Below are 57,671 nucleotides of genomic sequence, written 5' to 3'. Positions count from 1 at the left end.
TCAGGAATGTCAGCCCCACCAACTGGCGACCGTTTTGGACAAACTCGTCCCTATCGTCCAGCGCAACGACTGGATTTACGTTTCCATCGATCTGGATGGTTTCTCGGCCGCCTACGCTCCGGGCGTCAGCGCCCCTTCTCCGCTGGGCCTGAACCCGAGCTTCGTTCTGTCGGTACTGGAATTCCTCTTCGCTTCGGGGAAGGTCGTCTCGGCGGACATCGCCGAGATGAATCCCCGCTACGACCAGGATGATCGTACGGCGCGACTCGCGGCCGCCCTGGTGGACGCCATCGTGGGCTGGGTCAAATAGGCCCCTAGTCCCGTCATCGTTGTCTGATGATCCGTACGGTACCCCGTTGCCCGTCGGTCGTCCAAACCGAAATCAGGTAGGTTCCCATTGTGGCTACTCATCAAATTTATCCGCCTGAGTAGTGGAAAGTTATGCCCAGCCAGCAAAGATTTGGACCTACGGCTCTTACTGGATAAGGCTGCACCTGCGCGCCGTCGCAATAATGTAAATTTGACGATTACGACGAGTTGCAAAACTCGAAATCGATGGTTGGCGGTCCCGCTTATTCTGCGTCGGCGTACGCCCGAGCGACCTTCTTCATCCGCTTGCTGTTCACGCCCAGGTCACTGTGGCCGACCCGGCTGGCACTGCGGAAATGGATGACCTTGGCCTCGTCATCGAAGATGAACTCCACGTCGTCGATGAAGGGGATGGGAAAGGTTTTGAAGGTGAAGTGCAGGTAGTTGCCTTCCTCCTTTACCAGCTTCGTCCGGGGCATGCCGGCAATGACGGTCTTCAGGCGTGCTTTAGCCTCTTCCATCGTACCCATATAAGGGATGGGCTCCCGCTTCTTATCCGCCTGCGTGCTCTGCGTACTGACGCAATTGGGACTTTTGGGGCAAGGCTTGAGGGAAGTCGTCATGGAGCTTTTTTGGTGGACAATGGCCGCCAGGGCCTCTTTGTTCATTTCTCCTCCCGAAGCATCCAGCGCAAGGGAAGCGTAAAGCTGGTTGTTTTCCACCGACCGGACCTCCCCGAGCAGTTGCAAGTTTTCCCCGCGACCCACAAAGTGCAGCAGGCCAAAATTCTTTTGGCCAATCAGGGGCGAAATACGGTGGCGATTAGGTTCGTCGGCACCCTCGTAGGAATGCGTCAATCCGCTGGCCGTAATCTCATAAACGGCATAATCATCGACCATCACCTTGCTAACCTCCGCCAGGTGGCGATCTCCGCTCAGGATAAGGGGCAGACTCGGTTGAGTCCGGGCCAGTAATTGCAGGAGGCGTTCGCGAGCGGCGGGGAAGTTAGCCCATTTCTCGTAGCCGTGGTCTTCGGGCAGGACCTGAATGCTACTGCCAATGACGTGCGCATCGGCGCTGCTGTTCGTCAGGGTCTCCTCCAACCAGGCCCACTGGGCTTCGCCAAGTACGTCACCCTGGGCGTTGGCGCCGTAGCGGTCCCCCTTTCTGGTGGGGGGCATCAACTCATCGCGGAAGTAGCGGGTGTCGAGCAGGATAAGGTTGACGGAAAGGGCATCATTCCCCACGAGGTAGCTTTGGTAGCCTCCTTCACGTTTCCGTACGGGTGCGGTGGCGGGGACCTCCAAAAAATCCAGCATGAGGTCACGGGCGGCTGCCTTGTGCGGCCATTCCTTGCCACCGTCGTTGATGCCGTAATCGTGATCGTCCCAGATGCCGTAGACGGGGACTGAGGCGGTAAAGGCTGCGTACGCGGGGGCCTGCTTCTGCTTGGCGTAGGCAGCGGCCATCTCGTTCATGTCATCGGTATCGGCGTAGACATTATCACCAAGCCAGAGCCAAAGGTCAGGCTGCTGGTCCGCGATGAGGTTCCAATAATCCTGGGGGAGATCTTCACGGTTGCAGGAGCCGAAAGCCATCGTGAAGACACCCTCTCCGGTTCCGGTGTCGGCCCCGGTGTTCTTTCTTGCTTCCTCCAGCCGGTATTCCATAACCAGATCAATTTGGGCTGAATTAGAGGCCTGCCAGAAAAGATAAGCGACGAAGGCCAGGGCGATGGCCAGAAGCCCCAGGAGAATGCGTTTGATCATTGGGTGGAAAATTTGTGGTGTAAATATCGGGAAAGGGAAACCGGAATCAAGAAAATGGGCTAATCGGGAATTAACGGCAGAACCGACTATTCGCACTTTGGGAGCTGGCCTAATCGATCGGCTTCAAACAAGGTGAGCACGTGTAAGTCATTCATTCTGAGGAAAAAATATCTCATCGGTGAATCCGAACAGCGGGCCATTTACGTAGGTAGGGGTAATACGCTCCGTTTTCCGATTGCTGATTGGAAGACATCGTTCTGAATCACTAACCAATTAAATCAACCCGTATGTACCGCACTTTAACCCGAATACTTATTCTGGCGGGATTTGTCCTGTCAACTTCGACACTTCTGGCAGACCGCATTACCGTTTCTTCCGCACTGGATGCAGGACCCAATACGCTGCGGGCAGCCGCGATGGCTGCCGTTAGCGGAGACACCATCGACTTTTCTTCCACGCTTAACGGCACGACGATTCTGTTGTTGTCGGGAGAAATCACCATCGACGAGTCCGTTACGATACTCGGTAATGGCCTGACCAATACCCTCATCAGTGGCAATACCTCCGGCCGGATTTTCAACGTAACGGGTGCCGGAGTAACGGCTTCCTTTACCAACCTGGCCTTGCTTGCGGGACGGGCAACCACCAGCGGTGGCGCCATCCTGGTAACGGACGCCAGTGTGACCATGACTAATTGCTCGATAACCGCGAGCGTTGCGGCGGGAGCCAATGCCGATCAGGGTGGCGGTGCCATCGCCAACGACGGCGGTTCCGTCATGCTGACTGGTTGTATGCTGATGGGCAATACCGCTACGGGAGCCTCCGGTAGTGGTGGTGCCATCCTCAACGTTAACGGGGGGGCACTGATCGTGTCCAGTTCCACCATCGCCATGAACTCCGCCAGTCGCGCGGGCGGTGGCATTGAAGATGCCTCGGGTGCCGGATCAACCTTTCTGTTGACCGACGTAACGCTACGCGCCAACTCCACGGGCTCCGCACCGGGTAACGGCGGCGCCGTTCATATCTCCGGCGACGGCAACCTGACCATCACCGGCGGAACGGTCGTAGGAAACACCGCAGCTTCCGAGGGTGGTGGCCTGTGGAACGGCACGGGTACCATGACGGTAAGTGGCGTAATGATCGACAACAACGAAGCTCAGGGTGACGCCGCCGATACCGGTGGTGGTGGTTTGTTCAACAACGGGGGCACCCTGGTGGTGAACAACTCCACGATGATCACCAACAACCGCGCCACGGGTACTTCCGGCAGTGGTGGGGGCATCCTCAACGTCGATGGCTCGACCCTGACCGTTACGGACGTTACCATTTCGGGTAACTCCTCCAATCGTGCGGGCGGCGGCATCGAAGACGTCTCGGGCTCGGCGACCACGGCTACGATTACCAACGTAACCTTTAACGGCAACACCACCGGCAGTATGCCGGGTAATGGTGGTGCGGTGCACATCACCGGCCCCAGTAACATGAACATTACCGGTGGGTCGGTCGTCAACAACACCGCGGCCGCCGAGGGTGGTGGCCTGTGGAACGGCACCGGAATCATGAATATTACCCGGGTGATGATCGACGGCAATACCGCCAGCGGTGCTGGCGCCGACCAGGGCGGTGGTGGCGTTTTCAACGCCGGCGGAACGATCAATATCGCCGACAGCACCATCATTACTAACAACGTAGCCGACGGTGCAGCCGGCAGTGGTGGCGGTATCCTTAACGACGCCGGTGGCTCGCTGACGGTCGCTAATTCTCGCCTGTCCGGCAACTCCTCCAATCGCGCGGGTGGTGGCATTGAAGATGTCTCCGGTGCGGGAACCACCTTCACGATCTCAAACTCCATCCTGAGCGACAACACCACCGGCAGCAGCCCCGGTAACGGTGGCGGCGTTCACATCTCCGGCGCGGGTGATCTGACCATCTCCGGGGGTATGGTAACCGGTAACGTAGCGGCCCTCGAAGGAGGCGGCCTGTGGAACGGTTCGGGCACCATGACGGTGAGTGGCGTAATGATCGACAATAATGAAGCTCAGGGTGACGCCGCCGATGACGGCGGCGGTGGCCTCTTCAATAACGGGGGTACGCTGGTGGTCAATAACGCCACGGTAATCAGCAACAACCGCGCTACGGGTACCTCCGGCAGTGGCGGTGGTATCCTGAACATTATGGGCTCAACGCTGACCGTCGTGGACGCTACCATCTCGGGCAACTCCTCTAACCGTGCGGGGGGTGGTATCGAAGACGTATCGGGTGCGGCCACTACGGCCATCATCACCAACGTGACTTTTGACGGTAACTCCACCGGCAGCATGCCGGGTAACGGTGGTGCCGTGCACATTACGGGGCCCAGTAACATGAACATTACCGGTGGTTCGGTCGTCAACAACACCGCCGCCGCCGAGGGCGGTGGATTGTGGAACGGTACCGGCACCATGAACATCACCCAGGTGATGATCGACGGCAATACCGCCAGTGGCGCCGGATCCGACCAGGGCGGTGGTGGCGTTTTTAACGCCGGTGGAACGATCAACATCGCCGACAGCACCATCATCACGAATAACGTAGCCGACGGCGCAGCCGGCAGTGGCGGCGGTATCCTCAACGACGCCGGTGGCTCGCTGACGGTAACTGATTCCCGTATTTCGGGGAACACCTCCAACCGTGCCGGCGGTGGTATCGAAGATGTCTCCGGTGCGGGCACCACCTTCACCGTGGCCAGAACCACCATCACGAGCAATTCTACGGGTAGTAGCCCCGGTAACGGCGGTGGCATTCACATTACCGGTATGGGTGATCTGAACATTTCCGGCGGTTTGGTCGCCAACAACACGGCCTCCGCCGAAGGGGGTGGACTGTGGAACGGCACCGGAATCATGACGGTAAGCCGCGTAATGATCTCCGGAAATACGGCCAGTGGTGCCGAATCCAACCAGGGAGGCGGTGGCCTCTTCAACGCCGGCGGAACCATTAACGTAGTAGACAGCACCGTCATCGAAAATAACGTAGCGGACGGTATGGCCGGCAGTGGCGGTGGTATCCTCAACGACGCCGGTGGCTCACTGACGGTGACCGATTCCCGTCTGACGGGTAACACCGCCGTACGCGCCGGTGGTGGTATTGAAGACGTATCGGGAGCCGGCACCAATTTTGCCGTGACCCGGACGACCATCAACGATAACATGACCGGAAGCAGCCCCGGTAACGGTGGCGGTATCCACATTACCGGTATGGGTGATCTGACCATTTCCGACGGTAGCGTAACCGGCAACGTAGCCGCCCTCGAAGGCGGTGGCCTCTGGAACGGATCCGGCACGATGACGGTGAGCGGTGTAATCATTGACGATAACGAAGCTCAGGGTGATGCGGCCGATGATGGTGGTGGCGGACTGTTCAACAACGGCGGTACCATCGTCGTCGTTGACTCCACGGTGATCAGCAACAACCGCGCCTCCGGAACTTCCGGTAGTGGTGGGGGTATCCTCAACATCTCCGGATCAACACTGACCGTAACCAATGCGACCATCTCCGGCAACTTCGCCAACCGCGCTGGTGGCGGTATCGAGGACGTTTCCGGTGAAATGACTACCGCCATCCTGACCGACGTGACCTTTGACGGTAACTCCACGGGTAGTGCACCGGGCAATGGTGGTGCGGTCCACATCACGGGCCCCAGCAACATGAACGTCACCGGTGGTACGGTGATCAACAATATGGCCGTTGCCGAAGGCGGTGGGCTCTGGAACGGTACGGGCGTCATGAACATCACGGGCGTGATGATTGACGGAAATACCGCCAGTGGCGCGGAATCCAACCAGGGTGGTGGCGGCGTCTTCAACGCCGGCGGAACGATCAACATCGCCGACAGCACCATCATCATCAACAACGTTGCGGACGGTGCAGCCGGTAGTGGCGGTGGTATCCTCAACGATGCCGGTGGATCCCTGACCGTAACCGACTCTCGCCTTTCCGGCAACTCGGCGGTCCGCGCCGGCGGTGGCATCGAAGACGTTTCCGGTGCCGGAACCACCTTCACCCTCACGGGAGTAGTACTGACCAACAACACCACCGGAGCCAGCCCCGGTAACGGTGGTGGTGTGCACATCACCGGCGACGGAGACCTGACCATGACTGGCGGCCTGGTGGCCGGCAACTCTGCCGCCGCCGAAGGCGGTGGCCTCTGGAACGGTGCCGGACTGATGACCCTCACGGAAGTAAGTGTCGAGAACAACATCGCGATGGGTGCTGACCCCACCAACGGTGGTGGTGGCGTATTCAACGCTGGTGGTACGATCAATATCTCCGCTTCGACCGTTAGTGAGAACACCGCCATGAGCACCGGTAACGGTGGTGGTATCCACAATGCCGGTGGTGGTACGATGACCATGACGAGCAGTACCGTGAGTGGTAATGCCAGTGCTTCGGGTGGTGGCGCCATTGCCAACGCCGGAACCTTTACCATCAATACGTCCACCATCGCTAACAACTACGCCATGGGCAATGGTGGCGGACTGCTGCAATTCTCGGCGATGGACAGCCTGTCCATCAACGGCTCCATCCTGGCAACGAATACGGCCGATGGCTCGGGTATCGACCTGTCCGGCATGGGGTCCTTCACCTCCGGAGGGTACAACATCGTGGGAGCGGACGACGAGTCTGCCTTCATGGCTGAACCCACCGACACCGTCGGTACGGCCGAAGAACCGGTTGACCCCAAAGTCATGCCGCTGGCGGACAATGGCGGTTCCACCAAAACCCATGCCCTCGATTGTCCCAGCCCCGCCATCGACATGGGTAACCCCGACGCCATGGGACCCGACCAGCGTGGTGAAGCCGTCTTCGGTGACAGCAAGGACATCGGTTCCTTCGAACGTCAGATGGAATGTACTACGAGTAACCGCAATTTTGAGGAACTCCTCGGTGCGGAACTGTACCCCAACCCGGCGGCCGCTTCCTGGGTGACGGTAACGCTTCCGATTCAGTACCCCACGGCAGAGCTAAGCATCGTTGACATGGGAAGCGGTAGAATTATCGATACCCGTCGAATCTTCGCGGGTAACAACGACGTCAACATTACTAACCTGCCCAACGGCATGTACGTCCTACGGATCATCTCCGGTGACCGTCAAACGCGGAAGCGTCTCGTGGTAACCCGGTAAGGTAGCCAGGACCAATACTGATTAGCAGGAAACCTGCGGTTCGGGAAGTGAATAATTCGTTCACCTCCCGGTCCGCAGGTTTTCTTTTTTGGGGATACCGGTAACAGGCTAGTGGGAAGTCTGCTTTCCAAGAAAGCACCCGGAACGTTAGGCGTACCGTCTCCGGATGAGGTCGATAAACTCCAGGGCGGTTTCCCGCCGCTCTTCCAGCGTCCAGTCAAAGCGCTTGGCGAGGCTTTCCAGCACGGGGCGGGCAGCCTGGAGGCTGCCGGAACTGTTGAGCGTCCGCAGGGTGGTATTCAGCAGGTCATTATCGTCACCGAAGAGTTCTTTGGTGTAGAGTAGTCGACTATTGATCGAAAGGGCCCGGGTCAGGTCATCGACCGATTGGCTCCCCAATTTGGCGGCCAGGTGGCTGCCGCCGTCCTGGGAGAACAGGGCGGTAATTTCCCGACTGGCTGAGCTCGGTGCGGGAGCCGGTGGCGGGGTCGGAGCCGGCTTTGGCGGCGGTGGTGGGGTCGGCACTGCTACCTCGGGTTTGCTTTCCACCGGCGGTGGCGGCGGTGGCGGTGTGACCGGCTTGGGTGTTGGGGGCGGTGGTGCCGGAGCGGGCGGCGGCGTTGCCGGCTGGACGGGCGGAGGGGGCGCTGCCTGAACGGGTTTTGGGGGTGCCGGTTTGGGGGCCGGTGTTGGCGGCGGCGGGGTGGCCGGTTGTCCGGCGGCGTTCAGGTAGTACTCGTAGAGTTCCCGGAGGTAGCCCAACATCAGGTCGCGTTCCATGGTGGACAGCGATCCTCCCTCATCCAGCTGAAGGCTTTTGTGGAGCGCATTGATACGATTGAGCAGGCGATTGGCTTGCGAGTGGGGCATGTGGGGAGTTTTTCGGTACTTTGAGCGCCAAATTAACGATCTCCGGACGATAGAGCTTGCTTCGACGTCAATATTCGATCGTATTTAGGCCCTCCCGTAGTGTACGGTGCCGGTAATTCCCTGCTTTAGCCCCGCTAATCCACCGGATTTATCCTTCACCCCCACGGTTTCTACGGTATTGGGCGTTGACGTTACGCAAGCCCGAAGAGGAATTACCATCCGGTAAAAAAGCGAGTATTCATGTTTCTAGAGCCTAACTTCAGTGGTCAGCGTAGTGGATGGATTGAAGTCATTTGCGGGAGTATGTTTTCCGGAAAAACGGAGGAACTGATCCGCCGGCTGAAGCGCGCCAAAATCGCCGGGCAGAGCGTAGAAATTTTCAAACCCAAAATTGACACCCGCTACGGAGAAGAACGGGTGGTGAGCCACGACAGTAATTCCCTGTTGGCTACCCCCATCAGTGACACGCGTAAAATCCTGAACGTGGCGGAGGAAGTAACCGTGGTGGGGCTCGACGAAGCACAGTTCTTCGAAATGGACGTCGTCAAGCACGTCCAGACTCTGGCGGATCGGGGAAAAAGGGTAATCATCGCCGGCCTGGACATGGATTTCCGGGGGGAACCCTTTGGGCCAATTTGCAGCTTGCTGGCCGTTGCGGAATACATCACCAAGGTGCACGCCATTTGTTCTCACTGCGGTAATCTGGCCACCCATTCCTACCGGCTTACGTCGGAACAGGATACGGTGGTGCTCGGCGAGAAGGATCTTTACGAAGCGCGTTGCCGCCGTTGTTACCGGATGGGCAACATTCTGGAATTGAAGTAAGGACGTGGCCGACCCATAGCGGCAAAAAAATCGAACTTGCCGACATGACGAAAATCATGGCTCCCCGGAAATTCGGTTGGCACCTGCTCCGCCATGATGATATGCGTCATTATCGGGCAAAAAGGGCGGGAAAAATTCATCGGTAAGCAACAAGAGTCGCATCTTGGTTGTCTATCGCATAACCACTAAAGTGTCATAATTTATTTAGACTCTTTAAAAACAATTGCGTCCCAACTATCTTTGGTCCCGTAAATCGCCGTTAATATGCCCTTTCCACTCGTTGCTGCCGCTCCTCATTTTGCTGCCGGACAATCTGGCACCATTGAACGCTTCACGAACAAGAAGCTGGCCAGCAAATTGATGGACATTGGCGTACGACCAGGTTCACGGTTGCGGATCATCCGCAAATCTCCCTTTGGTAGCAGCTGGTACGTGAAGATTGACCGCCAGTGCTTAGCCCTTCGGAAGCAAGAATTGGCATGCATCATGATCAAATAAACCCCCGGCCTACGGTAGGCCTGGTGGGTAATCCCAACAGCGGAAAATCCTCGTTATTTAATCTGCTTACGGGTCTTCGGCAACGGATCGGAAACTTTCCCGGGGTCACCGTCGAAAAGAAGGCCGGTACCCTGCGACTGGAAGGACTGCCCGAGGTGGAAATCATTGATTTCCCGGGGGCCTACAGTTGTTATCCCACCAGCCTGGATGAGCGTTTGGTGGTGCAGGAGTTGACTAATCCCGAAGGCGACCTCTTCCCCGATGCGCTGATCTACGTCGCCGACGTCACCAAGCTGGATAAGCACCTGCTGCTGTTCACCCAGCTGCGGGACCTCGACCTGCCGATGATCCTGGTCCTGAACATGGCCGACCTGATCGAGACCAACGGGCTCACGATTGACATTCCCAACCTGAGTAAAAAACTGGGGGTTCCGGTGGTGCCCGTCAGCGCCCGTGAAGGGCGGGGCGCCGAGGAGCTCAAGGCGGCCGTGGCGGATTTGCTGCGGTCTCCCCTGGATTACCGTCCCGAAGAACCCTTCTTCGAGCCCGGGGCCAGCGCCCGGGACGTTCTGGCGGAATTGCGGCAGGACCTGCCCGCCCGCAACGACTACCACGCCCTGCTCATGATTCATCATGCTCCCTGGCTGAAGCACGTTCCGGAGCCCCTGCGGCACCGGATCCAGAACGCCAAGATGAAGCATAATTTTCATAGCCTTCAGGCGCAGGTGGAGGAAACCATGGCCCGCTACGACGGCTTTGAGCCCATCGTGAAACGGGCCGTCCACCACGCGGGCGACCGCTCGACCACCAGTGATAAAATCGATGGGATCCTTACCCACCACGTCTTCGGCCCGATCATTTTCGTGGCCATCATGCTCCTGTTGTTTCAGGCGCTTTTTGCCTGGGCCAGCCTGCCGATGGACCTGATCGAATGGTTCTTTGAGGTTCTCGGGGAAGGCGTACGCAATAACCTGGCGGCCGGCTGGCTGACGGACCTGATCGTGGACGGCATCATCGCCGGCCTGGGGGGCGTACTCGTTTTTGTTCCCCAGATCGCCATCCTGTTTTTCTTCATCGCCATCCTGGAGGAAGTTGGTTACCTGGCCCGGGCCGCCTACATGTTCGACAGCATCATGCAGCGTTTTGGCCTCAACGGGCGCTCGGTGGTGGCCCTCATCAGTGGCCACGCCTGCGCCATTCCCGCCATCATGAGCACCCGGACCATCGCCAACTGGAAGGAACGACTGTTAACCATCCTGGTTACGCCGCTGACGTCCTGTTCGGCCCGCATTCCGGTCTACGTCATCCTGATCAGCTTTGCCGTTCCGGAGGAAACCTTCCTTGGCTTTGGACTGCAGGGCCTGGCCTTCGCCGGACTGTACTTTCTTGGCATCCTGGCGGCCATGCTTTCCGCGTTGGCGTTTAAGTACATCATGAAGACCCAGGAGCGTAGCTTCCTGATGCTGGAGCTGCCCACCTACCGCTCACCGGTGTGGCGCAACGTAGGTATTACGGTGTGGCAAAAGGTCAAAACTTTCATGGTGGAGGCCGGAAAGATCATCCTCGTCATCAGCATCATTCTGTGGGCGGCGTCTTCCTACGGACCCGCCGACGATATGGCAGCGGCCGAGCGTGCCGCCGAGCAGATGGCCGTTGAGCTGGCCTTGAGCGAAGACGAAGCGGCGGATGTTCTGGCCGGACAGTTGCTGGAAGCCAGCTACGCCGGGCACATCGGCAAGTTCATCGAACCCGCCATTGCTCCGCTGGGCTACGACTGGAAAATCGGCATCGCCCTGTTCACCAGTTTTGCGGCGCGGGAGGTCTTCGTGGGCACCATGGCCACCATCTACTCCATCGGCAGCGCGGACGATGAGCTCCGTATCCGCGACCGGATGGCCGAGGAGGTTAACCTCGTCACTGGCGAACCCGTCTACAACCGGGCCACCTCCTGGAGCCTGCTCGTGTTTTACGTATTCGCGATGATGTGCATGTCCACCCTCGCGGTCACGAAGCGGGAAACCAACAGCTGGAAATGGCCGGTCATTCAGTTCACCTTCATGACCGTGCTGGCCTACGTCAGCGCCATGGGGGTATACCAGTGGTTGAGTTAAGGCGGCAAGTAGCTTTTCAGGACCGGTCTTTTCCAGAGACACTTCCGTGCTTCAGGCAACCGATGTTACCATTTTATCGAGGAGTATAAGCAAGGGCGCTCACCGCAGGTGCAGGCTAATGGCCCCTCATCGCTTCGGGGCCCTCCGGGGGCGCAAAAATTATTGGATTTTTCCGGAAATCAGCCTTAGCCATAAAGGAGGCGAGTAGCGATAATTTAGGAGAAGAAAGGAAGACGAAAAATTGCAAGAATTTGATAATCAGGCTACTATAAAATTTGGAAAACTGACTTTTACGGAAAATTGACGAACGGTATTTGGCAATTTGTCCTTTGGTCGGAATAATGTTCGGTGCATCTTTGAAGCATCTTCTTAACACCATAAATACATAATCATGAAAGATGCAATTAAAAATAAGGAAGTAAAAGTATTGGACCTCGACACGCTTAAGACCATTTTCGGAGGTGATGGCAATCCGGTAGATGACATCATTACCGACCCCGCAAACATCGTTACGGAGGATATCGACATCTAAGAAATCCGTGCTATTTAGGCAGTATACAATCTTTAATAATCGACCATAAATAGTCATATCTAATAATTTCCACGAAAGTGTGTTGATGAGTTTCCCCCAGGGGGAGCTCATCAATTTTTTTCAGGTATTGTCGTTCTGCTTCGGCCACCGTCTTTTTACTGATGCCCTTTTTGGCCAATAGAATCAACGACCGCACAAACAGCTTGCTCCGACCCAGCTTGGCTCCCCTCATGTGGCGCTGCAAATACTTTTGTAACGCATCCACTTCATCCCATAGCCCTTCTTTTTGGTGGTTAACCACCAGGTAAGTCACCTTCAGGACGAAGATCTGTACGTTCCGGAGCGACTTTTCCTTATTTGCGTGGCTAAAGGTATTGAGGAACTTACGCAGCCGGAATTTACGGAAGAAGGTATCCTCCGGAGCCTGTTGCACCCGACCGATATCGATCAGGAACTGAAGGTATCCGGCGAAGATGTCAATGGTTTCACCGTGCGTTTTTGACAGGGTGGCCTTGTATTTCTTGAGGTTAATGGTTCTGAAGAAGTCGTAGGCTTCCTGAAAATGGCCCGTTCTCAGGCACAGCAAGATGGTCAGCTCCTGGATCAGGGCCTGGTTCAGGGCTACCTTGACGCCGGCCTCAATGAGCCGGGTAGCGGTGGTATAGCCTTCCTCAAACCGTTCCAGATGGAGGCATGCCCGGATTTTGTAGAGCTCGAAAACCTGGATCAGGCGGTCACGGTTGGGGGAGTTGAGGCCCCGGAAGGTGGTGATGGCTTCCTCGGTGAGGGCCAGCACCCGCTCGTAATCAAAGATGGAGAAATAGTAAATCGCCTCAATGGCGTAGATGTTGTAGTTGATTCTCTCGTCTTCAAAGCGATTTTTCAGGGGAGAAAATTCTTCGATGGCCTCGCGGGAGAAGGCCTCAATTTTTTCCGAAGACTCCCGCTGGTTTTGCATGAAGGAGGTGTGGAACAGGGCGGCAAATACCTTCTGACCGTGGTACACCAGTTCACTAAGATTGTCTTCCTCCTCGGCCTTGTCGGGCCGGTCCCGGGTGATCAATTCCTGCAGTTGCAACGAAGCTTCGGGAAGGGAGAACTTCCGGTGCAGCACCGTGGGGTCAAAGTCTGAGGGTACGCCAAGGGGAATCAACTGTACGTCCATTTTACCCACCGCGATGCGCTTCCAGCTCCAAAGTGCCGCTTCGGCGCGGCTTTCCGGCAAGGGCTCCTGGGGCTGGATGGCGGTGATGCCGTTGATGAGTGCCAGCTTCAGGTGGTGCTTTACCTTCCGGAAACTACTCTTACTGTGATCCATGTCCAGGTAGCTTGCGGCAGACTCATTGCTGGGGACTTCGGCTTTCCGGAGGTACCGGTGCATTCGCTCGGCTAACCGCCCCATCTTGGTCTGGCCAACCGGCAGGAAGCCATCCCCAAGAATTTCGGTGAGTTCTTTGAGGTCTTCCATGGGCGTTTATCTTGAAGTGGAGCTTCTGGTGGAAATCCTTTTCATCCCGAGTTCGGCCGCAAAGGCTTCCCACACCATTTCCAGGGGGACCACCTCCATGAGGGGGTCCGCTACGGCAAGTCCCTCCATGCGCGCCAGGTGCTTTTCGGCGTGGCGCAACACGGCCACCCGGTGAAAGGCCTGGGCGGGAATAACGCTCAGCGCCCGGATGAACTGACGCACGCGACGATCGGGGAGGTTCTTTACGTTGGCCCCCAAGTCTTCCAGGCGGTTCTTAACGGAGGAAAACCTACGCCGGGCTAATTCCTGAAGCGCCTGAATGACGTCAAAATGAAAGCCATACACCTCCGGCGTGTCGTGTCGGTCGAATCGTTTTTTGGCCCGAATGAAGCTGGGTTTCCGGGTCTTTTCCGCCTCAATTTTTAGTTTTCCCGTCTCGTGGAGCCACCAGAGATAAGCTTCAAATACGGAGAGGGAGGCCCAACCGTCCATGGACGACGTCTCGCTGACCAGGTAACCCTCCAGGCTGACGAAGTAACGCCAGGCTAATCGGTACTGACCGGCCCGCAGGGCCAGCAGAATGATCAATTCAGCATTTTTTGCGTACCCCAGGGTGCCGAGCTCCTGGCTTTCCAGGTAACGCTGGGCAAAGTCAATCCCTTCCTCATACTGCCGGGTCTGCAGGTAGGCAAAGCCAAGGCTGGCTTCGAAGGGAGCCGACAGATAGTGATGGTGGGCCGGCTGGGTTTGCAGGAAGCCAATGGCTTCCCGTCCAACCCTGATGATCGTGGCGTAGTCCGCCCGCCCGAGGGCCGTCTTCAGCTCCAGGAGGTAACAAGAGAGGTGCAACCGAAGGTTATCGACTTCTTGGCGGTAGCTGGCGATGCCGTTCAAAACCTGCGAAGCCTTAGCGGCTGCTTCCGCTGGCCTTCCTTCTCCGAGCAGCGCCTCCACCCCCTGGGTGGCGCACCTGATGTGTCGGATCTGGTAATCCAGTTGGCGGTAGTAAGTAGCCTTTTCGCGATAGTAACGGTAGGATTTGGGGCGATAATAGCGATTGGCCAACAGCAGGTTCAGTAGTTCAGAGGAAATGCGGGCGGCATCCACGAGCGCGTATTCCTCGGCAATCCGGAAAGCCTCTTCGAGAAAGGGGATAACGATGTTGGATTTGGCGACCATACTTTGTCGCTTGGCCACGGCGATCAGTTTCCAGACGTATCGGGCCGCTTCGTTGGGGTCGTTGGACGACCGCTGACCGGTTTTTACGGAAGTCAGCGCATTGATGGTGGCCAGTTTCAGGAAGTGCGCGGCGCGCTTGTAGCGGGCACCGCCCGGACGTACCCCCATGGCCACTGCGGCCCGTTCGGGAGTGGGAGTGGTATGGTTCATCAGGTACTCGTACAGCACCAATGCCATCTTTCCTGTCTTCGAACTGGTATCCAAAGGCAGCTGCTTCTTACCCAGTCGGGTAAGGAGGCCTACTAAATTTTCCATCCTTTATCCAGTACTACTAGTCTCAAAAAAAGCGACTTGAAAGTAACAAGGATATGGGAAGTAAACAATTTATGGATGATTTATATATGCCTTTTCCTTTATTGATAAGGCCTTGAGGGTGATTTAGGTGACGCTTTACCCCCTGGAGTGGGCATTTGTGATGAGTTAAGTAGTTGTTGTTCAGATGTTTGTGGCTTAATTGCGGGAATAAGTTTCGTTTTTTTCTTAGAACGGTACTCCTCAAACTGTCTTTGACCCGGAGGGGAACGGGAATCATATTTGTTACCACTGATTGATTTCTGAAGCACAAATTTTAATACTCCTACAATGAACCGACAGCTTTCTCCGTACCATCAATATTTACGAAATTGTCAATCCGGGATCCCCGCTGAAGTCGTCCTGGGATCACCGAAATACCGGGACTGCCGAAACTTTGGGGTGTGTAAAATTCACCTGGAGCCCAGCGTTCAGGATTGCCAGTGCGACAACCTGGTGGCGGCCTACCTCCGGCTCGACCCTCCTACGGGAAGATTATTACTCCACTTCCTTGGCTGCTCAATTTCTCCGGACTGTCGGCAGCGCTTCTTCGCCAACCGCTCCTTCCGGATTGAAGACGATTTTCCCCTCCCGATTCCGGTGATGGACGCGCTGAATCTGGGCGGACACTCCTTCTATCTTGAACGGGGTGACTACCCTCTGCTGGAAGACGATCACTTTCTGACGGTTTCACTCCGCCTGGGCAGCACCGCTGCCCTGGGGGTACCCCAGCGGATGGCGGCCTAACGGCCACCCATCATCGGTTCTTTTGTACGGCGTATTCGGCTCCGCGACGCGGGCCACGATTTCTCACCCTAGCTTCCTTAATCATGTCAAAGAACCTTCCGAAGGGGCCCTTCCCCTTTCCCCTCGTGACCGACAACGTAGAGGCACTCTACGCCCGCCACCATCTGCGGGGACGGTCGATTTACCTTTTCACCATTGCTGCAGTACTGCTCGCCCTGGCGGCCCTGCCCGTGATTAGCGTGGACGTGAGCAGTCAGGCCCGGGGCGTTCTGCGCCCCGCCATCCAGCACACCCCCCTACTGACGGCCAGTGGCGGACAGGTGCTGCTCTCCCGCCTGGAAGAAAACCGGTCCGTTCGCCGGGGGGATACCCTCCTGGTGGTGGACACGGGGGCCCTGGAAGAAGAACGGGAGTACCTGCAGCAGGAACGGGCCGATCGGCATCAGCTCATGCGGGACCTCCGCGAGTTGCTGGCCGCCCTCGAAACCGAGCGCTTTCCCCAGCTTCTCACCGCCCTTTACCAGCGGGATTATCAGCGGTTCCGAGAGCAGCTCGACGCTGCGGCCCTGAAGGTGCAGCACGCCGAGCGCCAGCTCAAGCGCCAGCAAACGCTGATGGAATCCGGCTCCATTGCGCGGATGGACCTGGAGCAAACCCAGTTCGAGTACGATCTGGTGACCAGTGAGCACCAGCAAATCCGGGATCAACGTCGTCACCTCTGGACTCAGGAGCTGGTGCGGACCGAGCGCGAAGCTGCCGATCTCACGGCCCAACTGACCGCACTGCACCTGCGGGCACGCCAATTCATCCTGACTGCCCCCGTCGACGGTGACTTGATGAAGGTCGCGGGCATTCAGGCGGGCTCCCAGGTGACGGCCGGACAGGAACTGGCCGTCATCTCTCCCCACGGCGACCTGGAGGTGCTGCTGAGCGTGAGCCCCAACGACATCGGCCTGATCAGCAAAGGAATGCCCGTTCAACTCCGGATGGACGCCTTCAACCACCACCACTGGGGATTGGGACGGGCCACCGTGATGGACATCGCCCGGGACGTCAGCATGCAGGATGGCGCACCTTCTTTCTTGGTGAAGGCCCGGCTGGAAGCAACGGAACTGCAGCTGGACAACGGCTACGTCGGCCGCCTGCAAAAGGGCATGACGTTTACCGCCAACTTCATCCTGGCCCGTCGGACGCTGGCCCAACTCCTTTTTGATCAAATGAGCGACTGGTTCGTCGCCGAAAACCCAGCCTCATGAAAAAGACCATCAAACAACACGACCGCACGGATTGCGCCGCCGCCTGCCTTGCTTCCATCGCCGCCCACTACAAACTTGGCGTTCCCATTGCCCGCATCCGCCAAATGGCGAGTACCGACCAGAAGGGGACCAGCCTCTACGGGATGATGCAGGCTGCCCAGAAACTGGGCCTTAGCGCCCAGGGCGTCAGTGCTGATTTTGCCGCCCTGCAGGCCAGCGTGGAGCTGCCCGTGGTGGCCCACCTCCAGCTCCCGCGCGGGTCCCACCATTTCGTTGTGCTCTACAAAGTGACCGATCGTTACGTCAAACTCATGGATCCCGCCACCGGGAGAATGGAGAAGCGCTCGGTGGAGGAGTTTCGGGAACTGTGGACGGGTGTCCTGCTCCTCATCGCTCCCGGTACCGATTTCCGCCGGGGGGACGACCGCACCAGCATCGGCCGGCGCTTCCTGGCGCTGCTCGGTCCCCACCGGTCCACGCTGACCCAGGCGCTGTTCGGCGCGGTGGTGTACACCATTCTGGGCCTGAGCACCTCGATCTACCTGCAGAAGATCACCGACAACGTACTGATCAACGGCGACCTTTCGTTGCTCAACCTCCTCAGCCTCGGGATGCTCCTGCTGCTGGCCTGTTCCGTGTTCCTGAACGTGATGAAATCCGTCATGGTCCTCCGCACCGGACAGATGATCGACGCCGGCCTCATCCTCGGATATTACAAGCATCTCCTGCGCCTGCCGCAGCGCTTTTTCGATACGATGCGCACGGGCGAGATCGTCTCCCGTATTGGTGACGCGGTAAAGATTCGGGCCTTCATCAACGACGTGGCCATCACCATCATGGTGAACCTCTTCATCGTGGGCTTTTCCTTCGCCCTGATGTTCACCTACTACTGGAAACTGGCCCTGGTCCTGCTCGCGATCGTTCCGCTGTACACCCTGATCTACTACGTTACCAACCGGCTGAACCGCCACCGGGAACGCGACCTGATGGAACGGGCCGCCGACCTGGAAAGCCAGCTTGTGGAAAGCATCAATGCCGCCCGTACGATCAAGCAGCTGGGGTTGGAGGACCACGCCAACCGGGAGACGGAGGCTCGCTTCGTGCGCCTGTTGCGGACCACCTATCGCTCGGGCCTCAACGGTATTTTTTCCGGAAATGCCTCAGAATCGGTGAGCCGCCTCTTTACCGTCATCCTGCTTTGGGTCGGGTCCTACTTCGTCATCAGCCGGGCCATTACGCCCGGCGAACTGCTCGGCTTTTACGCGCTGGTGGGCTATTTCACCGGTCCGGCCCGCAGTCTGATCGGCCTGAACAAAACCATGCAGAAGGCCATCATCGCCGCCGACCGGCTGTTCGAAATCGTGGACCTGGAACAGGAGGAAACGGCCCCGGAACAGGTCGCCCTGACCGACGAGTTGCTGGGGGACATCCGCTTTAGTAAAGTGAACTTCAGCTACGGATCGCGGGCCGACGTCTTCACCCAGCTGGACCTCACGATTCCCGCCGGAAGGGTAACCGGCATCGTGGGGGAAAGTGGCTCCGGCAAGTCCACCCTGGCGGCCCTGGTGCAAAAGCTGTATCCCGTCAATGGCGGAAAAATCATGCTGGGGGACATCGACTTGTCCTACGTCAACACGGCTGACCTTCGGTCCCGGATCGGAGTGGTTCCCCAGCAACTGGACTTGTTCTCCGGCAACCTGATCGACAACATCGCGATCGGTGACGGGCAACCGGATATGCAGCGGATCCTGACCATCTGCCGCGAACTCGGCCTGCTGGAATTCATCGAGGACCTTCCCGCGGGCTTCCATACCCACGTGGGTGAAAATGGCGTCAACCTGAGCGGCGGGCAGCGGCAGCGGCTGGCCATCGCCCGGGCACTCTACCGCAATCCGGACATTCTGATTCTGGACGAGGCCACGGCTTCTCTGGACTCCGGCAGCGAGCAGTACGTTCAGCAGACCATCGAAAAACTGCGCGCGGCGGGCAAGACCATTCTCATCATCGCCCACCGCCTGAGCACCATCATGGACGCCGACCAGATCATCGTCCTGGAGCAGGGGCGGGTCATCGAAACCGGTAGCCACGATCAGCTCATCGCGGCGGAGGGCAAGTACGGTGAATTGTGGCAGAAACAATTCCCTCCCGGGGTAATCCGCCGGTTGGCGGCGTAGCGGAGCACGTGGGCTTTTCCGGAGTTTCGTCGGGGGGCTCAAATTGAGATAATGGCGAGGACGCAGGTGCCAAAGTAACGGGTATGGCCGGAGTGGGTGTCACCCCGGGTGCTAGTCTTCTGGGCTAATGAACCAGCGCTGCAGGGAGGCCCGTGCGGCCTCCGTCAGGGGAGCGGGCCGGGCGGTCTGATCGCTCACCTGGACGATGACGGTTTCGGCGGAGGCGACGCAGATGTCGCCCTGGAAAAGTTGTTGGTAGACCCCAACGGAGCTGTTCCCGATTTTGGTGATGCCCGTGCCGATTTCAACCCGTCCGGGCCAGTGAATTTCCCGGATGAAGTTGATGTGCATGGAGGCGATGACGAAGCTGTGCCCTTCCGCTAGCAGGGGGGCTTCCCGGTGGTAGATGAACTCTACCCGGCCGGTTTCCAGAAAGGTGGCGAACGTAGCGTTGTTTACGTGCCCCTGCCGGTCGGTATCCGCGTAGCGGAGTTTGTCGTAAGCTTGGAGGGGGAAGTCAGCCAGGGTTTTTTCCTGCATGAGAGGGGATTTAGACATCAAGACGGGGCGGAAAATAAGGAGAGATTTTCTACGTCGGCGGAATAAGCATCCTTTATGAGTCTGCTTTGGTGGCGGCCTCCACTTCCGCCCAGGTAGCCCAGACGTCGGTCACGAGGGCTTTGAATTCGGTGCTGTCTTTTCCGTGCTCGATGATCGCAAACACGTCGTGCATCTCACCGCGCAGTTCCGGATAGCGGTCCGTAACGGAGGTCGTAGCCCGCCAGGCGGCGATGTGGGCGGCGAAGCCCCGGGTGAAGGCTTCGGGACATTCCGAAAAGTCGAGGGCGGCCAGTCCGTCGGCGTAGTCCGTAATTACTTTACTGAGGGCCGTCTGCTCCGTGGCGTGGTTCCGGATTTTACCCAGCTCGGCATCCCGCTCCAGAATGCGGGCGGTGCAGGGAAGATCTGCCTGGGCGTCGGCACCATCGGGGGGCGAAGACGGACAGGCGGTCACGAATACCGCAAGCAGGAAAATGAACGGGGTGAATCGGAACATCATACCGGTTGTTTTGTGGGTGATCTCCAGTGCTCCCGGACGGTGAAGATGACCGTAACCCAAAAGGGAAGGGTGGAGGAGAGGATGCTGAGCCGACTTTCCAGTAGTCCGATGAAGAGCATCAGTCCCAGTAAGAGTCCGAGGCAAACAACGCCCAGTGCCGTAAGCCACCTGCCGGGCACCCGCTGAAAGAGGGTCGCCAGCAGCAACAACTGACCGCCGAGGGGGAGGAGGGTAAAGGGGTGGAGCACCGAGGTGGGGTCTTCGAAGAGCTTACTCAGGACCTCGAATTCCATCTGGTACAGAAAGGCGGCGTTTCCGCCGCTCCACTCGAGGTAGCCGAAGAGGGAGGAGATGATTAGTGCCAGATTAAGGAGCTTTTTTCTCGACATGGGCCTCAGCGGTAAGTGTAACTAGTCAATAAATGGTGAAACCCGACTACCCGTGCTGGGAAGGCGGGGCAATCAAGTTAGGGGATAGGATGATTAGGGGACAAGTTTTTAACGGGAGGAATTCCGCAGCTTCCTACTCAAAATTTTTCCACCACAGGGCCGCTATCCATTCTCCCTGCTCGCCGGCCAGTTCGGGGAGGTCGGCGAAGGAGCGCCACTCGAAGAGGAATACGAGGCCCTCATCCTCCTCCCCGGAGGATACGCGGTGCTGGAATTGGTTGGGGCCTCCGCTGGGATATTCCAGGCGGTAGAAATACCGGAGGTGGCGCTCATTTTTTCCGGGATCAAAGTAGGTGGATTGTCGCAGGAACTCCACCCGCAGAAAGCCGGCGAGGCCGGCTTCTTCTTCGACTTCCCGCAGCACCCCACGACGGGGATCTTCCCCGGCCTCCAGGGTGCCGCCGGGCACCTGCCAACCGGCCTCCGGGTAGTCGCGGTGGGCGAAGATGAGCAGCTGCCACTCCTCGTCCTCTTCCCGGACGATGTAGGCCAGGACTTTCTCCTTGTCGATGTTGCGGGTGGCCATGGGGTGGTAAAGTAGGGTAAATTCATTGAGGGGGCAGGCATCACGCGAAAGCAGGCCAGGTAAGCGGGGGGCTTGAGGAGGTGGACGCAAATCTTTCGGTAGGGTTTTACCGCTATTGATGATACTTGGGTGCGGGAGATGGCGGTATTCTCTACTTCAACGACCGGCTTGCGGAGCAAGCCTATTCCGTTGTTTTTTCTTGTGGAGCAAGCCTTTTCTGGAAAGATGTTCGGTACTGGGAATGGCTCGGCGTGGAACGCCTCGACCGGTTTGGGGGCCACGGGATTCGTTTTTTTATTCAACGGCCGGTTTGTGGGGTGAGCCTATTCCGGAGGTTTCGACCGGCTTGCGGGAGCAAGCCTATTCCGTTGTTTTTTCTTGTGGAGCAAGCCTTTTCTGGAAAGATGTTCGGTACTGGGAATGGCTTGGCGTGGAACGCCTCGACCGGTTTGGGGACCACGGGATTCGTTTTTTTATTCAACGGCCGGTTTGTGGGATGAGCTTATTCCGGAGGTTTCGACCGGCTTGCGGGAGCAAGCCTATTCCGTTGTTTTTTCTTGTGGAGCAGCCTTTTCTGGAAAGATGTTCGGCACTGGGAATGGCTCGGCGTGGAACGCCTCGACCGGTTTGGGGGGGTGGGATTCGTTTTTTTATTCAACGGCCGGTTTGTGGGATGAGCTTATACCGGAGGTATCGACCGGCTTGCGGGATCAAGCCTGTTCCGTTGTTTTTTCTTGTGTAGCAAGCCTTTTCTGGAAAGATGTTCGGTTCTGGGAATGGCTCGGCGTGGAACGCCTCGACCGGTTTGGGGGCCACGGGATTCGTTTTTTTATTCAACGGCCGGTTTGTGGGATGAGCTTATTCCGGAGGTATCGACCGGCTTGCGGGAGCAAGCCTATTCCGTTGTTTTTTCTTGTGGAGCAGCCTTTTCTGGAAAGATGTTCGGCACTGGGAATGGCTCGGCGTGGAACGCCTCGACCGGTTTGGGGTGGGCTTCCCCACCGGACTACTTTCTAGCGCTTTATTCCGCCAAACCTCAGCCCGCCACAGAGGATGCCGGCGGCAACCGCCACGTTCAGGCTTTCGGTGTCCCGGGCGGCGGCCCGGGGGATGTGGAGCCAACGTTGCACCTGCGCTCGCGCCCCCTCGCTAATGCCGGGGCCTTCCGCGCCCACCACGAGGAGGCCGTGCTCCGGCGGGGTGATGCCGTAGATGTTTTCACCGGAGAGATCCGCGCCGAAAACGGGCAGTTCCGGAAACTGATCGGTGATGGCGGCCAGGGTTCCGGTCTGGTAGTGGATGCGGAGGAAGGAGCCCATGCTGGCCTGGATGCTCTTGCTGTTGTAGAGGTCGGCGGTGCCCGGTCCGCCGATGACGTGGGCGAAGCCGAACCAGTCGGCGATCCGCAGCAGGGCCCCGAGGTTGCTGGGCGACTGCACGCCATCCAGGTAGAGCGACCAGCCCCCGGCCATGTCCGGCGGAAGCTGCTCCGGGAACTGCGGTAAATCCACTACGGCCAGGACCTCGTTGGGGGTCGTCAATTGTGAGATCCGGGCCAATTCTTTGGGGCTCACCGTCGTTATGGGAAGGTCAGCGGCATCCGGCCGCTGGCGGACCCACGCTTCGAGTGCATACACCCGATCCACCGCATACCGACGTTGGTCGAGCAGTTCCCCGACGATTCGACCTCCTTCGGCGGTGAATTTGTGGTAATTTTGCCGCATCTTCTTTTGACGCAGGCTACTTATGAACTTGATGGTACCGGAACTAATGGGCATACTGAGGCGGACTTTCCGCCAGGGTGGACCCGCCATCCTGTTGCTGGTCCTGCTGGCGTCTTGCAATAGTACCAAATATCTGGCGGAGGACCAGGAATTGCTGGTCGGGCAGCGCGTCCGGCTCATCGATCCGAAGCGGATCGACAACCGCTCCGACGTCGCCTACGAACTCTCCACCCTCGCCCAGCAAAAGCCCAACGGCAACTTCCTCTTCCTCTGGCCGCGGGAATACTTCTACCTGGCCAACAACAAACCCAAGGACACCACCCGGATCGACCGCTTCCTGCGCAACACCATCGGGCAGGAGCCGACGGTGTACAGCGACAGCATCAGTCGCCGCTCGGCGGCGACCATGGCCGAGTACCTCCAGTACCAGGGGTACTTCAACGCCCGGGCCTACCACGAGGCGGATCGGGGACGGCGAAATAAAGTCAGCCTCATCTACCACGTGGAGGCCGGCAAGCGCTACGTGATCGACAGCGTGTCGTACGACAGTCCGGACCCGACCCTGGACAGCCTGCTGCAGCTCGCCAGGCAAGACAGTGAACTGCGGACCGGAGACCCCCTCGACCTGAACCGTTTCGACCAGGAGAAGTCTCGCCTCAGCCGCTTCTTCCGCAACCAGGGCTACGCCTACTTTTCCAACGCCTACTTCGATCAGCTGGAGGTGGACACCAGTCGGCGTTCCGGCTACGCGGACATCTTCCTGAATATCCTCCCGCCCCAGCAGGAAGAAATCCTGCGCCGCTACCGCGTGGGTAAGGTGACGGTAATCACTGACTTTGCCGCGATCTCTCCCGGGCAGGCCAGCGGTTTTGCCCGGGATACGGTCATCGATGACATTCGCTTTCTGTCGCGGACGGCCGCCTTTCGCGTGCGACCGGAAATCCTGATTCGTAACATCTTCATCAGGCCCGGAGAATTTCACAGCCGGGAAAATTTTGAAAAGACCAACCTGGCGTTGAACGGGCTGGGCATCTACCGCTTCGTGCGCATCAACCAGCAGATTGATACGCTGGAGCGGGACGTGATCAACTATCAGGTACAGCTGACGCCCAGCAAGCGAATGGCCATCGGGGCGGACCTGGACCTGAACTACACCAACCGCACGGGCATCAACCCCGGAGTACCGCCGAACCTCATCGGCCTCAGCGTAACGCCGAGTTTCCAGAACCGCAACGTCTTCCGGGGGGGCGAGCTTTTGGTGACCAGCATCCGGGCCGGGGTGGAGGTGGACCCCACGGGTAATTCCCAGTTCTTCAATACCGCCGATCTCGGGGCCGACTTGAGTCTCTACCTGCCCCGGTTCAAGGATTTCGGCCTTTACAAATTTCTCAATCGGGTGCCGCTACCCGGTGGCGGACGCCTGCTTTCCGATAACCTGCTGACGCAGTTCCGGGAGCGGGCGAGCACCCGCTACGGGCTCTCCTTTGAGTACCTCCTGATCCGGAACCTGTACTCCTTCACCGTCGCCAATGCGCGACTGGGCTATGACTTCCCGAAGTCGCCCACGACCAATTACCGCATCGATCATCTGGCGATTGACATTCTCAATCCGCGCACCGAAGCCCTGTTCGACACCATCCTGGCCGATAACCCCTTCCTGCAGCGCAGCTTCGGGGAGCAGTTTTTCGTCAGCTTCCTCTTCCGCAACCTGGAATTCAACCGGGTGGGTCGGGTAGACCGGCGCGGCCGGGCCGTGACCATGAACGGGGAGTTCGAGATTGCCGGAGCGGAGGTGCACGCCATCAATGGCTTGCTCAACGCCTTCCGTCAGGAAAACAAGACCCTCACGCCGGGAGACAGTGCGACCTACGCCAAGTACTTCCTCACCCGACTGAACCTCAGCTACAACAAGCAGTACACTCCGTTGACCAGTTTCGCCAGTCGCCTGATCATCGGTTTTGCCAGTCCGTACGGTGGGGCGGAGGCCGTCCCCTTCGTCAAACAGTTCTTCGTGGGTGGGGCCAATACCATGCGGGCCTGGGCACCCCGGGGCCTCGGCCCCGGCGGCTACGTCGATCCCCTCAGCCTGGAGAACAATAATAACCTGCGGCTTTTTCAGACCGGTGATCTTCACCTGGAGCTTAACCTCGAATACCGCTTCAAACTGTTCTGGCAGCTCCGGGGGGCCTTCTTTGCCGACATCGGCAACGTCTGGACCCTCGATGAGGATCCCGAACGCCCGGGCTCTCAGTTTCGCTTCGCGGCCCGGCCGAACGACGATGGTACCTTCGTGCACCAACCCTTCTACCGCCAGCTGGCCGTTGGCGTCGGCACCGGACTCCGCATCGACCTGAGCTACTTCATCTTCCGCCTGGATACGTCCCTGCCCGTCCGCTACAACTACCCGCAGGATGGCTTCGGCCAGCCCATCCTCCGCGACGGCTCCAACATTCCGGAAAGCGCTTACTGGCGTCGGCTACAGCGACTGGGCCTGAGTGACTTCACGTTTCAGCTCGGCCTGGGATATCCGTTTTGATGGTTGAGGGGAGTGATCCCAGCCATTACTGTTTCGTGAGGAAAAAGAATTCCCGCTCCAGTTCTCGTTGCATTCTGCTTACGCTGCCGCGCATCAGGAGATAGGGAAGGCCAAACATGAAGAGGGCGTGAAGCAAAATAAAGGGGAGAACGAAGACGGGCATTGCGCCGTCCATCTCTCCGGCGCCAAGGAAAATGGCGATGAAGATCACGTAAAACAGGGCTACAAAGATGTAGAAGGGGATCATGACGCCGCTAAATCCGTTGATCTCCGTATCGATGATCAATTGCTCCCCCTCTTCCCGGTAGGTACCGCTGGCGATGGCGAGGTTCATGTTAAAGTCAAACAGTCTCTTCCGACGCTTAATCCTGAAGCCCCGGAGATCCACGTGCCCCTTGTATTCGTTCTTGCTCGACGAAAACACGTCGAAGGAGTCCGAAAAGATACCAATGCTGCCCTCGTCTACCTGCTCCCGAAGTCGGGACACGAAGACGGTTTTGGGAAGGTTCAGGCGAATCGTCTGGTATTGGAGGAGGTGTAGTTTTTCGAGAAGGTCTTTCATGCGGTCAGGTGGGGTGTTCGTGTACGTGATAAAGACGTGCTTTTGGCGAAGATGCATAAACGGCATATAGCAGTTCTGGGCATTTTTCGACTAATGGAGCTTATCCGTGGTAGTACAGCGGTCTGCAGAAATACTACCCGTCTTGATGGTCTGATGGAACTTTAGGGCGATCACCGCAGGTGCAATATACTCTACCAAGTGCAGTGTTTCGTCGGGTGATATTTGGAGGAAATATCCTTGCGTTGTCGCAATAGTTTTAGCCATTGGCGCTTCTATTTCGCCGGATAAATCCGGCGCTACGGCACGGGAGACAAGTATTTTCGGAGCTTAAGATTAGGGGCATTTCACGGAATCTTTTTCTCATAAAAAGTCTACACCCGCTCCAGCTTTTGCCACGGCCGCGGCGGCAAGACCACCCGAATCTCATCTCCGACGGTCACTTCTCCTCCTTCCAAAACGATGCCCATGATTCCTGCTTTGCGGATCAGGTTTCCCTCCTCGTCCCGGTCCAGGACCGCCTTCATCAGCCCTGACTGAAAGGCGTCCAGTTGTTTGCAGGGGTTCCGGAGTCCGGTGACTTCCACCCTGGCCGTGGGGCCGAGCTGCAGTACGGTCCCGCGGGCTAACCCGAGGAGGTCTACACCTTCGGTGGTAATGTTTTCCCCCATTTCTCCGGGCTTCACGGCGAATCCCTTGTCCTCCAATTCCTCAAATAACTCCAGGTGGATTAGGTGAACCTGCCGCAGATTCGGCTGCGTCGGATCCTTTGCCACCCGCGAGCGGTGCTTAACGGTCTTGCCCAGGTGGGCGTCACCCTCAACGCCCAGGCCTTTGAGTAGGACGATACAGTCCGCCGAGTTTTTGTGGAAGGTGTGGGTGGCGCTTTTACTTACGGATCGTACGGTTGGGGTAGGCATTGGTGTTGGGTTAATGGGTGTCTATTGAATACGCTTATCGTGCGGTGTCGGTTTCCAAGGATGGCAAGAGACAAGCTCTAAGCGGTACCGGTCTATTATCCAGGAAGCACCGTCAGCTTACTTCGGTAGCGACGGCTTCAGCCGTTGGGGAAACATTTCGCCGGGTAAATCCGGCGCTACGGAAGTAAGGTTGCGATTTTTCAAGTGCAGTGAGGCATTCCGGGCTTCACTAGGCTCTGAACGAAAAGCTGCATGGTCCCCAAAAAAGGCCCGGCAGCAAAATGCTACCGGGCCCTGGTTTAATTTGGTTCGTACGGGCTGAGGCTATTCTTCCTTCCCGATGTTACCCTGTCCCATGATGTAGGGAGCGCCGGCGCTGCGCAGGCGATTGGCCATGGCGGGAATGTCTTTCGTCAGCATTTCCTCCACGGCGGGCATCATGTCTTCGATCATGGATTTGGCGATGCCGAGACTGCGGCGCATGTTCTCCGTCGGTCCGTAGGTCGTAGAAAGCCCCCGGTAGCCGGCGTAGAACTGGCTCTGGGCGGTGGGGGGTGTTTTCTCACCGATGGTGTTGCGGGCTTCGCTGCCCTCCACCTGCAGTTCCATTTCGCGGATCTTGGCCTGCATGGCGTAGAGTGATTCGTGCAGTTCTCCCGGAGCGATGGAGGCCCGGTTCAGGGCGACCTCCATGGCGTTCACCTGATCCTTGGCCATCGTGAACATCTCGTCGGCCCGGGCCATGAGATCCTGCACGGCCTTCACTTCGTCGCGGTAGGCCAGGTACTCTTCGGGGCTGGCACCCTCAATCGTGGGCTCGTGCAGGGGCTTCACCCGGAAGGAAACGGGACCGGCCAACTCGGTGATCTTGCCGTCCACTTCCTTGCTCATCTTCACGGAGTAGGTGCCCGGAGCAACCAGGGCGCCACTGGACCAACGGCCGCCGCCACCGCGGGCGCGCTGTCCGGGACGAACGGGCCAGCTGGAAGCGTAACGCAGGTCCCAGGCCACCCGGTGGAGGCCCTTACTGGCCGGGGCGGAGAGGTTGCGCACCACATTGCCGTCGGCGTCCATGACCGTCAGCCAGATGGTGGGTTTGCGCTGGCTCATTTCGGCGTCCAGTGCCTCGTATCCGGGGAATTCCAGTCCCTTGCCGTCCTTCATGGCCGCCTTTTCGGCGGCTTTCCGTTCCTGGGCCAGGGTCTTGTATTCTCCGTTGACGTTGTAGGTGAATACGGCACCGAAATCCGGGTTCTTGGCGGCGTACTGATCGGCTCCCACGCCGGGATCATCGTTGCGGGGAGAATACCACCAGGCATCCCGGACGCTGAACAGGGCGCCTTCGGCCTCCATGGCCTCCTCGCTCATTTCACGAAGGGGAGCGTAGTCATCCAGCACGAAGAATCCGCGGCCGAAACTGGCACCGACGAGGTCGTTTTCCCGCTTCTGGATGGCCAGATCCCGGAAGGGAATCGTGGGCGCGCCGCCAATTTTCTTCCATGCTTTTCCGGCGTTCAGGCTGGTGTAAATGCCATTTTCCGTACCGATGAACAGCAGGGACGGCTGGACGTGGTCCTGTACCAGTCGCCAGACCAGCGTGCGGTCCGGCAGGCTCTCGCCCAGGTTCGTCCAGGTCTTGCCGAGGTTGGTGGACTTGAACAGGTAGGGCGCAAAGTCGCCTTCCTTGTGGTTGTCGAGCGAAACGTAGACGGTATTTACGTCGTGGAGGTCGGCCTTGATGTCGTTGACGAAGGCGCGCTCGGGCACCCCGGGCAGGGAGCTGACCATGATTTTGCGCCAGTTGGCACCACCGTCTTCGGTAACCTGAAGAATACCGTCGTCCGTACCGGCCCAGATCAGTCCTTCCTTGACGGGCGATTCCGACAGGGAAGTGATGGTATTGTAGTTGGACATGGCGTTGAGGTCCCAGGGATTATCAAAACTCTGGATGCCGCCCATGATGGGCAGCGCCATGCGCTCCTCGTTGCGGGTCAGGTCACCGCTGATGGGCGTCCAGTCGTCGCCGCGGCTGTCGCTCCGCCACACCCGGTAGCTGGCAAAGTAAAGGCGCTTGGGGTCGTGGGGGCTCACCACGATGGGAGCATCCCAGTTGAAGCGTTCGTGCGGATCTCCTTCGCGGGCCTGGGGCTGCACCATGACGGGCTCGCCCGTTTTCAGGTCCACCCGGTGTAGACCACCCTGCTGGGTTTCGGCGTAGATGATGTCGGGGTTGCCGGGCTCGGTTGCCGACTGGTGACCGTCGGCGAAGAGGGTCTTGTACCAGTCGCCGTTGCGGATGCCGGCGTCGGAATCCGTGCGGCTCGGGCCACCGTGACTACCGTTGTCCTGGGTGCCGCCGAAGATGTGGTAGAAGGGCTCCCGGTCGTCCACGGCTACCTTGTAGTACTGGGTGATGGGCATGTTGTCGATGAAGCGCCAGTTTTCGGCGAGATCGAAGCTCTCGTAGATGCCGGCATCGGTGCCCACCAGTAGGTAATTGGGGTCGTCCTTGCGGAAGGCCAGGGCGTGGTTGTCGGAGTGCTTACGGTTTTCCTGCATCCGGCGGAAGGTCTTCCCGCCGTCGTCGGATATCTGCACCCGAACGTCCATCAGGTAGAGGCGGTCAAAGTTGTGGGGGCAGGCGTACAGCTCCTGGTAGTAGTGTGGGCCGGTACCGCCGGAAACGGTATTGCTCATTTTCGTCCAGCTGGCACCCATGTTGGTGCTGCGGAAGATGCCGCCCTTCGTCAGGTCTAGGGTAATGGCGGCGTAGACTACGTCGGGATTCTGCGGACTGATGGCCAGGCCAATTTTACCCATGTTCGAGCGGGGCAGACCGGAGGAAAGCTTCCGCCAGGTTTTACCGCCGTCGTCGCTGCGGTGGATGCCCGAGTTGGGGCCACCGCCCAGGTAGGCGGCTACCGTCCGGTGGCGCTGCCAGGTGGCGGCGTACATCACGTCGGGATTTCGGGGGTCCATGGCGATGTCGGTCACCCCGGTCCACTCCTCGTCGCCGAGGGTCCGGGTCCAGCTTTCGCCACCGTCGGTAGTCATGTAGAAGCCGCGGTCGCCGCCCTTGCTCCACAGGGGACCCTGCACGGCAACGTACACGACGTCGGAATTATCGGGGTGAACGAGGATTTTGGAAATGTGCTCGGACTGCTTGAGCCCCATGTTTTTCCAGCTTTTACCCCCGTCCATACTCTTGTAAATGCCGTCGCCAAAGCCGACGTGGCGGCCGCCGACGTTCTCGCCGGTACCGAGCCAAATGGTGGAGGGGTTATTCTCGTCGATGGTGATGCAGCCCGTGGAGTAGGTGGACTGGTTATCGAAGATGGGATCCCAGGTAATGCCGGAATTTTTGGTTTTCCAGACGCCGCCGGAACCTACCGCCACGTACCAAGTATTCTCGTGGGTGGGGTGAACGGCGATGTCGGCAATCCGGCCGGAGACGAAGGCGGGGCCAACGTTGCGCAATTTGAACCCGGACAGTTTTTCCGGGGCGTCCTGAGCGGTTAGGGCTGCGGTCAGGACCAACAGCATGGAGACAAACAGTATTCTCATCTGATAATGATTAAGGTTACACCGTCGCACGTGGAAGTTGCCAACTTCGCGGGACGCGAAGATTCTGGGGTGTGGTGAAAAAATGACGACGGTGGTGAATTAGTGCTCTATATCCTACAAGGTAAGGAAGATTGATCGGGCCATAAAAAACGACCTGCGGAAAGGGAGCAACGCCGTTTTTGGCGGCATGACTGACCGGACTAGAGGGATTTCCGGCACCAGGTCAAAACCTCCTCCATGGCCGCATAATAGGGCCGACTGCTGCCCACAAAATTGTTGTGCATAAAGCTGAAGGCCAGCCAGCGACCGGAGTCCGTGCGCAGCATTCCGCTCAGGCAGACAACTCCGCTGAGGGAACCGGTTTTGGCGTACACGAAGGGGCCGTCCTGGTCCCGGAAACGCCGTTCGAGGGTGCCGGACTCCCCGCCGATTGCCAGTAGTTGCGCGTAGCGGTCCCGGCCGATGAGCTCGGCGGTGGCCATGATGACGCGCACCAGGTGGCGGGGGGTGAAGAGGTTGTAGCGGCTCAGTCCGCTACCGTCCACCCAGCGGACGTCTTCCACGCCCAGGGCGGGCAGCAGGGTGTCGCGTGCGTAGGGGAGGATGTTGAAATCGGCGGGATTGCCGTAGCGCTGGGCGGCCGCCAGGAGCAGCAACTGCTCGGCCAGGAAGTTGTCCGAATGGGCCAGAACCTTGCGGTAGAGGGTGTCGGGGAGGTTGACGGTCAGTTCGCCGAGGCCCCGGCGCCCGGGGTAGGGGCGGCTACCGGTGCTGATGACCCGTTCGGGAACGCTGGCCGCCAGCTCGTTCGTGATCAGGAAGGGCGAGAGGTGGATGGGCCGTTCCAGGGGGAAGTTTTTGGGTTGGAAAAAATCCGGGCCCAGCGAGAAATTATTGCCGAGTTCGGAGCGGACGATCAGCTCTTCCTGGGTGGCCGACTGCCGCAGGCTGCTGGCCAGGGCCGGCGGAGAGCCCACCAGCGTCTGGCGACCGTTTTCGTCTTCGGGGGCCAGGTCGAGGTAGAGGCGGTTGCCGTACACCGGGAAGAGGCTCCGCTCGAAGACGTAGCCGTCGTTGTAGTCGTCCCAGCTCCAGCCGGCGCCGTAGCGCGGCACGTCTCCCCGGGGAGGGAAATTCAGCACTACGGGCAGGGAGGAGGACCTTAGCCAGGGCGTCAGTTCATCGTAGCCGACGAAGCGCGGGTGCAGCGTTAGTGGGTAACCGGCCCCCCATACTTCGAGGTGGTCGGCAAACTCCTGGTAGAACAGGGCGGGGGCCCGGTTGCCGAGGAGTCGCTGCGCCACGTAGAAGGTGACCAGTTTGACGTTGCTGGCGGGCACGAAGTACTGGTCGGCCTGCTCCCCGAAGAGGAAGCGGTTCTCGGCCAGGTCGTAGAGGCAAAAGCCGGTGTGGCCACGGGCGAAAGCCTCGTTCTGGGTGAGGTGTTCCGTCAATTCCCGCAATTCCTTGCCGCTTAAACCGGAAGTGCCCGGCACCTGCGTCCACGCAAAAAGAGGAGAAAAAAGGAGGCAAAAAAGGAAGAGAGACGGCCGCATGAAATTGGGATTAGGGGCCCAAAATAAAAAAAGCCGGGGTCAAGCCCCGGCCCATAAATCATAATCCCAAAAACTAAAAATCTTGCACCGCAGTCTGGGTGCTTTACTTTTATAAAGTCAAATGTAAAGAATTTTTGGATATGGGGACACCCCATTCCCAAAAAAACTAGTCTTCTTCGATCTCGCTCTTCACCAACAGCTGGAATCCGTTGCCGTGAATGTTGACAATTTCCATGTTGGGATCGGGCTTGATGTACTTGCGCAGCTTGGTGACGAAGACGTCCATGGAACGGGCCGTGAAGTAGTTGTCTTCCCCCCAAATTTTGGTCAGGGCTTCGCTTCGGCTGAGGATGTCGTTCTTATTGATGGCGAAGAGTCGCAGGAGTTGAGCTTCCTTCGGACTGAGCTTTTCCTTGCTCTTCTCCCCCCGGTCGTTGGTGTGGGTGAGGATGCGCAGCGGGAAGTTGAAGTGGAACTGACCGAACTCAAATTCCGTCTGTTCCTCCTTGGGGTCGGCGGGGACCTGGCTGCGCCGCAGAATGACGTTCATGCGGGCCAGGAGCTCCTCGCTGTTGAAGGGCTTGGTGATGTAGTCATCGGCGCCGATCTCAAAACCGCTCAGTACGTCCTCCTTCATGGCCTTGGCCGTGAGGAAGATGATGGGGGTCTGCCGATCGTTTTCTCGGACCTTCTTGGCCAGTTCAAAGCCACTCAGGCGGGGCATCATTACGTCGAAGATGCACACGTCCCACTGTCCCTGGCGGTAGGCTTCGAAGCCGGCCAGGCCGTCGGTGGCAAGGGTTACGTCATAATCGTGAACTTCCAGAAAGGAGCGCAGTACGTCTCCAAAGTTCTGATCGTCCTCCACCAAGAGCACCTTGGGGGCTTCTGCTTGGGTAGATTCGCTCATCGTGAGGTTATTTTTTTGTTTATGGGTTATGAATTGTCTGTAAGTATGCTAGGGAATTGGTTCGTTGGTCTTTTGGTAATTTAGTCTGTTAGTCTGTTAGTCTGTTAGTCTGTTAGTCTGTTAGAATTTTAGTCTGTTAGACTTGTAGACGAAGGGGGGTGTGGGGTTCCCTCCCAATAGACTAACGAGACGACGGACTAAAATGACTAAAAAACCAATCGTCCACTTAGGGTTGGCGGTAGGGGAAAGTAACGATGAAGCTACTGCCCTTCCCCAATTCACTCTTTACGTTAATCGTGCCGCCGTGTACTTCGATGATGGTTTTCACGTAAGAAAGTCCTAATCCGAAGCCCTTAACGTCGTGCCGGTCGCCCGTATGCACACGATAGAAACGATCAAAAATGTTTTTTCGCGCCTCACGGCTCATTCCGATGCCATGATCCTTAACAGTAACCTCAACTCCCTTATTAACATTGCGTGTGGAGACGATGATCTTTGGTTTTTCTGCAGAATATTTATTCGCGTTGTCCAATAAGTTGTTGATCAGGCTGCTGATGTGGGTATAATCGCCCTCTACGATGGCCGGGGATGCGGCCAGAGCGGTGGTGACTTTTCCGCCGCGGGGCTCCACCTGCAAGGAGATGTATTCCACGGCACTGGTGATGACTTCGTGGAGGTCGACGGCCGTCAGGTTGAGGTTGAGTTTAGACTTATCGAGCTTGGCCATCTGGAGAACCTTCTCCACCTGGTCGTTCATCCGCTTGTTCTCCTGCTTGATGATGGTGGCGAAGCGGCGGACCTTCTCCGGATTGCCCGCGATGCGCGGGCTGTTGATGCTGTCGGTGGCCAGAGAGATCGTCGCGATGGGCGTTTTGAACTCGTGGGTCATGTTGTTGATGAAGTCGGTCTTCATCTCGGAGAGTTTCTTCTGCCGCACGATGACGTAGATCGTGTAGATGAAGCAACCCAAAATGATGCTTACAAACAGGAGGCTGGCCAGCAGGTTGCCGCCGATGGAGTTGAAGATGACGCTTTTCTTCTCCGGACTGTAGGCCATCAGGTAGCCCGGCGTTTCGTTTTGCTCGTCGAAGAGGGAGACCCGGTAGGCGCTGTGGAGCAGGTCCTGGTGCAGGGTGGTGTCGGAACCCGTCTCCGAGAGCCGGCGGCCGTTGCGGATGACGAACTGGTGGCGGCGGTTGTCGTAGACGCCGTATTCGAGGTTGCCCGTCAGGGCGGCGTTCTCAAATTCCTGCTGCAGCTTTTTGTCGAGGAAGTTCCGGTTGACCCGCTCGTGGAGCGGGCGGTTGGCGAACTGGGCCTGCAACTCGAGGCGGTAGGAGTAGGGCTGACCGTCGGTGAGCCGCAGCTGCACCCCGCTTCCTCCGAGCAGGGAGGGGGATTTTACCGCTCGGTTCAGGTTGCCGCTGGTGAATCCGTTGTGGATCAGGTCGATCTCGCGGGCCTCGTTGTCTTCCAGTTCCTCGGCGACGTGGTTGAGGGCCGTCTGGATGGCCTTGTCGTAGCGCTCTTCGTTGATCTGCATACCGGTGCGGATCATGTCCAACTGCAACAAGATCACGCCGACAATGGCCACCACGATGAGGCCAACGATCAGGAAGATGTTCTTTTTACTCATGTAACTTGCCACAAAATAGGAATATGCGGGTTTTTACCAGGGAGGACGCACTAAGTACGCACCTGGGCCAGGTGGAGTTATCATCCGGGGCCATCTTTAAGCTAAGGTTAACGCTTTGGGGCGCGCCGCGGGCGCGGGGGTTGGTTGCTGAGTTGCTGGGATCCTGATTACTGAGGGAGCAGTGAGAAGCCATAGATGACTATCCTTAATCCTCGATCCTAAAACCTTGATCCTTTCCCGGCCGGCACGCTCAAAGGAACCGTTCGCCTGCGGCAGACCGGCACACTTTGAGGAGCCTGTAGGTTTTTTCCTTTGGGTGTCGACTCCACTGTTCGGACCGGCGGCCGCTTTGGGGCGCGCGCCGCGGGCGCGGGGGTCGGTTGCTGGGTTGCTGGTTGCTGGTGGGGCGGTGAGAAGCAAGAGATTCTTGATTCTGCAACCTCAAGCCTTTTTTCTCCCCTGGCCGGTCGGAAGTCTGTTCCACACAGCCGTTGGCAAGTGGGACGACGTCCGAACGGTCTTCGAATCAACCACGCCGCGTAAGAGAGGAAAGATGATGATTGTCGACTCCACTGTTCGGACCAGCGGCCGCTTGCCGATGGCTGCGCGACCGACGGTTCCGACCAGGGTGGCTTCTGGAGATAAAATTAAGGTTGGAAAGCGGAAAGGTAGCGGTCAGGCAAGCCTTGCCGCCTACTGAGCGCGCCTTAAATTATGGCGGTGATTTCCCCGGAATCGCCCAATGCGTACACCAATCGAGCATCGCAGTAGGCCGGATGATCCTTTTTCCTTTGCCTTTACGACCAGCTTGCGGAGCAAGCCTTTTCCGGACACTACTCCTCCACCTGCATCCTTGATCCTCCATCCTAAATCCTAACTTTCCGTACCTTCCCGCCACCAATGGCCAGCGTAACGATCCATACCACCCAGAACGTCAGCATCGACTACGAGCTGGCGAAGACCGGCACCCGGATCGGCAGCTTTATGATTGACCTGATCATCCTGATCATCATCAACTTTATCCTGGCCACCACCATGGCCGGACTGTTCAATTTTTTCGACGGTACCGTCTTCGGCCTCATGCCCCTCTTTATCCTGCTGCTGTACTTTTTCTTCAGCGAAATGCTGAGTCGCGGACAGACGCTCGGCAAGCGGATCGTGGGGCTGCGGGTAATCCGGCTGGACGGCAAAGATCCCACCCCGGCCGACTTCCTCACCCGGGCCGTATTCCTGCTGCCGGACGTCGTGTTCAGCGGGGGCGTCCCCGCCATCCTGCTGATCTCCAGCGGGCGGCACGCGCAGCGGCTGGGGGACATCGTGGCCGGCACCGTAGTCATCCACACTTCGGCTTCCACCTCCTTCACCCTGGAGGAAATCATGAGCATCCGCAACCGGGACGAGCACGAACCCGAATTCCCCGGCGTGCAGCGCTTCACCGACGCCGACATGATGATCGTCAAGCAAACCCTGGCGCGCTGGCGCCGCTACGGCAATCCCGCCCACCGGCGGGCGGTCCGTCAGCTGGCCGTGAAGATGGCCGACATCCTGGAGCTGGATAAGGCGGCGGTGCCCCACAGTCCGGAGAAATTCCTGGAAATCCTCCTGCTGGACTACATCGTCCTCACCCGATGATGACCGACTACCTGATTGCCCTGGCCGGCGCCCTCCTGGCCGGCTGCGTCAACACCCTCTCCGGCAACGGCTCGGCCATCACTCTGACCATCCTGATGGAGTTGCTTGGGCTGCCGCCCGACGTCGCCAACGGCACCAACCGGGTGGGCGTGCTCGGCAACGGGGCCGCGGCGACCTATGGCTTCTACCGCGGTGATCGTTTTAAGCTGCCCGCCGAGCGGCAGCGCGGTATGTGGCGCATCGTCATCATCACCACCCTGGGGGCCATCCTCGGGATCTACTGGAGTCTGATCATCTCCAACGAAGGCTTCCGGCAGGTCTTCCGCTACCTGCTCATCGTGATGCTTGTCGTCATCCTCGTCAAGCCCAAGCGCTGGCTGGTAGTGCCCAAATCTCCCCGGCAGCTGAGCGCCTGGCTTAGCGTGCCGCTCTTCTTCGCCATCGGTGTTTACGGCGGGTTCATCCAGATGGGCATGGGCGTTTTCTTCCTCGCCATCATGGTGCTCATCGCCCGCTACGACATCATCCAGGGCAACGTCGTCAAGGCCATCGTCGTCACCGTTTACACCATCCTGGCGGTTGCCATCTTCGCCTGGCGGGGCCTCATCAGCTGGGAAATCGGCGCGCTCATGGCCGCCGGACAGATGATCGGTGGCTACCTCACCGCCAAGTTCGCCTCCACCCACCCGAAGGCCGGGCTGTACGCCTACCGCCTGCTCATCGTGGTGATCATCGCCGCGATTTTGAAGGCGTTTTGGGGGGAGATTGGGGGGATGTTGGGGTAGGATTTAGGATGGAGGATTTAGGAGTTAGGATGATGCCGTTGATCATTTATTGCGACGGAGCGCAGGTGCAGCGAAGTAGAATCCTCGTGCTTAGCCGGGATGCAATGGCGCGACACATTGAATGAGCGCAAGAAAGAGGTAGCGTTCATCGGATGTCTCCGGAGCAAAGCGACGGGTCATCCGATGCATCGCGGCACGCCAGAAATCATAATCTCGATTATCTTGCCTTTCGGACAGTAAAGTCTAGGTCTCGCAAGATCATCAATGCCATAAAACCCAGAGAATGGATAACGTACACTCCAGAAAGGTGCAAAAAAGGAAGGGTATTCTCTACGCCGTTGAGGTGACCCTACTTATCGGACTGTTATTCTTCCTTTCCGAAAGCACTTCCGTAGTGCTTGCCTTCATGACGAGCACCCTTGGATTAGGAATACTGGTCCTGTTTATTCCATTCCTTATTTGGGGTATGATTAAACTTCACCGATGGGCAGTCGCTAAAATTGAGCGGACCTGATGGACCAAAAGTAGGAAGTCTAAAGGTCGTCGGAATATCGTCCCCGCGTTTCGGTCGGCGACCTGGCTGGTCGGACGCTTATCTTTTGGGTTACATAAGAAAGGATTTCCCGAAGCGACGCTCAAAGGTCCTGCGGACGCTTCGAGGTCGCGAGGGAGGATTGTTGGTGGGCTGTTACAAAATAACTTTTGTTGGTACAGTAGCGCCGGATTTATCCGGCGAAAGGTTTCGTTCAACGGCTGAAGCCGTCGCTACTGGAGTGGTTTTGTTTGGCTGCTGCGGGAAAGTGGGTGTGGTTGCCTTGGGCTTGTCCGGCTGGGCGTTAGACGGGGAAAGGCAACTCCAGGAAATACCAGCGAACTCGTCCGCCGAGGCGTGACGCAGGAACTGACTCGTCGGCCGAGTGGGGCTTAGCAGTCATAAAACAGCTGAAGGACGCAGGGAAAGTAGGTCCTTGAAGTGTCCGCGAAGCGGTCCTTTGAGTGTCCGGTTGGTGTCCCATAATTTAGGTTAAAGGATGAAAGAATACCCGAAGCCTTACCCCCGGTCGGCGGACGAGCCAGCTCGTGCCTCACGTCTCGGCCGACGACCTTGCTGGTGCCGCGACACATTGCACCTGCGCGCCGTCGCCCAAGTTGTAAGATGGAAGAGAGAAGACCAAAGAAGGAAGAAAAGAAAAAGCCTAACCTCTCCACGCCCTCCAACCGCTGCACCCAGTATCTCCCCCCTACTTCAAACGTCAAAAATCAAACATCAAAAATCCTATCCGCTATCTTAGCCACAACAAAAAGCCACTTCCCAATGAAACACCCCTTCCTCCTCGCCCTGCTGTGCCTGTTGTTCCTCGCCGAGCTGCCCGCGCAAATGGAGCTGGACCACCTTGAGTACCGCAACGTGGGTCCCACCCGCGGCGGACGCGCCACGGCCGTAGCCGGCGTACGGACCCAGCCCAATGTGTTCTACATGGGCGCCACCGGTGGCGGGGTGTGGAAAACGGAGGACTACGGCACGAGCTGGAGCAACGTCTCCGACGGCTACTTCGCCACGCCCTCGATCGGGGCGATTCGGGTGGCGCAGAACGACCCGAATATCGTCTACGTGGGCACGGGATCGGACGGCCTGCGCTCCAACGTGATCACCGGCAAGGGGGTGTATAAATCCGTGGACGCGGGCAAGAGCTGGAAGCATATCGGACTGGAAAAGACGGGCCACATCGGCGCCGTGGAGATCCACCCGGAGAACCATAACGTCGTCTTCGTAGCGGCCATTGGCAACGCCTTTGCGCCCAACCCGGAGCGGGGCGTCTTCCGCACGAAGGACGGCGGGAAGAGCTGGGAGAAGGTGCTTTTCATCTCGGAGCAAACCGGCGCGGCGGACCTGGAATTCATGCCCAGCAACCCCGACATCATTTACGCCACCGTCTGGCGGGCCGAGCGGAAGCCCTGGACCATCATCAGCGGCGGCGAAGAGCACGGCATCTACAAATCCATCGACGGCGGCGATACCTGGGAGAAACTGGGTGGCGGACTGCCGACGGGCATCGTCGGGAAGATCGACCTGGCCGTGAGTCCGGCCAATCCGAGCCTGGTGTACGCACTGGTGGAAGCCCCCGACGATAAGGTCGGCCTGTACCGCTCGGATGACCAGGGGGAAAACTGGACGCACGTCTCGAACGACCGCCGCCTCGGCATCCGGCCCTTCTACTACAGCAACCTGGACGTGGACCCAAAGGACACCGACGTAGTCTACGTGATGGCGACGCCCTACCTGAAATCCGTCGACGGCGGGAAGAGCTGGGGCCGCCTCAATCCGCCCCACGGCGACAACCACGATATGTGGATCAACCCCGATAACCCGCAGCTCTTCATCCAGGCCAACGACGGCGGCGCCAACGTGACCCACAACGGCGGCAAAACCTGGTCGACCCAGCTGAACCAACCCACGGCCGAGCTCTACACCGTGGAGGTCGACGACCAGTACCCCTACTGGCTCTACGCCGGGCAGCAGGACAACTACACCACCATTGCGGTGCCCAGTCAGCCGCCCTACGGCCACCAGGCCGGACCCATCGGACTGGTGATGAACACCGGCGGCTGCGAAACGGGACCCGCCGTGCCCAAGCCCGGCAACCCGAACATCGTCTACGCCAACTGCAAGGGCCGCTTCAGCGTGTACAACAAGACCACCGGGCAGGAGCAGAGTTACGACGTGGGCGCCGCCTACATGTACGGCCACAACCCCAAGGAGCTGAAGTTCCGCTTCCAGCGGGTATCGCCCATCCACGTCTCGCCCCACGACCCCGACGTGGTGTACCACACCTCGCAGTTCGTCCACAAAACCACCGACGACGGCAAGAGCTGGGAGATCATCTCGCCGGACCTGACCGCCTTCGAGGACGATAAGCAGGTGATCTCGGGCGCGCCCATCACCCGCGACATCACCGGGGAGGAATTCTACAGCACCATCTACGCCATCCGCGAATCGGCCGTGGAAGCGGGCGTGATCTGGGTCGGCGCCAACGACGGTCCCGTGCACGTCACCCGCGACGGCGGCGGCAAGTGGGACAACGTCACGCCCAAGGACCTGCCCGGTGGCGGTCGGGTCGACTGCGTGGAGCCCTCGCCCCACGATGCCGGCAAGGCCTACTTCAGCGTGCTGCGCTACCAGCTGGGCGACTGGCGGCCCTACATCTACAAAACGACCAACTACGGTAAGAGCTGGACCCTGCTCACCGACGGCAGCAACGGCATCCCCGCCGATTACCCCGTGCGGGTGGTGCGCGAGGACCCCGACCGCGCGGGCCTGCTCTACGCCGGGACCGAGTTTGGCATGTTCATCTCCTTTGACGACGGCAAGAGCTGGAAATCCTTCCAGCAGAACCTGCCGGTGACGCCCATCACGGACATCAAGGTGCACCGCAAGGACCTGGTGCTCTCCACCATGGGCCGCTCCTTCTGGGTGATGGATAACCTCTCCGCCCTCCACCAGGGGGCCGAAGCGCTGGCGGGCGATGCGCCCCGCCTCTTCCGGCCCCGCGACCACATCCGGGCCCGTTACCGCGGCGGTCGGGGTGGCAGCGACCACGTCGACTACCGCCTGCCGGGAGTTGACGTCGAGTACTACCTGCCCAAGGGCGTGGCCGGACCGATCCAGCTGGACTTCCTGAACGCCGAGGGCAAGGTCGTCCGCACCCTACGCAGCGGCAGCGGCGCGACGGGCGACGGGACGGTGACCCGGGATATGTCGACCGAAGAAATTGCCTACACCCTGAGCAGTGCCCTGCGCACCACCGAGGGGCTGCACCGTTTCCGCTGGGACATGCGGCACCACGGCGCCTGGGACGCTAACCAGCGCCGGCGCTACGCCGGCGGGCCGATGGTGGCGCCGGGCACCTACACCGTCCGCCTGACCGTAGACGGGCAAACGATGGAGGAATCCTTTGCCCTCCAGCTCGACCCCAACGTGGCGGCCAGCGGCGTCACCCTGGCCGACGTGCAGCAGCAGGAGGCTGTGGCGCTGGAGATCGTCGATCTCCTCTCCGACGTCAAGCGGATGAGCCACGACATCAAGCAACGGCAGAAGGCCCTTAAGGGCAAGGCCAACCCCACCGCCGAGCAGAAGGCCCAACTCGCCGAGCTGGCGGAGCTGGAGCAGCTGCTGGAAACAGCGGAGGGTACTTACATGCAGCCCATGCTCATTGCGCAGATTGGTTACCTCTACGGGGTCGTCCGGCGGGCGGATCAGGAGCCCGGCCGGGACGTTTTTGAGCGCCTGGAAGAGCTGCGGGCGGAGAAGGTGAAGCTGGAAGGGGTGATGAAGGATAAATAGGGAGATAATCCCTACTTGTTGGGGGTTGGATTCGGGGCCGTTGCTGGAGGGTGGCGGCCCCGAGGTTTTGGGGGGAGTATTAAGGGCCGCAGCGCGCTGGTGCAAGGCTATTCAGGAGGAGCAAAGCTGAATATTACGTGTTTGAACATAGATGTTTGGACAGGGGATTTATTTGGGGGGTGGGGTTGTGTTGGATTAGAAAAATTGTTATGTTTTGGCTTGCCCCACATCCTTAACACCTGCCCTTTAGCGTGATTGCACGGATATTTCGGGAGATATGCGCAGTGCCTGCTGAGGCTGTATGCTAGGCTGAAAACGGCCCAAACCGCACATTTTAGCACATTTGGTTTTTGCCACCGGTCAAATCCTACTTCAAAAAACCAAAAGAGCTAAAATTTCCCCGATCCGCTGAGAGGGAAATCCCAGAATATCCTCTACTTTTGACAGAATCGTCTAAACGAATTATTCGAGATGAATTCATTTGGAGAATACCTGCGAGGACAACGAGAAAATATTGGTTTACCACTCAGAAAAGTTGCTGCCGAACTCGACATTGACACTTCAATACTTAGCAAGATTGAACGCGGTGAAAGAGAAGCAACGAAAGATATGTTGCCCATTTTCTCGAAAGTACTTGAAAGGGAATTAAAAGAAGTTGAGGTTAAATTCATTATCCACTCGATCTTGGCTCAATTCAGTGGATTGAAGCATTTGAAAGATGGACTGAATGAAACGTTGAAAAGCCTATGAGCACAAAGTTTTTCACCAACGAAGACAAAAACACGCTTCTAAACAAATTAGAAGGTGTATTTAAGCACAAGAGTATCCACTTTTTTGATGCACTTGTTGGCTATTTCCGTGCTTCAGGTTATTTCCAAATCAGAGACTTTGTCGAAAAAGCTGCTGAAATCCGTATACTTGTCGGAATCAATATTGACCATCTTGTCTTTGAGGCCAATCAACAAGGGTTACTATTTGATGCGAATGCTGAAAAGGCCCAGGAGGAATTTTTTAAAGAAGTAAAAAAGAATATACAAGAAGCGGAATATGACAAAAAGGTTGAAGAAGGAATGCTTCAACTCATTCAAGACATTGTTTCTGGGAAAGTCAAAATCAAGGTGCATCCTAAACAGAATATTCACGCCAAGATTTATATTTTTAGAGAAAAGGTTAAGCATGATCATGGTTATGGTTCTGTGATTACTGGCTCAAGTAATCTTACAGATGCTGGACTCGGAAGGAACTTTGAATTCAATGTTGAGCTAAGAGATAATTCCGACATTGACTTTGCAACGGAAACGTTTGAGAAATTATGGGAAGAATCCGTCCCTATTGATGCCGATTATATCGAGAAACTTCAAAAGGACACCTATCTCAATGATGGCTATACACCTTACGAAATCTACCTCAAATTCCTAATCGAATATTTCGGGAAAAGCATCGAGTTTGACCCAAATTCTATTTCCGATCTGCCTAGAGGCTTTAAACGGCTATCGTATCAGGTAGATGCCGTTAATGATGGCTATGCCAAAATGGTTAAGCACAACGGTTTTTTCTTGGCGGATGTGGTTGGGTTAGGTAAAACAATTGTTGCGACTCTGATTGCAAAAAAATACTTCTACTCTAATGGGTTTCCTCAACACCGTTCGAGGACGCTAATTATCGTTCCTCCCGCATTAAAAGAAAATTGGTCAGAAACCATTGAAAAGTTTAATCTGGATAATGTAAAAATCATTACGAATGGTAGTCTTCACAAACTCAGAAGTTTGGAACGTTATGACTTGATCATTGTAGATGAAGCCCACAAATTTCGTTCGGATACGGCAGATATGTACAACGAGCTGCAAAAAATTTGTAAAACTACTACTAAACGAATATTACCGGATGGAACGAGAGTGTCTAAACGAGTAATCTTGATTTCTGCTACTCCTCTTAATAACAAGCCGGAAGATATTGCCAATCTTGTTTATCTCTTCCAGGATAGCAAGAATTCCACCCTTGAAATAGGAAATCTGCAGCACTTCTTCAGAAGTGAAATCGATGCCTACAAAAAGCTGAAAGATGAGTCTGATGTGGACCAGGTCAAGGCAGGTGTAAAGCGTATTTATGAGAGAATCCGAACGAAAATCATTGAGCCGCTTACTGTGCGCAGAACACGTACAGACTTGATGGCTCATGAACTGTATTCGGAAGATTTGAAAAAGCAGGGAATTAATTTTCCTGCCGTTCGGCAACCCGAAAAGATTCTTTATGAGTTAGAGCCGCATTTGGAGGATTTGTACGACAGAACTATTCATGTTTTGAGCCATAAAACGCAAGGATTAAAATATTTCCGCTACCAGGCAATTCGCTTCCTAAAACCGCACAAGAAAGAAAAGTACAAACAGGCCGACATGATTTCTGAGCAATTGGCTAAAATCATGAAAACTATGCTTGTAAAAAGGATTGACAGCAGTTTTTACGCCTTTAAGCAATCACTTTTCAGATTCTTTCGAGCTACGGAAGCCATGATTACCATGTTTAAGAATGGCAAGATTTACATTGCTCCCAATCTACCTGTTTCCGACATGATCAATGAAGGTAAAGAGGAAGAACTTCTTGAACTTATCATTGAAAAGTCAATTGAAGACCCCACCATTGACATCTGTGAACCGGACGATTTTGAATACGACTTTCTTCCGGGACTTAAACAAGATTATGATTTGCTTAAGCAGCTTAATGCCAGATGGCAGGAAGTAACAGAAGACCCCAAACTGGATGTATTCATTGAGTATTTGCAGAACAGGCTGCTTGAAAAGAAGATAAATCCGGAATCCAAATTAGTGGTGTTCTCAGAAAGTAAGGAAACCACTCAGTATTTGATGGATGAACTACCAAAGCACATTCCGCAGCGAATTATTTTGGTGGATAGCAAATCTAGGAAAGACCGAATGCCGACTGTGCGCAAGAACTTTGATGCAAACCTTCCCAAAACAGAACAGGAAAATAAGTATGACATCATTCTAACCACTGAAGTTCTTGCTGAAGGGGTCAACCTTCATCGCTCGAATGTGATCGTAAATTACGATACGCCCTGGAATTCTACTCGCTTGATGCAACGCATTGGACGTGTTAATCGAATCGGTTCGACTGCTGAACAGGTTTATGTTTTCAATTTCTATCCCACTGCCAAAGTGAATAATGACATTGAGTTGGAGAAACGAGCCATCATGAAGTTACAAGCTTTCCATGCTGCACTTGGGGAAGATAGTCAGATTTATTCGCCTGATGAAGAGACGGAATCTTTCGGACTCTTTGATCATACCATAGAAGAAGAAAAAGACGAGAAGCTAGCTTATCTCATGATGATTCGTAACATCAAGGAGGATACACCTGGCTTGTTCAAGAAGATTAAGAACATGCCGCTGCGGGCACGTGCGGGAAGGAAGAATGACGAATTGGATGAGTCCACTATTTGCTATATTAAGGATCAAAAGCGGGATGCTTTTATTAAAGTGAATAAAAACGGAGAAACAGAAGAATTGACGTTTCTTGAGACGGTGAAGATATTCGAGGCCGAACCGGTTGAAAAAGGCGTCAAGCTTCATGATCACCACCACGAACAAGTTCAAACGGGCATTTCTCTATTCACTGATTTGATTGAAGCTGAAAAAGCCCGGGATAAGAAGGTGGATGTAACGCAAGGACCGAATGAAAAGCGGGCAATTGCCTATTTGGATGCCATGTTGGATTTGCCTTTTACCAACGAAGAAGAGAGAGGCCTAATCATTAAGGCAAAAGAGGCAATCCGTAAGGGACGGTTTCAGCGCTTGCAGCGAGACATTAACAAACTAAAACGAACCGTCAAAAAGTCTCCTTTAAAACCGGCTGTCATTCTGGAAAAGATTATTGAGATATTGAAGAGCTATCCATTGCAAACCATTCAGGGTGAAGGTGGAGAAGCCAAAACAAAATCCAAAAAGTCATTGAACCCTGAAATTATTATTTCAGAAAGTTTTGTGAAAAAAATATGAGAGAAAAGGACCTAAAACGGATATTGCAGCAGCCCTACAGTTTTGACAACTGGAAAGAGCTATTGCCTATGTTTTTCAAAAAGGTGCAATACTTCTCTCAGGTACAAGCCTTATTTGATGAGCGCGAAAAAGTAGTTCAAGGCAAGCAGATCGGACGAATCACTTTAGATGATGACAAGTCATTGGCCATTTTTGATGTAGAAGTAGCAGATAAAGTGGTCATTGCCCGCAACCGTAAAGAACTTCGGGACATTGCCATCAAGCACATTGATCAGGACATTACACATGGTGCAATTGTTTTCTTCCATAACTCCAGCCAAAAGGATTATCGTTTCTCTTTCATTGCCAAGTGGTCTGCTTTGGATATGGAAACGGGTGAGTTCATCAAAGGAGAAACCAAACCAAAAAGATACACTTATTTGCTTGGCCCTAATGAGGCCTGTACCACGGCAGCCAAGCGGTTATTGACGCTTATCCCTAAACAGGAAGCTGGGGAAGCAACTATTAAAGAGGTACAACAAGTCTTCTCGGTAGAAGCCCTGAACCGGGAGTTTTTCAAATCCTATAAAATCCACTACGAAAAGTTTTGGAAATACCTGGCTGAATCTCCTTGGCGTGATGAATTGATTAATGCAGAAAAAGAGGAGACTGACAAGAAGGAAAAACCAATACGGGATTTTGTAAAAAAACTGCTCGGTCGTATTGTATTTCTCCACTTCTTGCAAAAAAAAGGCTGGATGGGCTGCTCTTCAGAACCCAACGAGTGGCAGGACGGTGAAAAACGCTTCATGCAGGTGATCTTTGAGGAGTTTGCTGACAAAGAACATTTTCACAGCAAATGCCTGACCAAACTGTTTTTTGAAACACTTAATACCAAACGGCCTAATGGTGTATTCCACATTGCGGGACTGGAAGGGAAGCTGAGCGGATCTCATGTACCTTACCTGAACGGAGGACTTTTTGAGCCGGAAAAAAACAAAGCGACGTTCAAAGTAGATTTCCCAGTGCAATACTTTGAAGAACTGTTGGAATTCTTTGAGCAATACAATTTCACTATAGACGAAAACAGCCCGGACGACCATGAAGTGGGCATTGACCCGGAAATGCTAGGTCACATTTTTGAAAACCTGCTAGAAGAAAACCGGGAGAAAGGGGCTTTTTACACCCCCAAGGAAATTGTGCAGTATATGTGTCAGGAAAGCCTGATTCAGTATCTGTACAACCACTTTGACAAAAGACAGGATATTGATGAGTTTATTCGTCAGCATTCCGTTTCAGCTTTTCTTGCAGAAAGGGACAAGGCGGCCAAGCTCAATCAGCTGTTGGACGACATCAAAGTATGCGACCCGGCCATTGGTTCGGGAGCATTTCCCATTGGCATGTTGCAGGAAATCTTTGAATCCAAGCGATTCATCTATCCTTACCTCAAAACTAGCCAGCCGTTTGACCCGGCAGCCACCAAAAAGAACATCATCCAAAATTCAATTTATGGAGTGGATATTGAAAAAGGTGCGGTAGACATTGCCCAACTGCGATTTTGGCTGGCCCTAGTGGTGGAAGAGGTTAACCCGCATCCCCTGCCTAACCTGGACTACAAGATCATGCAGGGTAACAGCTTGCTGGAGCAATATGAAGGTATTGACCTAAGCAAGGTGGCTGTTCTTGAAGAACCACAAGTTACTGTTTTCCAAGCCAGCATGTTTGAAGAACCAGATTCCTCCTATGGTTTTGGCGAAGAAAACCGTAAGAGTATTAAGCAGTTGGTACAAAACTATTTCCAAGTAGAAGATAGGGAAGAAAAGTCTCGAATTCATAAGGCCATAGATAGCAATGTTCTGAATCATATTGATAAATCACTAGAAGGCTATGAGAACCAATTGCTGATTGAGATTGCCGCCTATGAGAAAAGATATAAGGCTAAAACGGAAGGACTTTCCGAAAGCCAAAAAGCGCAATACGATAGAAAAAGTAAGGAACTCAGGGAAATAGGCAAACGCCAAAAACAACTGGAAAACAAAGCCAAGGCAAGGCAAAACCTCCTGAAGTTTGAAGAAACTGACGAACGCCCCTATTTTCTGTGGCATTTATACTTTATGGATGTCTTTGATAAAGGTGGTTTTGATGTGATGATTGGCAATCCGCCTTATATTCAATTGCAAAAAATTAAAGAAGAAGCTTCTGTGTATCAGGATGCAAAATTTGATACTTTTTCCCGTTCTGCCGATATATATTGTCTTTTTTATGAGAAAGGAACAGAGATGCTGAAGTCTCAGGGAGGGGTGTTATCTTTTATTACATCTAATTCATGGATGAGGGCCAAATACGGCAAAGCATTACGTCAGTATTTCAGAGCCAATACCAATCCTGTTAGACTTCTCAACTTTGAAGACACCCTATTATTTCCTGCTGCGACTGTTGAAACAAATATCCTCGTCTTGAAAAGAGAAAAGTTCAAAGGGTATCTCCAAGCCACCGCCGTTCAATCTGACTTAGGAAATACGCCTCTGGCTTCGTATCAACAAAAGAGACACATCGTACTAGATAGCCTTAATGATGATGGATGGAGTGTGGCTGATCCTGAGGATTATCGAATTAAGCTTATGATTGAAGAAGCCGGAGTTCCTTTGGGGCAAAAGTTCACCCCAAATCGAGGCATATTAACCGGCTATAACAAAGCTTTCATTATCAAAACAGGGCTTAGAAATAAGCTTATTGAGCAGGATCCGAAGAATAGTGAAATCATCAAGCGATTTTTGAGTGGCCGAGATCTTTCTAAATACCGGATTGAATGGAATGATGACTGGTTGATAAATGCCCATAATGGAGTAAAAAATGAGTTAATACCTCCAGTAGATGTAGAGAAAGATTACCCTACATTATTTCAATATTTCTCAAATCCAGAGCTTAAGGATAGACTTTTAAAAAGAAGTGACCAAGGAAATCATTGGACTAATCTCAGGGATTGCGCTTATATTCTCGATTTTGAGAAGCCTAAGCTAATCTGGGCCGAACTATCAGACCTTCCCAAGTTTGTGTACGATGAAGAAGGTTACTACACCAACAAAACAACCTTCATTTTGACCGGTGACCAATTGAAGTATTTGATGGTGTTGCTAAATTCAAAAACCCTGGTTTGGTATTTTTCTCAAATTTCTACCAGCTCTGGAATGGGAACAACCATGTGGAACAAATACAAGGTGGAGCAAATTCCGGTAGTCTTTTCCTCGGATGCCAATATTGCAAAAGTTGAGAACATTGGAGAGGTCTTGTTATACCTGAATGATCCTGCATCAGAGGAAATTAATGAGGGCATTAGCAATCAGCGAATGAGTGATTTTTTTGAAGATATAGCCAATATGATAGTCTACGAACTCTATTTCGAAAAGGAGATGAAAGATAAAGAGTTGGATGTACTACAATTCATCAATGAAAAATCCTTCCCGGATATTTCAGAAATGAACCCGGAAGAGAAAAAAGCCACCATCCAAAAAATGTATTACGAGCTACAGCAAAAAGATAATCCTATTCGCAACCGTATTTTGGTATCGGAAAGCCGGAGTGAGATTATCAGAAGAATCAATGACGTAACCGGCTCATGAAACTGCAAGAACTCCATATCCAGAACTTCAAGTTTTTTCCCAAGCATGATCCCAATAGTCCGCTATTAGAAATTGGCGGAAATAACCTACTCATCTATGGAGAAAACGGCAGTGGGAAGTCCACCATTTATTGGGCTATTTACACCTTGCTGGAGAGTGCTTTCAAACAAGGAGAAGAGGGTAAGCAAAAGGTCAAAAATTACTTTACAAAAGGTCATGAGTCAGGCCTGGTAAACATCCATGCGACCAGAGCACAAAAACAAAAACCATACATCAAAGTAGTTCTTGGTGATGAAGCAGGTAATCAAAAAGAGTATTTGATAAATGGGGATGACGACACCATTGCGGCTATTCAAGGTAATTCTGATGTTCGGGAGAGCGGAATGGCAAGCGACTTCATCAATTATCGGGTGCTTTTCCGTTTGCACCATGTGAAGCATTCAAAAGACAATAATCTGTTTGGATGGTTTGAGGATGAGATTTTTCCATATATCATTATTGACCAAATTAGCCGAGTTAATAGTATTGGAGATGTTTATCAGGAACTCAAAGAAGGTCCAGAAAAGGTAAAAGACTTTGATGAGCTGGACACGGAAGTCTATCCTAACCCTGCTATGCGTCTGCATCCTGACGAAGCAGTTAAGAAGGATTATAAGAAGTATCAAAAGTACGAGCGAAAGCTCAAGAAATTCAACCAAAAGTTTAAATCCTATCTACGAGACAGAGCAGTCCGAGCTAATGAAATTCTACAAAATGATTTTGGTCAAAACTTCGAAATCAAACTAGAATATGTGTCTGCAAGAGCAGGAATAACCGCTGAGGAACTTAATTGGCAAGATCCAAAAGTTATTCTGAAAATACCACGGTACGAAGGCCGAAGAAATGTCGTAAAACGTGCCCATTCATTCCTAAATGAAGCCAAATGGACTAGCATTGGATTAAGTATTCGATTTGCCATTCTCGAGGACTGGACTAACAGACCCAATACGGCTGAACTTAAACTTTTGACCATAGACGATATGCTTTTGAGTTTGGACATGAGCAATCGGGATGTGGTTTTGAACCTATTGCTCAATCGATATAGTACGGATTACCAACTTTTGATGATGACACATGACCGCTATTTTTTTGAATTAGCTAAGGGGAAAATCAATGCGTCAGGCTCATCTAGTGCTTGGATAAAACTTGAAATGTACCTAGATGAAGAGAAGAATATAAAGTATCCACTTATATTAAGGTCAAAGACAAATCTGGAAAAGGCAAAATCATTCTTCAAACAAAAGGAATTTGCAGCTTCTGCAAATCATATGAGGAAAGCTACCGAATGTTTCGTTTATGAATTCGTGCCAAAGAATAAACAATATGATAGAAGTTTTAATAGGCTTAACCTAAGTCAACTGATAAATAAAAGTAGGGCTTTTGCCCGAACAAGAGGGTGGTCAAGAACGATCATTTCGGACTTAGACCAAATGAGAACGAACATATTCAACCCGGGTTCTCATCATGACGTATACACTCCAGTATTCCAAAATGAATTAAAGATAGCAATTGAAACCTTGGAACAAGTTTCAACCTTAAGCGGAATAAAACTATGAGGTCGACCCAATGCGTTCATACACCTTGGCAAGTCGCTCAAAGCAGGCACAATAGTCAAAACTTCCCAAAGAGGATGGCTGACCCCAACGCTGACAGAAATGAAATAAATAGTTGCCGACTGTCAGATCAGGTAGTGATTATTACAAATAATGCTCCCTAAACGGTCGTAGGGAAAATAGATTGAGTTCAAGAGTTATCATAAGCCATTTGCATGATCTCTTTCAAAAGTTCATGATGGTCTACTATATCAGCTTTGGATAGTCTAAAGCGATATTTCCCCCACTTTTTTAAGTATCCCATGTCGTCTATACCTGACTCGTCGATTTTCTGCTGTATTTCATCGGATTGAGGTAAGCGAATTTCAACATTAAGATCTTTTTTTCGAGGCCGGAATATTGTGAAATTATTGGGTTGCCCGTTCTTGGCTAATCCTATATAGAATTTATTGTATTTAAACTCAATGTCAGGAGCAAACTCTTTGATTATATCTAGAACTTGATCAGCCATTTTCACAGTTTCTTTTGTGCCTCGATTCAGCCAATATTCTCTATCGGTAACTTCCTGAAGTTCTTCGTCTTCGTCAACAAGTCCTAGTGGCAATTCATCTAGTATTTTAGTAAATATTAAAGCTAGCCCTTCTTGCCCAGGAATTTTATAGGCATTTAATTGTATTGCTATGAGTGGAATGTGACCATTAAAAAGGCTAATTATGTTTAGAAAACGACTAGTTATGTCTTCAGCAACAATAACAGCGCAATGATCATACTGTGGGTATCGCTTTCTTTCAATGTCCCAATATTCAATTGTCCGTACAATATGTGCTTCATCCGTTTTTCCGAGTTGAATTTCCACTTCATAACGGCGATTGTTATCAGGATCTTGAAGTAGTAGGTCAAGCCTTCCTGCTCTTGGCTGAATTCGTTCTTTGTCTTTCAAGATTAGGTCTCCTAGACCTAAAATGCCAGGATCATTTGCAATTTGATCTTGTAGCCAAGTTTCCTTGACTTCTGGATGTTTCGCAAGAGTCACACGCTCAGGGTGAATTCGTTTCATTTTAAAATACTACTTTTTGGACAAAAGTAAATAGTCCGTAATCTAAGGGTTTGAATTTTGTCTGGTAAAAAGGTATAAAATAAATTGTGAAAACAAGCTGTAAACTTCCCTGAAAATGGAATAACTAAAAGACCAGGACGATGAAGGTAATTGATGTCCAGAAGGCAATCGAAATGGCCAGAGCCGACGAGTCGTTGGAGGGCTGGGCCATCAAAGACTTGGCGGAAACTCAGGTGAAGGCGGTAGATGCCCTGCTACTGGCGGATCATGGCATCGTCATCCCCGAACAGAACATCCTTTACCGTGACGAGGACGTTGCCTACGATCTGGAATTTGACGATTACGAATGGACCCAACTGCCTGCGGGCACAAGTCTGGAAGACTTAGGCGAGCTGGCTAAAGTGGAGGAGCCCAGTCCTGGTCAACCTACCCTAAAAATGGAGCTAGAGGTGGAAGATGAACGCGCCCTGGAATGGGTAAACGAGAATTACTCGAGCATCAAGAATATCGTTACTTCTTTGATTAAGGAGCTGTACAGTTCTAGGTCAATCATGGAGAAGTAGGGGGTGTTTTAACGAGATGGTCGGTAGGATCTCGGAGCGTCCGGTTTTGGTGCCGGAAGGCTGAGGCTAAGGGAGAAAAATCATGGGGTAGGAACTGTTCGGAAATTCCGAACAGATGTGGTGCGGTGAGTTATTTGGGTCCAGCTAGTGTCCCTTTACTCACTAATAGGTGCTTTTCAACAATAAGAGATTGTACATCACTAGATTCCTGTAAAACAGGGTAACTGTCGCAAAAAATGCGATGGTTTAACGGTAGTCTAAGTTAGCCTTTTGCCAGGAATTTCCAGTTGAAGTGGTGGGTGCAGATTTTGCACGTACCCCTAAAACCCTTTCGGGGACCAAGGGAAGAGAATGCCCACCGGATCTCGGAGCGTCCGCGCAGCGGTCCTCCGAGCGTCCGGTTTTGGGGCCGAAAGGCTGAGGCTGAGGAGGAGGCGAAGGGAGAAAAATCAGGGGGTAGGCGGTAGTGGGTAGGAACTGTTCGGAAATTCCGAATAGTTGGGGTGTGCTAAACCTCACACAGGTAATTCTAAGAGTAAGAAGTTAAGGATGAAGACATTTTGAACCGCGACGCATCGGATCAGCTCGCTTTACGCTCGACGGATCGGATGAGCGCTGCTTTCTTAGGCGAGGAGAACCTCATGGGAAATTAGCGACTACTGGAAAAGACCTAGCTTAGGTGTTCGATAAATTCCACCCCCTTGCCCATCCCCATCCCCTACGACCCCACCCTCTGGGGCTTCCCCATCAACGTCCACCTCGTGCTGGAGTATGCGGCCTTCATCGTGGGGTACCGGTACTACGTGTATTTGAAGCAGCGGTCGGCGGATCGGATTAGTAGTGGGAACCGGAGTACGATCATCATTGGCGCGGCGTTGGGGGCGCTGATTGGCTCGCGGGTGTTTGGGTGGTTGGAGCATCCGGCGGGTTTGGTGGGGGCGGACTTTATGACCATCATGAACGCCAAGACCATCATGGGGGGCTTGTTTGGTGGCCTGGTGGGGGTGGAGTGGACGAAGAAGCTCATCGGGGAAAAAGAATCGTCGGGGGATTTGTTTACGTTTCCGATTATTCTGGGGTTGATTATTGGTCGGGTGGGGTGTTTTTTGTCGGGCGTCAACGAGTTTACGTATGGCTCGCCCACGGCGAGCCTTTTCGGCATGGATCTGGGGGATGGGGTGCTGCGGCATCCGATTGCTTTATACGAAATCGTGTTTTTGGTGGCGCTGTTTTGGTTTTTGCGGGTGTTGCAGCGGCGGCGGGCGGACCTGCCCAGTGGTGCGCTCTTTCAATACTTTATGGTGGCGTATTTCGGGTTTCGGTTCGGGATTGAGTTTTTGAAGCCGAATGAGTTTTTTGTGTTGGGGTTGAGTAGTATTCAGTATTTGTGTTTGGTGTGTTTGGGGTATTATGGGAAGGTGATGTTGATTGATAAATAGCGACGGTGGTACGTACAGTTTTTTTAAGATTTTTCTGGAGTGGAGTTTGTTCCACCTATTGATGTTTCCATCTTTTGTCGGTGGTCAATGGAATGAAATACTGCTTCTATCATAAGCTTCTACCGAGGCTGAGCACCTTTTTCGCTGTCTAAGATTGTCACTTTTGTAGGCCAAAAGTGACGCAAAAGCCTTCCGTCTAAATCGCTGGCTTAACGGGTCCGCAGCACTTTTGGACCTTTGGCGTTGCAATAACACCAAGGCGTTCCCTGCAACCCCAATTATCGGCCTTCGTTATCGGTAGTGGATTAAGGCCTTTGCGACCGTTAAGCGGAATTGCTGTCTGAGCACACAACGAGTTATCCTTTGTCTACAAAATGAGATTACTCTACAAGCGACCCTTGGAAAACTAAGTGAGTGGCGAGTTTCAATTTCGTAGGTCAGCAAAGGTCTTAATCCGCGTTAAGCCGATGATGCAGCCGAAGGCTTTTGGCTCCACCTTTTGGCCTACAAAAGGTGGAAACATCGGGGGTTAGAATCTACCTCACTCTTGAGGAAAATCTTGGCCGATTCTGGTCCAAGCAATAAAAATTTAACGCGGCGCAAGCCAATAGGAAAAAAGAAAAGACAAAAAGCGTACGCCCCCAATCATTATCTTCAACATCACAAAACCACGCCTCCATGCCCGTAAGAAAGTACACCTACTACGACTTCACCCTGAGCCTCTGCGAGCAGTGCCTGAAGCGAGTGGACGCGAAAATTGTGTTTCGGGACGAGAAGGTGTACATGCTGAAGCACTGCCCGGAGCACGGGGCCTCAACCGTGCTGATTGCGGACGACGTGGAGTATTACAAGAGCATCCGGAATTACAATAAGCCGTCGGAGGTGCCGCTACGGTTTAACACGAAGACGCACTACGGGTGCCCCTATGATTGTGGATTGTGTACGGACCACGAGCAGCACTCCTGTCTGACGGTGGTGGAGATCACCGACCGGTGCAATTTGACTTGTCCGACCTGCTACGCCTGTTCTTCGCCGACCTACGGGCGGCACCGAACGCTGGAGGAAGTAAAGAAGATGCTCGATGCCGTGGTGCTCAACGAGGGCGAGCCGGACGTGGTGCAGCTCAGTGGTGGGGAGCCCACCATCCACCCGGATTTCTTCGCCATCCTGGACTACGCCAAGACCCTGCCGATCAAGCACCTCATGCTCAACACCAACGGTATCCGCATCGCACAGGATTTCGACTTCGCCCGGCGGCTGGCGGAGTACCAGCCCGACTTTGAAATCTACCTGCAGTTCGATTCCTTCCGCAACGGCGTCCTGCGGGAACTGCGGGGGGCAGACCTCACGAGAATCCGCGATCAGGCCATCGAGCACCTCAATAAGCTGAACCTCTCCACCACCCTGGTGGTGACGGTGCAAAAGGGGCTGAACGACGATGAGATGGGCGCCATCATTGACTACGGCCTCCAACAGCCGTGCGTGCGGGGCGTCACCTTCCAGCCCACGCAGATCGCCGGCCGCCTCGATAACTTCAGGCCCGCCACCGATCGGATTACGCTCACCGAGGTCCGGCGGAAAATCCTGGAGCAAACGCCCATCCTCAAGGGCGAGGACATCATACCCGTCCCCTGCAATCCCGACTCCCTGGCCATGGCCTACATCCTCAAGCTGGACGGCGGCAACTTCCCCCTCACCCGCTACGTCAATCCGCAGGACCTACTCGACAACAGCAAGAACACCATCGTTTACGAGCAGGACGACGTCCTGAAGGGCAAGATGATCGAGCTGTTCAGTACCGGTAATTCGGTGGAGCGCTCCGAAGAAAATCTCCACGCCATCCTCTGCTGCCTCCCCCACATCGAAGCGCCCAACCTGACCTACAGCAATCTCTTCCGCGTCATCATCATGCAGTTCATGGACGCCCATAACTTTGACGTGCGGGCCGTCAAAAAATCCTGCGTCCACATCGTGGACAAAGACTGCCGCATCATCCCCTTCGAAACCATGAACCTGCTGTACCGGGACGAAAAGGCCGTCCGTCTCCAAGAACTAAAAGAAGTGTACCCATGATCTTCCTCGATAACCTCAACCTGGCGGGCTTCGTCATCATGGTCTACCTGGTCCTCCACCTCCCGGCCATCATCATGCTGATCCTCGGACTGTCGTGGCGCAAGAAAAAACCGAAGACGAGCAAGACGCTCATTTACGTGGCCATCGCCTACTTCATTGTGGGGGCGGGAGTTTGTGGGTCGTTGGTGTAGGCAAAAGGATGAAGGATCTAGGCTGAAGGACTTTTTGAAGGAGAAGGAATCTAAAGGGTCGTATAGCGACGCATGCATACGTCCAAGGAGAAAACACAGCAGCCACCTCGAAGTGTGCCGGTCTGCCGCAGGCGAACGGTTCCTTTGAGGGTGCCGTCGGGAGGTTGAAAGGAGAAGGAAGAATATAGATTTCCGGAAGCGACGCTCAAAGGTCCTGCGGACGCTTTGAGGACGCGAGGTTAAGTGCTTGCCAAAAATTAAAGTCTTTACCGTAGCGCCGGATTTATTCGGCGAAAAGCACCCCTAGCACTGAATGGCTTTGTCTTTATGAGCCCCCCCCGGATCTCGGAGCGTCCGCGCAGCGGTCCTCCGAGCGTCCGGATTTGGTGCCGAAAGGGTAAGGAAGAAAAAGGAAGAATGTAATGAGCCCGCGACGCATCCGATCAGCTCGCTACGCTCGACGGAGCGGATGAGCGCAACGAAAAATGTAGCGTTCATCGGATGTCTCCGGAGTGTAACGACGGGTCATCCGATGCATCGCGGTTGGACAGGACTAGCTACCTTCGTTAGAGATCATTGCTCCTACACAAAGCACCACCAACTCCACCCCCACCCATGTTCCAAAACCTAAAAGTCGTAGAGCTCGCCAGCGTCCTCGCCGGCCCGTTAACCGGGACCTTCTTCGCCGAGCTCGGAGCCACCGTAACCAAAATAGAAAACAAGCGGACGGTAGGAGACGTAACGCGGACCTGGCGGCTGCCGAAGGAATCCAAGGAGACCCCGGTTTCGGCCTACTACAGTGCGGCAAATTATGGAAAGGAAAGCCTGCTGCTGGACGTTACCGACGCGAAGGATTACGCGGTGGTCCTGGAGCACATCCGGGGGGCCGACGTCGTCATCGCCAACTACAAACCCGGTACTGCGCAGAAACTGCGCTTGAGTTACGAGGATTTGGCCCCGCACTACCCCTCGCTCATCTACGCCGAACTCACGGGCTTCGGCGAGGATGACGCGCGACCGGCCTTTGATGTGGTCCTCCAGGCGGAAACCGGGTTCATGTACATGAACGGTGAACCGGGAAGGCCGCCCGTGAAAATGCCCGTGGCCCTCATTGATGTTCTGGCCGCCCATCACCTCAAGGAAGCGATTCTCTGTGCCCTGATCCATAAACTACGGACCGGCGAAGGGAAACATATCCAGATCTCGCTCTACGAAAGTGCCCTGGCCTCCCTGGCCAACCAGGCGACGAACTGGTTAATGGAGGGGCACATCCCACAACCCATGGGTACCCAGCACCCTAACATCGCCCCCTACGGAGACATGTACCAAACCGCAGACGGTAAACTACTGGTCCTGGCGGTTGGCTCCGACAGGCAATTCGAGCATCTGTGCTCGACGATAGACCTGGACATTGACGCGTTTCGGACGAACGCGCGGCGACTAGCCAACAGAGCCGCCCTGAACCGCCAAATCGGTGAGCGGATCGCGCAAAAAACGTCCGCTTACTGGGCGGCGGAATTTGACCGCCGCAATATCCCTTACGGCGTGGTCAAGAATATGCAGGAGGTTTTTGCGGACGCCCGGGCGGAGAAGATGCTGCTCCGGGAACGCGTTGCGGGGATGGATACGGTGAGGGTGAGAACGGCGCTTATTTAACGATAAGTTACTCCAGTACAGCCCTCCGTTTTACC

Annotated in this window: 38 protein-coding genes (1 of these 38 running past the window's edge); 22 read left to right on the top strand and 16 right to left on the bottom strand. The window is 54.9% G+C overall.

Annotated features, from left to right (window positions below):
* A protein-coding gene (hutG, locus tag E1J53_RS07050) for a formimidoylglutamase (RefSeq protein ID WP_134270929.1) crosses the window boundary here: on the top strand, window positions 1–310 show its 3' end. 656 nt of this gene lie to the left of the window's left edge; 310 of the gene's 966 nt are visible here — the last part of the coding sequence; the start codon falls outside the window, past its left edge; its stop codon occupies window positions 308–310.
* Between the two features lie 262 nt (window positions 311–572).
* On the opposite strand, the gene E1J53_RS07045 is transcribed toward hutG, so the two are convergent.
* On the bottom strand, window positions 573–2,078 hold the full coding sequence (locus tag E1J53_RS07045; RefSeq protein ID WP_134270930.1) for a DUF1499 domain-containing protein: 1,506 nt from the start codon (window positions 2,076–2,078) through the stop codon (window positions 573–575).
* A gap of 287 nt (window positions 2,079–2,365) precedes the next feature.
* Between E1J53_RS07045 and E1J53_RS07040 the strand changes: the two genes are divergently transcribed.
* Window positions 2,366–7,243 carry a T9SS type A sorting domain-containing protein gene (locus E1J53_RS07040; protein WP_134270931.1) on the top strand — a complete coding sequence of 1,626 codons (4,878 nt, stop codon included), beginning with the start codon at window positions 2,366–2,368 and terminating at the stop codon, window positions 7,241–7,243.
* Between the two features lie 147 nt (window positions 7,244–7,390).
* On the opposite strand, the gene E1J53_RS07035 is transcribed toward E1J53_RS07040, so the two are convergent.
* The gene (locus E1J53_RS07035; RefSeq protein ID WP_154640154.1) at window positions 7,391–8,113 is read right to left on the bottom strand and encodes a hypothetical protein; all 723 of its coding nucleotides are present in this window, start codon (window positions 8,111–8,113) and stop codon (window positions 7,391–7,393) included.
* A gap of 240 nt (window positions 8,114–8,353) precedes the next feature.
* On the opposite strand from E1J53_RS07035, the gene E1J53_RS07030 reads away from it, so the two are divergent.
* From E1J53_RS07030 to E1J53_RS07015, 4 genes are all read left to right on the top strand, one after another.
* Entirely contained in the window at window positions 8,354–8,938 is a 585-nt protein-coding gene (locus tag E1J53_RS07030) for a thymidine kinase (RefSeq protein WP_134270934.1), read from the top strand.
* 264 nt (window positions 8,939–9,202) lie between these two features.
* The gene (locus E1J53_RS07025; RefSeq protein ID WP_134270935.1) at window positions 9,203–9,436 is read left to right on the top strand and encodes a FeoA family protein; all 234 of its coding nucleotides are present in this window, start codon (window positions 9,203–9,205) and stop codon (window positions 9,434–9,436) included.
* Window positions 9,418–11,547 carry a ferrous iron transport protein B gene (gene feoB / locus E1J53_RS07020; protein ID WP_134270936.1) on the top strand — a complete coding sequence of 710 codons (2,130 nt, stop codon included), beginning with the start codon at window positions 9,418–9,420 and terminating at the stop codon, window positions 11,545–11,547. The genes E1J53_RS07025 and feoB overlap by 19 nt, the downstream gene beginning before the upstream one ends.
* Window positions 11,548–11,938: 391 nt before the next feature.
* A complete protein-coding gene (locus tag E1J53_RS07015; RefSeq protein WP_154640153.1) occupies window positions 11,939–12,079 on the top strand; it encodes a hypothetical protein in 141 nt (46 codons plus the stop codon).
* Between the two features lie 10 nt (window positions 12,080–12,089).
* Here the strand turns inward: E1J53_RS07015 and E1J53_RS07010 are convergent, their stop codons facing one another.
* Window positions 12,090–13,547: a hypothetical protein gene (locus E1J53_RS07010; RefSeq protein ID WP_134270937.1), complete on the bottom strand. Its 1,458-nt coding sequence runs from the start codon at window positions 13,545–13,547 to the stop codon at window positions 12,090–12,092.
* Window positions 13,548–13,553: 6 nt separating this feature from the next.
* A complete protein-coding gene (locus E1J53_RS07005) occupies window positions 13,554–14,963 on the bottom strand; it encodes a hypothetical protein (protein WP_134270938.1) in 1,410 nt (469 codons plus the stop codon).
* A 516-nt stretch (window positions 14,964–15,479) separates the two neighbouring features.
* Between E1J53_RS07005 and E1J53_RS07000 the strand changes: the two genes are divergently transcribed.
* The 3 genes from E1J53_RS07000 to E1J53_RS06990 all read left to right on the top strand — a co-directional run bounded on the left by E1J53_RS07000 (window position 15,480) and on the right by E1J53_RS06990 (window position 19,254).
* Complete coding sequence (locus E1J53_RS07000; RefSeq protein ID WP_134270939.1) at window positions 15,480–15,824, top strand: hypothetical protein; 345 nt, start codon at window positions 15,480–15,482, stop codon at window positions 15,822–15,824.
* 83 nt (window positions 15,825–15,907) lie between these two features.
* Window positions 15,908–17,080, top strand: coding sequence for an HlyD family secretion protein (locus E1J53_RS06995; RefSeq protein ID WP_134270940.1), 1,173 nt, complete (start codon window positions 15,908–15,910; stop codon window positions 17,078–17,080).
* Window positions 17,077–19,254 carry a peptidase domain-containing ABC transporter gene (locus E1J53_RS06990; protein WP_134270941.1) on the top strand — a complete coding sequence of 726 codons (2,178 nt, stop codon included), beginning with the start codon at window positions 17,077–17,079 and terminating at the stop codon, window positions 19,252–19,254. Before E1J53_RS06995 ends, E1J53_RS06990 begins: the two co-directional genes overlap by 4 nt.
* 111 nt (window positions 19,255–19,365) lie before the next feature.
* On the opposite strand, the gene E1J53_RS06985 is transcribed toward E1J53_RS06990, so the two are convergent.
* The 5 genes from E1J53_RS06985 to E1J53_RS06965 form a co-directional block, all read right to left on the bottom strand.
* Window positions 19,366–19,794 carry a thioesterase family protein gene (locus E1J53_RS06985; protein WP_134270942.1) on the bottom strand — a complete coding sequence of 143 codons (429 nt, stop codon included), beginning with the start codon at window positions 19,792–19,794 and terminating at the stop codon, window positions 19,366–19,368.
* 73 nt (window positions 19,795–19,867) lie between these two features.
* Entirely contained in the window at window positions 19,868–20,314 is a 447-nt protein-coding gene (locus E1J53_RS06980) for a hypothetical protein (RefSeq protein WP_134270943.1), read from the bottom strand.
* Window positions 20,311–20,703 (bottom strand): hypothetical protein, encoded by a 393-nt coding sequence (locus tag E1J53_RS06975; RefSeq protein WP_134270944.1) that lies wholly within the window; start codon window positions 20,701–20,703, stop codon window positions 20,311–20,313. Before E1J53_RS06975 ends, E1J53_RS06980 begins: the two co-directional genes overlap by 4 nt.
* Window positions 20,704–20,836: 133 nt before the next feature.
* Window positions 20,837–21,289 (bottom strand): NUDIX domain-containing protein, encoded by a 453-nt coding sequence (locus tag E1J53_RS06970; protein WP_134270945.1) that lies wholly within the window; start codon window positions 21,287–21,289, stop codon window positions 20,837–20,839.
* 1,013 nt (window positions 21,290–22,302) lie between these two features.
* Window positions 22,303–23,067, bottom strand: a complete 765-nt coding sequence (locus E1J53_RS06965) for an RNA methyltransferase (protein ID WP_173021388.1) — start codon at window positions 23,065–23,067, stop codon at window positions 22,303–22,305.
* On the opposite strand from E1J53_RS06965, the gene E1J53_RS06960 reads away from it, so the two are divergent.
* Window positions 23,045–25,549, top strand: a complete 2,505-nt coding sequence (locus E1J53_RS06960) for a BamA/TamA family outer membrane protein (protein ID WP_173021387.1) — start codon at window positions 23,045–23,047, stop codon at window positions 25,547–25,549. The genes E1J53_RS06965 and E1J53_RS06960 overlap by 23 nt on opposite strands.
* 25 nt (window positions 25,550–25,574) lie before the next feature.
* Here the strand turns inward: E1J53_RS06960 and E1J53_RS06955 are convergent, their stop codons facing one another.
* The 6 genes from E1J53_RS06955 to E1J53_RS06930 all read right to left on the bottom strand — a co-directional run bounded on the left by E1J53_RS06955 (window position 25,575) and on the right by E1J53_RS06930 (window position 34,694).
* The gene (locus tag E1J53_RS06955) at window positions 25,575–26,111 is read right to left on the bottom strand and encodes a hypothetical protein (protein ID WP_134270948.1); all 537 of its coding nucleotides are present in this window, start codon (window positions 26,109–26,111) and stop codon (window positions 25,575–25,577) included.
* Between the two features lie 371 nt (window positions 26,112–26,482).
* Window positions 26,483–27,028 (bottom strand): MOSC domain-containing protein, encoded by a 546-nt coding sequence (locus E1J53_RS06950; RefSeq protein WP_134270949.1) that lies wholly within the window; start codon window positions 27,026–27,028, stop codon window positions 26,483–26,485.
* 324 nt (window positions 27,029–27,352) lie between these two features.
* Window positions 27,353–30,592, bottom strand: coding sequence for a glycosyl hydrolase (locus E1J53_RS06945; protein WP_134270950.1), 3,240 nt, complete (start codon window positions 30,590–30,592; stop codon window positions 27,353–27,355).
* A gap of 200 nt (window positions 30,593–30,792) precedes the next feature.
* Window positions 30,793–32,148 (bottom strand): D-alanyl-D-alanine carboxypeptidase, encoded by a 1,356-nt coding sequence (locus E1J53_RS06940; RefSeq protein ID WP_134270951.1) that lies wholly within the window; start codon window positions 32,146–32,148, stop codon window positions 30,793–30,795.
* A 166-nt stretch (window positions 32,149–32,314) separates the two neighbouring features.
* A complete protein-coding gene (locus tag E1J53_RS06935; RefSeq protein WP_134270952.1) occupies window positions 32,315–33,058 on the bottom strand; it encodes a response regulator transcription factor in 744 nt (247 codons plus the stop codon).
* Window positions 33,059–33,284: 226 nt separating this feature from the next.
* The gene (locus tag E1J53_RS06930; protein WP_134270953.1) at window positions 33,285–34,694 is read right to left on the bottom strand and encodes a sensor histidine kinase KdpD; all 1,410 of its coding nucleotides are present in this window, start codon (window positions 34,692–34,694) and stop codon (window positions 33,285–33,287) included.
* Between the two features lie 900 nt (window positions 34,695–35,594).
* Between E1J53_RS06930 and E1J53_RS06925 the strand changes: the two genes are divergently transcribed.
* The 7 genes from E1J53_RS06925 (at window position 35,595) to E1J53_RS06895 (ending at window position 50,660) form a co-directional block, all read left to right on the top strand.
* Window positions 35,595–36,326: an RDD family protein gene (locus E1J53_RS06925; RefSeq protein ID WP_134270954.1), complete on the top strand. Its 732-nt coding sequence runs from the start codon at window positions 35,595–35,597 to the stop codon at window positions 36,324–36,326.
* A complete protein-coding gene (locus E1J53_RS06920; protein WP_253930914.1) occupies window positions 36,323–37,111 on the top strand; it encodes a sulfite exporter TauE/SafE family protein in 789 nt (262 codons plus the stop codon). Before E1J53_RS06925 ends, E1J53_RS06920 begins: the two co-directional genes overlap by 4 nt.
* Window positions 37,112–38,426: 1,315 nt before the next feature.
* Window positions 38,427–41,453, top strand: coding sequence for a hypothetical protein (locus E1J53_RS06915; protein ID WP_134270955.1), 3,027 nt, complete (start codon window positions 38,427–38,429; stop codon window positions 41,451–41,453).
* Between the two features lie 471 nt (window positions 41,454–41,924).
* The gene (locus tag E1J53_RS06910; protein ID WP_134270956.1) at window positions 41,925–42,203 is read left to right on the top strand and encodes a helix-turn-helix domain-containing protein; all 279 of its coding nucleotides are present in this window, start codon (window positions 41,925–41,927) and stop codon (window positions 42,201–42,203) included.
* Window positions 42,200–45,466: a helicase-related protein gene (locus E1J53_RS06905; RefSeq protein WP_134270957.1), complete on the top strand. Its 3,267-nt coding sequence runs from the start codon at window positions 42,200–42,202 to the stop codon at window positions 45,464–45,466. The genes E1J53_RS06910 and E1J53_RS06905 overlap by 4 nt, the downstream gene beginning before the upstream one ends.
* Window positions 45,463–49,065 (top strand): TaqI-like C-terminal specificity domain-containing protein, encoded by a 3,603-nt coding sequence (locus tag E1J53_RS06900; protein WP_134270958.1) that lies wholly within the window; start codon window positions 45,463–45,465, stop codon window positions 49,063–49,065. Before E1J53_RS06905 ends, E1J53_RS06900 begins: the two co-directional genes overlap by 4 nt.
* Window positions 49,062–50,660, top strand: a complete 1,599-nt coding sequence (locus tag E1J53_RS06895; protein ID WP_134270959.1) for an ATP-binding protein — start codon at window positions 49,062–49,064, stop codon at window positions 50,658–50,660. The genes E1J53_RS06900 and E1J53_RS06895 overlap by 4 nt, the downstream gene beginning before the upstream one ends.
* Before the next feature lie 187 nt (window positions 50,661–50,847).
* Here E1J53_RS06895 and E1J53_RS06890 read toward each other — a convergent pair whose 3' ends face one another.
* Window positions 50,848–51,714 carry a DUF5655 domain-containing protein gene (locus E1J53_RS06890; RefSeq protein ID WP_134270960.1) on the bottom strand — a complete coding sequence of 289 codons (867 nt, stop codon included), beginning with the start codon at window positions 51,712–51,714 and terminating at the stop codon, window positions 50,848–50,850.
* A 140-nt stretch (window positions 51,715–51,854) separates the two neighbouring features.
* Here E1J53_RS06890 and E1J53_RS06885 point away from each other — a divergent pair, with 140 nt between their 5' ends.
* From E1J53_RS06885 to E1J53_RS06865, 5 genes are all read left to right on the top strand, one after another.
* Window positions 51,855–52,277 (top strand): hypothetical protein, encoded by a 423-nt coding sequence (locus E1J53_RS06885; protein ID WP_134270961.1) that lies wholly within the window; start codon window positions 51,855–51,857, stop codon window positions 52,275–52,277.
* 701 nt (window positions 52,278–52,978) lie between these two features.
* The gene (locus E1J53_RS06880; protein ID WP_154640152.1) at window positions 52,979–53,716 is read left to right on the top strand and encodes a prolipoprotein diacylglyceryl transferase; all 738 of its coding nucleotides are present in this window, start codon (window positions 52,979–52,981) and stop codon (window positions 53,714–53,716) included.
* A 678-nt stretch (window positions 53,717–54,394) separates the two neighbouring features.
* A complete protein-coding gene (locus E1J53_RS06875) occupies window positions 54,395–55,789 on the top strand; it encodes a radical SAM protein (RefSeq protein WP_134270962.1) in 1,395 nt (464 codons plus the stop codon).
* Window positions 55,786–55,980, top strand: a complete 195-nt coding sequence (locus E1J53_RS06870; protein WP_134270963.1) for a hypothetical protein — start codon at window positions 55,786–55,788, stop codon at window positions 55,978–55,980. Before E1J53_RS06875 ends, E1J53_RS06870 begins: the two co-directional genes overlap by 4 nt.
* Before the next feature lie 615 nt (window positions 55,981–56,595).
* Window positions 56,596–57,636, top strand: coding sequence for a CaiB/BaiF CoA-transferase family protein (locus E1J53_RS06865; RefSeq protein WP_134270964.1), 1,041 nt, complete (start codon window positions 56,596–56,598; stop codon window positions 57,634–57,636).
* The last annotated feature ends 35 nt before the right edge of the window (window positions 57,637–57,671 follow it).

It is taken from the genome of Lewinella sp. W8, from assembly GCF_004375085.3.
Lineage (GTDB): Bacteria > Bacteroidota > Bacteroidia > Chitinophagales > Saprospiraceae > Neolewinella.
Note: the sequence above shows the minus strand (reverse complement) of the source record. Positions and strands in the feature narration are given on the sequence as shown.

Bases quoted from the DNA above. Each gene is read 5' to 3' on its own strand.
- E1J53_RS07045 (WP_134270930.1), bottom strand. From the start codon at position 2,078: ATGATCAAACGCATTCTCCTGGGGCTTCTGGCCATCGCCCTGGCCTTC.
- E1J53_RS07040 (WP_134270931.1), top strand. From the start codon at position 2,366: ATGTACCGCACTTTAACCCGAATACTTATTCTGGCGGGATTTGTCCTG.
- E1J53_RS07035 (WP_154640154.1), bottom strand. From the start codon at position 8,113: ATGCCCCACTCGCAAGCCAATCGCCTGCTCAATCGTATCAATGCGCTC.
- E1J53_RS07030 (WP_134270934.1), top strand. From the start codon at position 8,354: ATGTTTCTAGAGCCTAACTTCAGTGGTCAGCGTAGTGGATGGATTGAA.
- E1J53_RS07025 (WP_134270935.1), top strand. From the start codon at position 9,203: ATGCCCTTTCCACTCGTTGCTGCCGCTCCTCATTTTGCTGCCGGACAA.
- feoB (WP_134270936.1), top strand. From the start codon at position 9,418: ATGCATCATGATCAAATAAACCCCCGGCCTACGGTAGGCCTGGTGGGT.
- E1J53_RS07015 (WP_154640153.1), top strand. From the start codon at position 11,939: ATGAAAGATGCAATTAAAAATAAGGAAGTAAAAGTATTGGACCTCGAC.
- E1J53_RS07010 (WP_134270937.1), bottom strand. From the start codon at position 13,547: ATGGAAGACCTCAAAGAACTCACCGAAATTCTTGGGGATGGCTTCCTG.
- E1J53_RS07005 (WP_134270938.1), bottom strand. From the start codon at position 14,963: ATGGCATTGGTGCTGTACGAGTACCTGATGAACCATACCACTCCCACT.
- E1J53_RS06995 (WP_134270940.1), top strand. From the start codon at position 15,908: ATGTCAAAGAACCTTCCGAAGGGGCCCTTCCCCTTTCCCCTCGTGACC.
- E1J53_RS06990 (WP_134270941.1), top strand. From the start codon at position 17,077: ATGAAAAAGACCATCAAACAACACGACCGCACGGATTGCGCCGCCGCC.
- E1J53_RS06985 (WP_134270942.1), bottom strand. From the start codon at position 19,794: ATGCAGGAAAAAACCCTGGCTGACTTCCCCCTCCAAGCTTACGACAAA.
- E1J53_RS06980 (WP_134270943.1), bottom strand. From the start codon at position 20,314: ATGATGTTCCGATTCACCCCGTTCATTTTCCTGCTTGCGGTATTCGTG.
- E1J53_RS06975 (WP_134270944.1), bottom strand. From the start codon at position 20,703: ATGTCGAGAAAAAAGCTCCTTAATCTGGCACTAATCATCTCCTCCCTC.
- E1J53_RS06970 (WP_134270945.1), bottom strand. From the start codon at position 21,289: ATGGCCACCCGCAACATCGACAAGGAGAAAGTCCTGGCCTACATCGTC.
- E1J53_RS06960 (WP_173021387.1), top strand. From the start codon at position 23,045: ATGGTACCGGAACTAATGGGCATACTGAGGCGGACTTTCCGCCAGGGT.
- E1J53_RS06965 (WP_173021388.1), bottom strand. From the start codon at position 23,067: ATGCCCATTAGTTCCGGTACCATCAAGTTCATAAGTAGCCTGCGTCAA.
- E1J53_RS06955 (WP_134270948.1), bottom strand. From the start codon at position 26,111: ATGAAAGACCTTCTCGAAAAACTACACCTCCTCCAATACCAGACGATT.
- E1J53_RS06950 (WP_134270949.1), bottom strand. From the start codon at position 27,028: ATGCCTACCCCAACCGTACGATCCGTAAGTAAAAGCGCCACCCACACC.
- E1J53_RS06945 (WP_134270950.1), bottom strand. From the start codon at position 30,592: ATGAGAATACTGTTTGTCTCCATGCTGTTGGTCCTGACCGCAGCCCTA.
- E1J53_RS06940 (WP_134270951.1), bottom strand. From the start codon at position 32,148: ATGCGGCCGTCTCTCTTCCTTTTTTGCCTCCTTTTTTCTCCTCTTTTT.
- E1J53_RS06935 (WP_134270952.1), bottom strand. From the start codon at position 33,058: ATGAGCGAATCTACCCAAGCAGAAGCCCCCAAGGTGCTCTTGGTGGAG.
- E1J53_RS06930 (WP_134270953.1), bottom strand. From the start codon at position 34,694: ATGAGTAAAAAGAACATCTTCCTGATCGTTGGCCTCATCGTGGTGGCC.
- E1J53_RS06925 (WP_134270954.1), top strand. From the start codon at position 35,595: ATGGCCAGCGTAACGATCCATACCACCCAGAACGTCAGCATCGACTAC.
- E1J53_RS06920 (WP_253930914.1), top strand. From the start codon at position 36,323: ATGATGACCGACTACCTGATTGCCCTGGCCGGCGCCCTCCTGGCCGGC.
- E1J53_RS06915 (WP_134270955.1), top strand. From the start codon at position 38,427: ATGAAACACCCCTTCCTCCTCGCCCTGCTGTGCCTGTTGTTCCTCGCC.
- E1J53_RS06910 (WP_134270956.1), top strand. From the start codon at position 41,925: ATGAATTCATTTGGAGAATACCTGCGAGGACAACGAGAAAATATTGGT.
- E1J53_RS06905 (WP_134270957.1), top strand. From the start codon at position 42,200: ATGAGCACAAAGTTTTTCACCAACGAAGACAAAAACACGCTTCTAAAC.
- E1J53_RS06900 (WP_134270958.1), top strand. From the start codon at position 45,463: ATGAGAGAAAAGGACCTAAAACGGATATTGCAGCAGCCCTACAGTTTT.
- E1J53_RS06895 (WP_134270959.1), top strand. From the start codon at position 49,062: ATGAAACTGCAAGAACTCCATATCCAGAACTTCAAGTTTTTTCCCAAG.
- E1J53_RS06890 (WP_134270960.1), bottom strand. From the start codon at position 51,714: ATGAAACGAATTCACCCTGAGCGTGTGACTCTTGCGAAACATCCAGAA.
- E1J53_RS06885 (WP_134270961.1), top strand. From the start codon at position 51,855: ATGAAGGTAATTGATGTCCAGAAGGCAATCGAAATGGCCAGAGCCGAC.
- E1J53_RS06875 (WP_134270962.1), top strand. From the start codon at position 54,395: ATGCCCGTAAGAAAGTACACCTACTACGACTTCACCCTGAGCCTCTGC.
- E1J53_RS06870 (WP_134270963.1), top strand. From the start codon at position 55,786: ATGATCTTCCTCGATAACCTCAACCTGGCGGGCTTCGTCATCATGGTC.
- E1J53_RS06865 (WP_134270964.1), top strand. From the start codon at position 56,596: ATGTTCCAAAACCTAAAAGTCGTAGAGCTCGCCAGCGTCCTCGCCGGC.